The organism is Pseudomonas chlororaphis (genome assembly GCF_001921865.1).
Classification (GTDB): domain Bacteria; phylum Pseudomonadota; class Gammaproteobacteria; order Pseudomonadales; family Pseudomonadaceae; genus Aquipseudomonas; species Aquipseudomonas chlororaphis_D.
The window spans coordinates 1-57,671 of the sequence record NZ_MSCT01000012.1 but is presented as its reverse complement, the minus strand read 5'-3'; the positions used below and the strand labels follow the sequence as shown (position 1 = coordinate 57,671).

Below are 57,671 nucleotides of genomic sequence, written 5' to 3'. Positions count from 1 at the left end.
TCCTGACATTTTCGACAAAAACAAAAAACGAGAAGTCATCACATGGATAGATGCTTTTATCAGCCCAAGGCGCTGAGTCGCCGTTCGTTGCTCGCGCGCGCCATTGTGTTGGCCGGGGCGTTGCCCGGCGCGGCGCAGGCGCAGTACCAGGAAAGCGGCCAGCCGGGCGTGCCGGCCAGCTGGCGGTCGGCCGAATACAACCAGGACTGGGGCCTGGAACGCATGGGCGCGAGTGCCGCCTACGCCGCCGGGATCACCGGCAGCGGGGTGAAGATCGGTGCCCTGGACTCCGGTTTCGACGCCAGCCACCCCGAGGCCTCGCCCGGGCGCTTCCACCCGGTCACGGCCAGCGGTAGCTATGTCGACGGCACGCTGTTCAGCGTCTCCGGGGTGCTCAACGGCAATAACGACAGCCACGGCACCCACGTCACCGGCACCATGGGTGCGGCCCGCGACGGCGTCGGCATGCACGGCGTGGCGTTCAATGCCCAGGTCTACGTCGGCAACACCAACAACAACGACAGCTTCCTGTTCGGCCCGACCCCGGACCCGCGTTACTTCAAGGCGGTGTACGGCGCCCTGGCCGATGCCGGGGTGCGCGCCATCAACAACAGTTGGGGCAGCCAGCCGCCCGGCGTCAGCTACCAGACCCTGGGCGACCTGCACGCCGCCTATGCCCAGCATTACGGGCAGGGCACCTGGCTGGACGCGGCCGCCGATATCTCGCGCCAGGGCGTGATCAATGTGTTCAGCGCCGGCAACAGCGGCTACGCCAACGCCAGCGTGCGCGCCGCGTTGCCGTACTTCCAGCCGGACCTGGAAGGCCACTGGCTGGCGGTGTCCGGCCTGGATGCCAACAACCAGCAGCGCTACAACCAGTGCGGCGCTGCCAAGTACTGGTGCGTGGCCGCGCCGGGGCGGCTGATTTCCAGCACCGTGCCCGGCGGCGGCTACGCCACCAAGTCCGGCACCTCGATGGCCGCGCCCCATGCCACCGGCGCCCTGGCCCTGGTGATGGAGCGTTACCCCTACATGAGCAACCAGCAGGCCCTGGAGGTGCTGCTGACCACGGCGACCCAGCTGGACGGCTCGATCACCGACGCGCCGACTGGCCTGGTCGGCTGGGGCGTGCCCAACCTGCAGCGGGCGCTGAACGGTCCGGGGCAGTTATTGGGAACCTTCGACGCCAACCTCGGCAGCGGGCAGCGCGACGTCTGGAGCAATGACATTTCCGACAAGGCGCTGCTGCAACGCCAGGGCGAGGACGCCGCCGAGCACACGGCCTGGCAACAGACGCTGAAGGACCGCGGCTGGGAAAACGGCCTGGGCGCCGGCGCCAGCCAGCAGGACCAGACCGACTACGCGGTCGGCATGGCCCGCGATGCGGCCGCGGCGCAGCGGGTCTATCAAGGTAGCCTGGTCAAGTCCGGCGCCGGCCAGCTGGTGCTCAGCGGCAACAACAGCTATCGCGGGGCGACCACGGTCAACGGCGGCCTGCTGACGGTCAACGGTTCGCTGGCGTCCGGCGTCACGGTCAATGCCGGCGGCACTCTCGGCGGTTCCGGGCAGGTCGGCGCGCTGCTGGCCAACCGCGGCGCTACCGTGGCCCCGGGCAACTCCATCGGCACCTTGCAGGTGGCGGGGGATGTGACCTTGCAGCCGGGCTCGACCTACGCGGTGGAGCTGTCGCCCACCAGCAGCGACCGCATCGTCGCCGGCGGCAAGGCCACGCTCAACGGCGCCGGGGTCACCCTGGCCCTGGAGAACAGCCCGCAGTTGCTCAGCCTCGAGCAGACCCAAAGCCTGATCGGCCGCCAGTACTCGATCCTCCAGGCAGGCAACGGCATCGACGGGCGCTTCGGTTCGGTGCAGCCCAATTACCTGTTCCTCGGCGGCAGCCTCGACTATTCGGCCAACGCCGTGCAGTTGAGCATCGGCCGCAACGCCACCTCGTTCGCCAGCGTCGGCCTGACCCCGAACCAGCGCGCCGTGGCGGCCGCCGCCGAGCAACTGGGGGCGGGCAACCCAGTGTATGAAAGCCTGTTGCGCGCGCCCGACGCCGCGGTGGCACAGCAGGGCTTCCAGCAGTTGTCCGGCGAGGTCTACCCGGCACTGGACTCGATGCTGCTCAACGACAGCCGGCAACTGCGCGACGCAGTCGGCGAGCGGACGCAGGCGGCCGTGGAGGGCGACGGCAATGCCTGGCTCAAGGTCCTGGGCGCCTGGGGCAAGAACGACGGCGCGCACGACACCGAGGCCTACAACACCTCCATCGGCGGCTTGCTGCTGGGCGTCGACGGCGCCCTCGACGACAGCACGCGCCTGGGCGCCTTCACCGGCTACAGCGACAGTTCCCTGAGCATGGGCGGCGGCACCCATTCCAAGGCCTCGGTGGACAGTTATCACCTGGGCACCTACCTGGGCCACCAGATGGGCGCCTGGCGCCTGAGCGCGGGCGCGGCGCAGAGCTGGCATCGCGCCGACGTCAAGCGCGACCTGCAATACGCCGAGGTCGTCGGCAAGCAGAAAGCCAAGGTCGATGCGCGCACCAGCCAGGTCTTCGGCGAGGCGGCCTATCGCCTGGAGCTGCCGGCGCTGGCCCTGGAGCCTTTCGCCAACCTGGCCTACGTGCACCTGCACCGCGACCGTTTCAGCGAGAAGGGCGATGCCGCCGCGCTCGAGGGCGGCAGCGACAACCGCGAAGCGCTGCTCAGCACCCTGGGCCTGCGGGCCGCGAAGCGCCTGGAGCTGTCCGCGGCGACCGATCTGGAGCTGTCCGGCTCCCTGGGCTGGCAGCACAACCTCAGCGCGACCCGCGCCGAAGAACACCTGGCCTTTGCCGCCGGCGGCACGCCGTTCAGCGTCGAAAGCACGTCGCTGGCGCGCAACACCGCGCTGGTTGGCGCCCGGGCCAGCCTGGCCCTGAGCCGCGACCTGCGCCTGAGCCTGGATTACGCCGGCCAGCTGGCCAGCCGCGAGAAGAACCACGGGGCAGGGCTGAGCCTCAACTGGCAGTTCTGAGCCTGATACCGCCGCGGCGACGCAAGGTCGCGTCGCCCGGCCTGCACCTATCGGCACGGCGCGGTTCGCCACAAGCGGGCCGGCCGATCGATACCACTACGCGCACCGCATCGAGGCGCGCGGCTTTCAGCACGACAACTAAGGACGGTACGGATGAAATACAGCTTTACGGGGGCTGCTCCGGCAGCCCATAGCCTGGTGCGCGTGTCTTGCGGCGCCTTGATCTGTGGCCTGGCCGTGGCGGGCAGCGCCCAGGCCGCGCCGTATGTGGAAAACGGCCAGCCGGGCGACCCCGGCAGCTGGCGCAGCGCCGAGTTCAACGCCGAGTGGGGCCTGGGGGCGATCCATGCCGAACAGGCCTATGCCGCCGGTTACAGCGGCAAGGGCGTGAAACTGGGGATCTTCGATCAGCCGGTGTACGCCCCGCACCCGGAATTCAGCGGCAGCGACAAGGTGATCACCCTGGTCACCAGCGGCATCCGCGAGTACACCGACCCCTACATCCCGGTGAAGGCCGGCGATGCCTTTCGTTACGACGGCTCGCCCTCGGTGGGCTCCGACGGCAAGCTCGGCTCCCACGGCACCCACGTCGGCGGTATCGCCGCCGGCAGCCGCGACGGCGGGCCGATGCACGGCGTGGCCTACGGCGCGCAGATCATCAGCGCCGACAACGGCGACCCGGGCCCGGAAGACGGGATCATTCTCGGCAACGACGGCGCGGTCTACCGGGCCGGCTGGGACGCCCTGGTCAACAGCGGCGCGCGGATCATCAATAACAGTTGGGGCATCGGCATCACCGACCGCTTCGACCAGGGCGGCCGCGATCCGGCCTTCCCGCATTTCACGGTGCAGGACGCGCAGTTGCAGTTCGACCAGATCCGGCCGCTGCTGGGCACCCGCCAGGGCGGCGCCTACAGCGGAGCGATCGATGCCGCCCGCAGCGGCGTGCTGACCATCTTCGCCGCCGGCAACGACTACAACCTGAACAACCCGGACGCCATCGCCGGCCTGGCCTATTTCGTCCCGGAAATCGCCCCGGACTGGATGACCGTGGCGGCCTTGCAGAAGAACCCCGATACCGCCAGCCCCAACCCCTACACCCTCAGCACCTTCTCCTCGCGCTGCGGCTACACCGCGAGCTTCTGCGTCTCGGCGCCGGGCACGCGGATCTACAGCGCGGTGATCGGCGGTACCAACGCCCAGGACATGACCGTCGGCTGGGGCAACAAGAGCGGTACGTCGATGGCCGCGCCCCATGTCGCCGGCGCGGCGGCGGTGCTGATGGAACGCTTCCCCTACATGAGCGGTTCGCAGATCGCCACGGTGCTGCGCACCACGGCCACCGACATGGGCGACCCGGGCATCGACGCGCTGTACGGCTGGGGCATGATCAACTTGCAAAAGGGCATCGACGGCCCGGGCATGTTCATCACCGAGGCGGACATTCCCCAGGCGTTCCGGATCGAGGGCGCCTACGGTTCCGGGCAGTTCGTCGCCGACCTGCCGGGCATCGGCGCGGTGGTCGACGCCGGCAAGCCGACCCAGCGCTTGTGCAACGACGTGCATTGCGGCCTGGACGTCTGGCGCAACGACATTTCCGGGCACGGCGGCCTGACCAAGCAAGGCATCGGCACCCTGGTGCTCGCCGGCAACAACAGCTACAGCGGCCCGACCCTGGTCAACCAGGGTCGCCTGGCCATCAACGGTTCGCTGGCCTCCAGCGTGACGGTCAACGACAGCGGCATCCTCGGCGGCAACGGGCGCATCGCCGCGCTGACCGCCAACCGCGGCGGCACCGTGGCACCGGGCAACTCCATCGGCACGCTGCAAGTGGCGGGCGACGTGACCCTGCAACCGGGTTCGACCTACGCGGTGGAGCTGTCGCCGACCAGTAGCGACCAGATCGTCGCCGGCGGCAAGGCCAGCATCGACGGGGCCAACGTGACCCTGGCCCTGGAGAACAGCCCGACCCTGCTCAGCGCCCGCGAAGCGCAGAGCCTGCTGGGCCGGCAGTACAACATCCTGCAGGCGGCGGGCGGCATCGACGGGCGCTTCGCCTCGATCGCGCCGAACTACCTGTTCCTGGGCGGCAACCTCGACTACAGCGCCAGCGGCGTGCAGTTGCAGGTGGCGCGTAACGCGACGTCTTTCAGCGACGTCGGCCTGACGCCGAACCAGCGTTCCGTGGCGGTGGCCGCCGAGCGCCTGGGGGCGGGCAACCCGGTGTACGAAAGCCTGCTGCTGTCGGCGGACGCGGCCACGGCCCAGCAAGCCTTGCAGCAACTGAGCGGGGAGATCCATCCGGCCATCGGCACGCTGCTGATCAACGACAGCCGCCAACTGCGCGATGCGGTGGGCGACCGCCTGCGTCAGGACGGCCTGCTCGATTCGTCGGCGCCGGCCAGCGCTGACAACACGGTGTGGTTCAAGGTGCTGGGTGCCTGGGGCAAGGCCGACGGCGGCCATGACAACGCCAACTACACCACCTCGATCGGCGGCCTGCTCGCCGGGGTCGACGGCTTGATCGCCGAGGACACGCGCCTGGGCCTGTTCACCGGTTACAGCGACAGCTCCCTGAGCATGGGCGACGGCACCCATTCCCAGGCGTCGGTGGACAGCTATCACCTGGGCGCCTACCTGGGCCATCAGTTGGAGGCGCTGCGCCTGAGCGTCGGCGGTTCCTACAGCTGGCACCGCATCGATGTGAAGCGCGACCTGCAATACGGCGAGTTCTCGGACCGGCAGAAGGTCAAGCGCGACGCCCAGAGCCTGCAACTGTTCACCGAGGCAGCGTGGCAAGTGACGCTGCCGGGGGTGGCCCTGGAACCGTTCGCCAACCTGGCCTATGTCCATGTGGGCAGCGACAGCTTCCACGAAAAGGGCGGGGCCACGGCCTTGCGCGGCGGCGATGACAACCGCGACGCAGTGCTCTCGACCCTCGGCCTGCGTGCGAGCAAACGCTTCGCCCTGAGCGAGGCACGGCAGCTGGAACTGGCCGGCACCCTGGGCTGGCAACACAATTTGAGCGATACCGATTCCGAGCAGCACCTGGCTTTTGCGGGCGGCGGTTCGTTCAACATACAGAGCGTTGCGCTGGACCGTAACGCTGCTGTGGTCGGGGCTCGCGCCGGGCTGCTGCTCGGCCGCGATACCCGGGTAAACCTGGACTACACCGGCCTGCTGGGTTCTCGGGACAAAAGTCACGGGGTCGGCCTGACCCTGGACTGGCAGTTCTGAGACCGGTACTGGCCATGAGAACCACGACAGAGAGGTACCCCCATGGGTGTATTTGATTACCGCAACTTCAAGGGCGAAACGGGCAAGGCGTTGTACGCCGACGCCCTGGCATTGACCCTATATGCCTACGCGCCGACCGGCGAGGCGCTGGCCTCGGGCTGGAAGTCGATTTCCGCCGGGCAACTGGGCTACCAGGGCACGGTCGGGCCACAAGGCACCTTCTTCGGCGAGAAGGACGGCTTCACCACTGCCGAAGTTGAAGTGCTGGGGCGTTATGACGAGGCCGGCAAGCTGCTATCGGTCGGCATCGCCTTTCGCGGCACCGGCGGCCTGGGCTTCAGCGACACCCTGGGCGACATCAAGAACAACCTGCTGGCCGCGGTCGGGCCGGCGGGCTACGCGTCGGACTACAGCAAGAATGCCTTCGACAAGCTGTTCACCAGCGTCGCCCAGTTCGCCAAGGCCCAGGGCCTGAGCGGCCAGGACGTGCTGGTCAGCGGCCACAGCCTGGGCGGCCTGGGGGTCAACAGCCTGGCGGAACTGAGCGGCGCCAACTGGGGCGGGTTCTACGCCGACGCGCAGTATGTGGCGTTCGCCTCGCCGACCCAGAGCGCGGCGGGCAACGTGCTGAACATCGGCTACGAAAACGATCCGGTATTCCGGGTGCTCGACGGCACCACGTTCAATGCCTCGTCCCTGGGGGCCCACGACAAGCCCCAGGCGTCGGCGACCAATAACATCGTCAACTTCAACGAGCATTACGCCTCGACCCTGGAGAACCTGCTGCCGCAGAGCATCCTCAACCCGCTGTCGTGGAAGGCCCACGGCTCCGAGGGCTACGCCGCCGGCCTGAACCGGGTGGTGGATTCGGCGTTCTACGACCTGACGAGCAAGGACTCGACCCTGATCGTTTCCACGCTGTCCGAGTCCAGCCGCGGCTCGACCTGGGTCGAGGACCTCAACCGCAACGCCGAACCGCACAAGGGCAGCACGTTCATTTTCGGCACCGACGGCAACGATTTGCTCAAGGGCGGCAGCGGCAACGACTTCATCGAAGGCCGCGACGGCAACGATACGTTCCGCGACAGCGGCGGCTACAACATCCTGCTCGGCGGCAAGGGGCATAACGTCTTCGACCTGCAGCAGCCGCTGAGCACGTTCAGCGTGGTCAACGACGGCGACGGCTCCCTGTACGTGCGCGATGCCTACGGCGGCATCAGCATGACCCGCGACATCGGCGCGATCATCACCAAGGAGCCGGGTTTCCTCTGGGGCCTGTTCAAGAACGACGTGACCCACAGCGTGACCGACCAGGGCTTGCTGGCCGGCGACCAGCTGACCCACTACAACCATTCGCTCAACGGTGACGCCTACGGCAATGCGCTGGTGGCCAGCGTCAACGGCGACTGGTTGTTCGGGCACGGCGGCAACGACGTGCTGCGCAGCGACAAGAGCGACGTGACCTTCGTCGGCGGCGCCGGCGACGACGTCATGTACTCCAGCGGCGGCGGGACCAATACCTTCCTGTTCAGCGGTGCCTTCGGCTTCGACACCATCCATGGCTACCAGGGCAGCGACAAGCTGGTGTTCATGGGCGTGGCGGGCGCGGGGCAGGGCTACGACTACAGCCAGCACCTGACGCAGAGCGGCCAGGACACCCTGCTCAGCGTCGGCGACTACGCGGTCAAGCTGGTCGGCGTCGGCGCGGACAGCCTTTCCGGCGCGGGGATCGTCTTTGCATAAATAAGGAGCGACAACAGGCATTGCACTAAGGACGGGGCGCCAGGGGAAGGCGCTTCGTTCGCGTGAGCTATCTCGGACAAGTTCAACAACAGAGAGGCAATACCATGGGTGTGTATGACTACAAAAACCTCGGCACAGAAGATTCCAAGGCGCTGTTTAGCGATGCGCTGGCGATCACGCTGTATTCCTACCACAACCTCGACAACGGCTTTGCCGCTGGCTACAAGGACTACGGTTTCGGCCTGGGCCTGCCGGCCACGCTGGTGACGGCGCTGATCGGCAGCGGCAGTTCGCAAGGGGTAATTCCCGGGGTGCCCTGGAACCCCGACTCGGAAAAGGCCGCGCTGGACGCGGTGCAAAAGGCCGGCTGGACGCCGATCGGCGCCTCCCAGCTGGGCTACGACGGCAAGACCGACTTCAGGGGCACCTACTACGGGGAGAAAGCCGGCTACACCACGGCCCAGGCCGAAGTCCTCGGCAAGTACGACGACCAGGGCCACCTGACCTCTATCGGCATCGCCTTTCGCGGCACCAGCGGACCTCGCGAATCGCTGATCAGCGACTCCATCGGCGATGTGATCAACGACCTGCTGGCGGCATTCGGGCCCAAGGACTATGCGAAAAACTACACCGGCGAAGCCTTCGGCACGCTGCTTGCCGATGTCGCGGCCTTCGCCCAGGCCAACGGCCTGACGGGCAAGGACATCCTGGTCAGCGGCCATAGCCTGGGCGGCCTGGCGGTCAACAGCCTGGCGGACCTGAGCGGCGATCGCTGGTCGGGCTTCTACCAGGACTCCAACTATATTGCCTACGCCTCGCCGACCCAGAGCGCGGGGGACAAGGTGCTGAACGTCGGCTACGAGCAAGACCCGGTGTTCCGCGCCCTCGACGGCTCTGCGTTCAACCTGGCGTCCCTCGGCGTGCATGACACGGTGCAGGATTCGGCGACCAACAACATCGTCAGCTTCAACGACTATTACGCCTCGGATGCCTGGAACCTGCTGCCGTTCTCCATCCTCAACATCCCGACCTGGGTCACCCACCTGCCCACCGGCTACGGCGACGGCATGACGCGGATTCTCGAGTCGAAGTTCTACGACCTGACGAGCAAGGACTCGACCATCATCGTCGCCAACCTGTCGGACCCGGCGCGGGCCAGCACCTGGGTCCAGGACCTCAACCGCAACGCCGAGCCCCACAAGGGCAGCACCTTCATCATCGGCACCGACAGCAACGACCTGATCCAGGGCGGCCGGGGCAACGACTACCTGGAAGGCCGCGCCGGCAACGACACCTTCCGCGACGCCGGCGGCTACAACATCCTGCTCGGCGGCGCTGGCAACAACACCCTGGACCTGCAGCAGTCGGTGAAGAACTTCAGCTTCGCCAACGACGGCGCCGGCACCCTGTACGTGCGCGATGCCAACGGCGGCATCAGCATCACCCGCGACATTGGTGCGATCGCCAGCAAGGAGCCGGGTTTCCTCTGGGGCCTGTTCAAGAACGACGTGACCCACAGCGTCACCGACAAGGGCCTGCTGGCGGGCAGCAGCCTGACCGCGTATGCCTCGTCGGTGAAGGGCGACGCCGCGGCCAATACCCTGACCGCCCACGCGAGCGGCGACTGGCTGTTCGGCCTGGACGGCGACGACCACCTGATCGGCGGCAAGGGCAACGATGTGCTGGTGGGCGGCGCGGGCAACGACCTGCTGCAAGGAGGCGGCGGCAGCAATACCTTCCTGTTCAGCGGCGCTTTCGGCCAGGACCGCGTGCTGGGTTACCAGAGCAGCGACAAACTGGTGTTCCTCGGGGTCGAAGGCGTCGGCGCCGATGCCAGCTACCAGGCCCATGCCAGCACCGTGGGCAACGATACCTTGCTGACCTTCGGCGGCGATTCGGTGACCCTGGTAGGGGTCGGCCTGGACAGCCTCAACGGGGCGAATATCACCATCGCCTGACGGCTGGCCGCGCGAGGCGGCGATCGAGCCTCGCGCGGTCGGTATCTTTGTACTTCACCTCAGGGAAAAACCCCGCGGGCCTTGCTCGCGGCGTACTGGCGCCTGCCTGTAGGCGGGCTATTGATAGGCGATGACGATGCCCTTGAGCTTGCGCCCTTCGATGGTCTGGATATCCCGGTCCCACAGCGGACCGCTGACATAGGCCGAGACCGGCTGGATCTTGTCGTAGACCACGACCACCGCGTCGCCGCCGATCTTCGCCGCTTCCTCGCGCAACTTCTGCTCGATCTGCGCCACGGGCGGCGCCGGTTCGACGCTGGAGTCCAGCACCACTTCGCCCAGGCGCACATGGGGGCGGGTCGGTTCGCTGCGTAGCACCTGCACGGATGCGGGCGAGGTCGGCGCGGCGTGAGGCACGCCGACGTATTCGGTGGTTCGGGCGTCGAGGTTGGCACAGCCGGCCAGGCCCGCCGTCATCCAGATCAATGCCAGGGCCTTGAGGCCCAGGGGAGCGGTTTTGCCGGTGTGCGATGGTCGCGAAGGGTGTTCGAACATGACGACTCCTTGTGAAGGGCCGGCCGATAGTCACCGCGAAGGTGACCCGCGGCCGCGCAAATGGCTCCAATAACCGAGCAGGGCTGTGCGCGCCTTGGGCCGCGTAGCCGCTGTCGGCTATGAGCATAGTCAAGATGTTCTATTGGGCGAGGGCCTTCGACGGCGACTAAAGTGCCGCGCAGGTCATGCGTCGATCAGACAAACGCGGTTCCATCCGTAGAGCGGGAGAAAGGCAAGGTGAACAAGAAGCAGAGGTATGGCGTCGGCCTGGTGCTGGCCCTGGCGGCGGTCGGTGCGATGGCCGAGGATTTGCCGCAGCAGTCGATTCTGCATCGTTACGGCGTGACCCCCGACCAGTTGCCGCTCGAGGCGCCCGGCAAGGCGCCGGAACCCGAGCCGCAGAGCCTGTTCAAGATCCCGGCCGAGGGCGCTGGCAACAGCCTTTACCATGTCGACCCGAATCGTCCGGGGGCGAACGTGACGCGGGGGGACGGAAACGAGCCTGAAAGCACCGGCAATATCAGTATCGATAATGCCGCGGCCCGGGAGTTCGAGCGCTGCCAGCAAGTGCGCAGCCAACTGCAGAAGCGCGGGGAGCAGCGATATATTTCCTGCGATAACAGCGTGCCGGGGCAAAGCGCGACGCCCTGGTCACGCTGAGGGCGATTGGAACCGGTGGTTCAGTCCTCGCGGCGGACGGTGGCGACATCGGCCGCCTTGACGCGGATTTTCTTGCCGGCAATGTCCTCGAATTCGTAGAACCCGTCATCGGTCTTGGCGTTAGGCATGTCCTTGGTCAGGTATTGCGTACCGTTCTGCAGCGTCACCACGGTCGGCGAGGCACAGCCGCCCAAGGCCAGGAAGGCGACAACGGCCAACGGCAGGCCCAGGTATTTGACGTTCATAGACAAACCTCTCTTCATCAATCTGTGAGTCCACCCATGATTGGCGGCTCGCGACTATACGGCTATCCGCCCTTGGTGTAATTAACCGCGGGAAAGTTCTGCGCTACGACAAAAAAAACCTGCAACGCCACTTATCCAATTGTATTTGCCAGGGCTGGGCGGCAACTGTTATCTGTATGCATAACCAGTATCCTTCTTTTTGCGGCGCGCTTGTCCTGTGACTTCCAACCCTCTGGAAAACCCTCTTTATTACCTGCACAACTTTCAGCAGGTGCTGGCGTGGCTCGCGCTGCGTTATGCCGATGTGCTGTCGCCCGAAGAGCACGGCTTCATCGACGACTTCTCGACCCTCGGCCAGCCCTCCCAGGCGTTGCTGGTGCGGATGATCATGCGCAAGGGCTGCCATTTTCGCACGAGCCGGCTGGCCTATGGGGAAATCGGCGAGACCCGCGCGGCGCTTGCGCCCCTGGTGCGCCTGGGCTGGGTCGACGAGCAGGCGCCCCTGACCCTGGAAGCGCTGTTCGGCCTGTTGCAGAAGGCGGAAATCCTTCACTGTTTCGGCGCTGCGATCGAGCAGCCGAAGGCCCGTAAATCCGACTGGCTGGAGGCCCTGGCCGCGAACTTCGACGAGCCGCGAAGCCTGGACCAATGGTGCCCCGGGCTGGCCGACGGGGTGTGCAGCCTGACGGTCATGTCGCTGTGCGACCGCCTGCGCCTGATGTTCTTCGGCAACCTGTACCAGGACTGGTCGGAGTTCGTCCTCGCCGACCTGGGCATCTTCACCTACGAGAAGGTCGAGTTTCGCGACGACGCCCGCGCCTTACGCAGCCGCGCCGACGTCGAGGCCATTGTGTACCTGGAAGACTGCCGGCAGCGCTTCGAAAGCGGCGAGGCCCTGGACGAGGTGCTGGCCCGCCTCCAGGCGTTCGCCAGCGACAACCCCTGGCTGCAGCGCCGCCGGGGTAAACTGCTGTTCCTGATCGGGCAGCACTGCGAGCGGCTCGCCGAATGGCCGCTGGCGATAGCCGTCTACCAGGCCTGTGCCTACCCCGGGGCGCGGATGCGCCTGATCCGCGTGCTGGAGCGCAGCGGCGACTATTCCCAGGCGCTGGCCCTGGCCGAAGAGGCGGCGCAGGCCCCGCAGAGCGCTGCCGAGCAGCAACAGTTGCTGCGGGTGCTGCCCAGGCTGCGGCGCAAGCTGGGCGGCCCGGCCGTGCCGCGCGGCGCCGCCGGGCCGATGGTGCGCCTGGACCTCTGCCTGCCGCGGACCGATCCGCAGCTGTCGGTGGAATACCACGTCCAGGCCCATTTCCACGAAGCGCAGGCGCCGGTGCATTACGTGGAGAACAGCCTGATCAACTCATTGTTCGGGCTGCTCTGCTGGCCGGCGATCTTCGCGCCGTTGCCGGGGGCGTTTTTCCACCCGTTCCAGCGCGGGCCGGCCGACCTGTTGAGCGAGGATTTCCACGCCCGTCGCGCCGAGCTGTTCCAGGCCTGCCTGGCGGAACTGGATGACGGCCGCTATGCGCAGACCATCCGCCAGCGCTACCTCGACAAGTGGGGCGTGCAATCGCCTTTCGTATTCTGGGGCGCTTTGAGCGAAGCGTTGCTGGAGCAGGCGCTGGACTGCCTGCCGGCCGAACACCTGCGGCATTGGTTCGACCGGCTGTTGCAGGACATCAAGGCCAACCGCGCCGGCATGCCGGACCTGATCCAGTTCTGGCCGCAACAGAAAACCTACCGGATGATCGAGGTCAAGGGCCCGGGCGACCGCCTGCAGGACAACCAGCTGCGCTGGCTGGAGTTCTGCCGGCAGCACCAGATGCCGGTGGCGGTGTGCTACGTGCAATGGGCGGAGCCGCAGGCGTGAGCTACCGCATCGCGGTCCGCGCGCTGTGCGAGTTCACCGCCAAGGCCGGCGACCTCGACCTGCGTTTCACCCCGTCGCCCACCGCGCTGGAAGGCATCCAGGGCCATCGCACCGTGGCGGCGCGGCGCAGCTCGACCTATCGCAGCGAAGTCGCCCTGGAAGGCGTCTTCGGCGCCTTGACGGTCAAGGGCAGGGCGGACGGCTACGACCCGGACGCCAACCTGCTGGAGGAGGTCAAGACCTACCGCGGCGACCTCGAACGCATGCCGGCCAACCACCGCCAGCTGCATTGGGCCCAGGCCAAGGTCTATGGCTGGCTGCTGTGCCAGCAGTTGCAACTGAACAAGGTGCGCCTGGCGCTGGTGTATTTCGACATCCTCAGCGAACGCGAGACGTCGCTGGTGGAGGAGCACGAGGCCCCGGTCCTGGAGCAGTTCTTCAACCGCCAATGCAGCCTGTTCCTGCAATGGGCGGAGCAGGAGCTGGCCCATCGCACCCGGCGCGACCGGGCGCTGGCGGCGCTGGGTTTTCCCCATGCCGAATTTCGCCCCGGGCAGCGCCGGCTGGCCGAGTCGGTGTACAAGGCGGCGAGCACCGGGCGCTGCCTGATGGCCCAGGCGCCGACCGGGATCGGCAAGACCCTGGGCACGCTGTTCCCGATGTTCAAGGCCATGCCGACCCGGCAGTTGGACAAGCTGTTCTTCCTGACCGCCAAGACGCCGGGGCGCCAGTTGGCGCTGGATAGCGCCAAGGTGCTGTTCGAGCGCACCCCGGAGCTGGCGCTGCGGGTGCTGGAACTGGTGGCCCGGGACAAGGCCTGCGAGCACCCGGACCTGGCCTGTCACGGCGAGTCCTGCCCGTTGGCCAGGGGCTTCTACGACCGCCTGCCGGCAGCGCGCGAGGCGGCGAGCCGGGTGGCGTTACTGGATCAGCAGGCGCTGGCCGCCATTGCCCGCGAGCATGGCGTGTGCCCGTATTACTTGAGCCAGGAAATGGCCCGCTGGAGCGATCTGCTGGTGGCGGACTACAACTATTACTTCGACTTCAGCGCCTTGTTGTTCGGCCTGGCCCAGGCCAACCAGTGGCAGGTCGCGGTGCTGGTGGACGAAGCGCACAACCTGGTGGAGCGCGGACGCTCGATGTACAGCGCCAGCCTCGACCAGTACCAGTTGCGCAGCGTGCGCCAGGCCGCGCCGCAGGCCTTGAAGAAACCCCTGCAGCGGCTCAACCGGGAATGGAATGCGCTGCATAAGGAGCAAGTGCGTCCCTACCAGGCCTATGAGCAGGCGCCGGCGCCGTTGCTCAAGGCACTGTCGCTGTGCCTTTCGGCGATCGGCGACTACCTCAACGATCACCCGCAAGGCCTGGACAGCGGCTTGCAGGGGTTCTATTTCGACGCGTTGCAGTTCGCCCGGGTGGCCGAGCTGTTCGACGGGCAGTTCCTGTTCGATATCAGCAAGCGCGAGCTCGACGCCCGGCGCAGTCTGTCCGAATTGTGTCTGCGCAACGTGGTGCCGGCCGGGTTCCTGGCGCCGCGCCTGAGCGCGGCACGCAGCACGGTGCTGTTCTCGGCGACGCTCAACCCCTGGCATTACTACCGCGACCTGCTGGGGCTGCCGGACAACACGGTGTGGATGGAGGTCGAGTCGCCGTTCAGCGCCGCGCAACTGGAGGTGCGGATCGTCAGCCGGATTTCCACGCGGTATGTCCATCGCCAGGCGTCGCTGGCGCCGATCGTCGAGCTGATCGCCGCCCAGTTCCGCCAGCGTCCGGGCAACTACCTGGCCTTTTTCAGCAGCTTCGATTATCTGCAACAGGTGGCCGAGCGGCTGGCTGTGCAGCACCCGGACATCCCGCTGTGGCAGCAGTCCCGCGGCATGGACGAAGGGCAGCGCCAGGCCTTTCTCGAACGCTTCGCGGTCGATGGCCGGGGCGTCGGGTTCGCCGTGTTGGGCGGGGCGTTTGGCGAAGGCATCGACCTGCCGGGCTCGCGCCTGATCGGCGCCTTTATCGCTACCCTGGGCCTGGCCCAGTTGAACCCGGTCAACGAGCAGATGAAGCAGCGCATGGCGGCGATTTTTGGCGCCGGCTACGACTACACCTACCTGTACCCCGGCCTGCAGAAAGTCGTGCAGGCCGCGGGCCGGGTGATCCGCAGCCAGCAGGACCGCGGCGTGGTGATGCTGATCGACGACCGTTTCGCCGAACCCCGGGTCCGGCAATTGCTGCCGGGCTGGTGGGCGCTCGACGGTCCGCGCGCCGAGGGGCTTCAGGGCGCCGGGTAGGCGGCGTCGCGGACCTCCTGGGTGAAGGCCCCCGACATGCCCTCGAAGGTGGTGTTGGTCAGGGCCACCACGGTCAGCCTGGCCTGGGGGTCGACAAACCAGCTATGGCCATAGACGCCGCCCCATTGCAGGGTGCCTTTGGACTGCGGGGTGCCGGCCAGGGCCGGGTCGTCGAGGACCGCCCAACCGTAGCCGAAACCCCAGCCCGGGCCCTGGGTCTGCGCCTGGGCGCCAACCTGATCGGTCATCATCGCCTGCACGCTGGCCTGGGAAAGAATGGCCCCGCCGCCCTGGCGCAAGGTGTCGAGAAAACGCGCCACGTCGTCGGCGGTTCCGGCCATGCCGGCGCCGCCCGAGGGGTAGGAGCGCGGGTCGAAAATCCGCGGGAGGGAGAACAGCGTGGTGCTGTCGCCGGTGCGGATCGCGGTCTCGTCCTGCATCCGGCTCGGTTGCGGGCGGTCGTCGCGGTAGGCGGCGCCAAGGCGGGCAGGGTCTTTGACCGTGAACGCGGTGTCGTGCATGTCCAGGGGGCCGGTCACGCGTTCTTCGGTCAGGGCCGGCAGGCTCTTGCCGCTGGCTTTTTCCAGCACCGCGCCGAGCACGTCGAGGGCCAGCGAGTAGCGCCACTGAGTGCCCGGCGGATAGCTCAAGGGCACGCTGGCGATACGTTCCAGGTTGTCTTCCAGGCGCATGCCCGGTTCGGCCAGGCCATCGGAAACGCCCGCCGTGCGATACGGCCCGTGCTCGGCTTCGAGAAAACCGTAGCTCAGGCCGGCGCTGTGGGTCAGCAACTGCTTGAGGGTGATCGGCGGCTGGCTGCCGTCGGCCAGCCTGGGGCGAAAGTCCGGCAGCCAGCGGGTGACCGGGTCCTCCAGGGACAGCGTGCCCTGTTCCACCAGGCTCATGACGACCGCAGAGACGATCGGCTTGGTGATGGAGGCCAGGCGCAGGACGGTGTCCTCGGTCATTGGCCGGGCTGCCTCGCGGTCGGCGAAACCGCCGGCGCGCCGGTAGACCACCTGGCCGTCGCGCATCACCACGACCACCGTACCGACGATCCGCTGCTCGGCGATGGCCCGTTCGATGACCCGGTCCATACGAGCGCCGAGTTCCTCGTCCGGGGTGGCGGCGCCGGCCAACGAAGCGCCGAGCGTGGCGGCGAGGGTAACGAGACTTTTTGGGGGGAGATGCATGAGCCTGACCTCTATAGAGAGTGCCGCCCGGCAGGTCAATCCTGCGCCGCGCGGATAAACCGGCGCAGGGTCTGGCCTGGCCCGGTGCGGAACTGAGTGGGCCTGGGCTGGCCTTCATCCGCGGCGATAAACACGAAGTGATCGCCTTCCAGCTGATAGCTGGCGGGCAGGTACTTGCCCACGTCGGCGCCGATGGAATCGACCCAGGTAATGGATTTGGGCGTGGTACTGGTATCGAGGGTAAAGCGGCCGGCCAGCAACAGCTCGCCTTCCAGGGTCATGACGCGGAACCCTTGCCCCTGGATCAGGGTAAGGGCTCCGGGGGCGCCATGTTCGTCGGGTGGGTTGCTGACCCCATTGTCCTCGAGTTCGACCTGTTCCCAGGCGCCTTGGAGTCGTTGCAGGTCGAGCAGGTCGTCGGGGCTCATTGCTGGGCGGGCCTTGGGGCGTGATGGGGTGAGGGCAGGGGATCAGTTGAAGACATTGCGCCCGATGCAGTAGGTCAGCAGGTCCTGGTCGCTTTCGACTTCCAGCTTGCGCATGGCGGAAATCTTCTGCGCGCTGATGGTCTTTGAGCTGCGGTTCTGGCTTCGGGCGATGTCGCTGACGCTCTTGCCGGAAACGAACAGGCGCAATATTTCAAACTCCTTGGGCGAGAGCATGGAAATCCGGTCGTCGATGCTGGCGTTGGACTCGATGACCGAGCTCGGCGCAGGTTCAAGGCTCTGGTAGGAGCCGCGCTCGACAATGGTCTTGAGCGCCACCTGGATTTCGTTGTGCAACTGGCTTTTCTGGATGACCCCGACCACCCCCAATTCGTGCAGACGAGTGAGGATCAACTGGTTGGAAATCATGGTCAGGATCAGTATTTGCAGGCGTGGGAAGTGCCGCTTCAGGTACTCCACCAACTTGAGACCGTCGCCGTAAGGCGAGTCGTCGGGCATGTTGTAGTCGGTGATGACGATGTCGACCGGCTGCTGTTCGAGCAACTCGATCAGGCCTTGTGAATTGACGGCTTCGCCCACCACTTCAAAATTCGTTTCTCGCTCCATCAACTCGCGAACGCCGAGGAGAACAATCGGGTGATCGTCGGCGATGACTACTTTAAGTTTTTCCATGGCAAGCCACTCGTAATACGCTCGTTGGTGATGCTGAAGAGTAAGGGATTGCGTTCATTAAATCTTGTAGAGCCTTATTCAAGTGCATTCAGGATATCGCTCAAACGCTGGATCAGTCCTTCCACTTCCACGACCACGGAGGGAGTGATTGCGCTTTGCAGTATCTGTGATTCTTGCTCGGCGCAGGTTTTGGCCAGCGTCGTCATCTGCACCGCTCCCAGCGCCCCGGCGGCACTGTGCAGCCGTTCGGCGAGCCTCTTGGCATCGTTGGCTTGCAGGGCGTCCGTCACGTGACGGATGTCCTGGCGCATGGTGCTGATGAACAGCTCGCGCATCTTCGGCGACAGCTCGATCATCGTATCGTCGGGTGCAGGGGCAGGCGTGCTCTGGATCATGGGGCGCGGTTCCTGGGGCGGCGTGCTGGCGCACAGTTTCGACAGGTAGTGATGCAGGGTCTGCAGGCTCAGCGGCTTGACGATCCAGGCATTCATCCCCACGGCCAGGCAGCGGGCGCCTTCCTCGCGCATGGCATTGGCGGTGACGCCGATGATGGGGATCTGCCGGTCCCGTTCGCGCAGGGCCTGGGTCAGTTCGTAGCCGTTGCGCAGCGGCATGTTCACATCGGTCAGCACCAGGTCGAACACCTGCGGTTGCCAGAGCTGCAAGGCTTCCTCGCCGTTGGAGGCAGTGGTCACCGTGCAGCCCAGGGCTTCGAGCTGCTCCTTGATGATCGCCTGATTGACCGGGTTGTCCTCGGCCACGAGGATATGCAGGCCGAGCTGGCCGGCCGGGCGGGCCTCGAGGCTTGGCGGCGCGATGGACTTGCCGTGCAGGGTCAGCGAAACGACCCTGGCGATGGCCCGCACATCATGGGCGTCCACCTGATGATCGGCGGGTGTCGCTTGGGTCGGCCGATGATCGCCAGCCGTGCACAGGACGCGCGGCCCGGCCCAGGCGAGCGAGGCGTCGCCGGGCAGGACATCCACCAGCAGGGCGTTTTGCCGCGACTCTTCGACAAAGCCCGGTAGCGGCTTAGCGACGATGCCGAGGCGATTGAGCCAGTCGCAGGTGCTTTGCGCCAGCTCCGCGGCGGGCGCCCGGACATACACCGCCTGGGTCGTGGGCAGGATCTCGTCGCAGCCGGCCAAGGTTCCCGGGAGTGTCTTCAGTTTCAGCTGGAGCGAGAAACTGCTGCCCAGACCGGGTTCGCTGACCACGCGTATTTGGCCGTCCATCATTTCCGCCAACCAGCGGCAGATCGCCAGTCCGAGGCCGGCGCCGGCTTCGCTGGACGCGTCGCGCACCTGATAAAAAGTGTCGAACAACCGCTCCTGCTGCTCGGGCGAAATCCCGATGCCGGAGTCGGTGACCTGCCATTCCACGCTGGCCCGGCCATCCACGCAGTGCACCAGCCGGGCACGCAGCACGACGCGCCCGGCGTCGGTGAACTTGATCGCGTTGCTCACCAGGTTATTGAGGATCTGCCGGATCCTGGTCGGATCGCCCAGCAGCAGGTCGGGCAGCGCCGCATCGACGCAGGCGTACAGCAGGAGACCCTTTTGCTCGGCGAAGGCCGCGTAGGTGTGCAGGGTGTCTTCGATCATCTGCAGCGGGCAGAACTCGGTGGACTCGATATCCATCTGCCCTGATTCGATCTTGGAAATGTCCAGGACGTCGCTGATCAGCTGGAACAGGGTGGTCGAGGAGCGCTGGATGGTTTGCAGGTGCGTGCGTTGCTGGGTATCCAGGCGCGTCAGCCCGAGCAGCTCCAGGGTGCCGAGTACGCCGTACAGCGGGGTGCGTATTTCGTGGCTCATGGTGGCGAGGAACAACGTCTTGGCCTTGTTCGCCGCATCGGCGGCGAGCCTGGCCTGTTCCAGCACCGCGGCGTCCTCGACATGGCTGGTCACGTCGTTGAAGGCGCAGAGCAGGGCATCCTCGCCCTGGTAGCGAGTCGGCACGAAACCGACCTGCAGGTGAGTGCCGTCGATGTCCAGCTGGGTTTCGCCGCTGCCGTCGGGGGATTGCTGGCGGGTGAACAGCGGCCTCAGGCGCTTAATGCTGCCTTGCCACTGCTGGGCCTTCTGGTTTGCCAGGAGCACCTTGAAGTCTGCGCGGCGGACCACACAGAGTCCGATTGGCGCGCTATCAATCACCACGCGGCTGAACGCCTCGCTTTCGACCAGGCGCTGATGGGCATTGTAGGCGGGGGTGACGACTCGGGATCGGTACCAGCGGCTGAGCCGCCAGCCGCCGACGATCAGGCCGATGAGCAGCATCAGCAGGGCCAGCATGGGCCACAGGGTGTACTGGAAGTAACTCTTGAAACTGACGGTATAGAGGGCGCTCCAGGCTTCACCGGTCTTGTTCGATACCTTGAAGACCAGGCCGTCGCGGGTGAGGTTGAGTCCTTCGTGCAGGCCAGGGGCCGGTGCCAAGCCGACCAGGACCTTGCCGGTAGGGGCGATAAGGGTGAAATGGTCGTACATCGACCAGGCCATGACCCGGTCGATGTTATTGAGCTGGTCCATGTTCAGCAGCGAGGCGATCCCGACCCGGTCGCTGGCCCCCTGGATAGGCAGTAGTTCCGGGGGCAGGGGAACGGTGACGAAGGCCATCAGTTGGGTGGCGGCGCCACTTTGCCGGGGAGTATCGATGGGCTCCCAGCGGATCACCCCGTCGGCCTGTTCCGTACTATTGGCCATCAGCCGCTTCTGCAGTTGCCGAGTGAAGGGCTGGTTGGACGGCGCGACTTTCCACAGGCTGCGCGGCGACTGCCCGGCCGCGGGCACGACAATGCTGAAGTTGTCTTCGGCATTGAACAGGAAAACCTGGGGAGCCTGATAGTGGGAGATGGCCCAGAAGGCGCCGTAGAAGTCCACCAGGTGGCTGCCCAGGGAGAGTAGTTTGGGCAATTGGTCGGGGGCGATTTTCGACGCAGGGGCATTGAAACTGAAGGGGATGGAGAAGGGGAACTCCCGACCTTCATAAACATCCGGGCCAAATTCGGGCAGTTTTTTCTGCAGGTAGAAGCGATTGTTGTCGACTCTTACCTTATCCGTGGCACCTTTTCCGATCAGTTTCCCGAGAAAGATCTCGTGTTCCTGGATACCCCCCATCATCCGGGTGAAGTGAAAGTCGAAGGTGCCGTACTGTTCGTCGACCAGCTTGCGGGTCGACCAGTAGCTGATGCCGATCAGCAGCAACGTCAGTACCAGAAAGGCCAGCAACCCCCGGTTCAGGCGAATCGAGCTTCTCGTCAGGTTTTCGAGAAGCGTTTCCTTATGGTTCATCACTGATATCCAAAAACAGGGTAAAGGTCGAAGCCTTGAGGATTTTACCTTTAATCAAAGAGTTGTCAGTGATGAGCGGTATTCAGGTGCAAACGCTCCATGGGATCAGTAGCCGGCGGCCGGTCCGTCGTTGACCAGCAATTGCTGAAACTGCTCGGAAGGCACCGCGCGCGAGATCAGGAAACCCTGCACCTGGCTGCAATCGATCTTGCGCAACAGGGCCAACTCCTCGGCGCTCTCCACGCCCTCGGCCACCACAGTCAACCCGAGTTGGCGGCCCAGCGCGATGATACTGGTCAACGCTTTGGTCAGTTCTTCGCTGGCGTGGCAGCCCTGGACCAGGGCGCGGTCGATCTTGAGCTCGGTAAAGGGCGTCGAGACCAGGTTCATGTAGGAACTGTAGCCCTTGCCGAAATCGTCCTGGGACAGGCCGAACCCCTTGATGCGCAAGCGACAGGCGCCGGCGTAGAAGTTGCTGATGTCCTGGGGCACCGAGCATTCCATGAGTTCGAAACAGATCTGCGCCGGGACGCCCTGGTGTTGCAGGACAAAGTCGAGCAGGCGATCCGCCAGGTCGTGGCTATTGAGCAGGTGGGTCGGCAGGTTGATCGATACCGGAATGTCGTAGTCCTGCTGGCGCCAGCGCGCCTGGGCCTGGATCGCCTGGCGCAGTACCAGCCAGAGCAGTTCCTCCTCGAGGTCGAATGACTTGAGCGCGTGCAGGAAACTATTGGGCAGCAGCATGCCGCGGGTCGGATGCATCCAGCGCACCAGCGCTTCGGCCGCGACGATACGGCCGTTGAACAACGATTTTTTCGGCTGGAACCACGCCTCGAACTGTTCTTCCTGGAGGGCCTTGGTCAGCGTCGCGAGGTTGAGCATCGAAGCTGGCAGGGGCGCGGGAGAGTGGGGTTGCGCGTCGCCCAACTGCCGGGTCAGGGTTTGCAGGGCGGCCAGGTTCACCGGTTTGGAGATCAGCCCGACGACCTTCACCCCCAGGTTCTTGGCCACCAGACTGGCGCTCATCAGCATGCGTCGCGAAGCCGAGCTCATGATCGCCAGGGCCGGCCGCGAGTGCAGGGCGGCGAGCCGCTGGATGAACTGCACGCCATCCATGCCCGGCATCATCAGGTCGGTGAGCACCAGATCGAACTTGCGCCACTTCAAGCGCTCCAGTGCCTCCTCACCATCCCGTGCACCCTCCAGGTAATAGGGGCCCAGCTCACCGAACAGGTGCTGCAGGTACATGTGCTGGAAGGGATGGTCTTCAACGATCAATATGCTACAGGGCTTCATGCTTCGCTCTTTCATAGGGCGCTAGGTAATTGAACAGGGCGCGTAGTGCAAAAGGTTTGACCAGGCAATGGTTCATCCCGGCCGCCAGGCATTGTTCTTCTTCTCCACGCATTGCGTTGGCCGTGGCGCCGATGATCGGGGTCGAACAGCCACGGCGGCGTAGTTCCTTGGCCAGTTCATAGCCATTCATCACGGGCATGTTGACGTCGGTCAGCACCAGGTCGAAGCGCTCGGGGTTCCACATCGACAGGGCTTCCTCGCCGTTCGAGGCCAGTTCCACGCTGCAACCCAGTTCTTCCAGCTGGTCCCTGAGGATCAGTTGGTTGATGACGTTGTCTTCGGCCACCAGGACGTTCAACTGCAAGGGTTTCAACGCCCAGTGCTCGCTGTGGTTCTCGGTTTTGGCCACCCAGAGCCCCTGGGCCTGGCTGACCGCCTGATGAATGGAACGCAGGTGATTGAGGTTCACATGCCAGCCTCCGGCGAGAGGCTGTGGTTCGTTGTTGCCAGTGCCGGTTGCGAGGATCAGCGGGCCGGACCAATCGGGTTGCAGGCGCTGTTCGAGCTCGCCGGGGTGAATCTCGATCAGCAGGCTGTCGCTGGTCGGGCCGATTTTCGAGGGATGGCAGATCTGCACCCGCGCGCCCCACTGGCGCAGCCAGCCGCCGATGGATTCCGCCAGTTCGCGGACGGTGGACATCACATAGATGGTTTCCGGCAGCAGTTGGGTGCCCGGCAAGGACACCGGTGCGTCGATCGCGGCTTCCAGGGGCAGGGTGAGGGAGAAGCTGCTGCCCAGCCCCAGTTCGCTGACCATGCGCAGGCTGCCGTTCATCAATTGGGTAAGGCGTTGGCAGATCGGCAGGCCGAGGCCGGTGCCGGCCACCACGTTGGTATTGCCGCCGGTCTGGTAGAAGGGCTCGAAGATCATCGGCTGGTGATCCTGGGCGATGCCTTTGCCGGTGTCGGACACCTGCCACATGATGCTGGAGCGTTCGCCGTCGCGGCTCAGCAGGCTGACCCGCAGGACGATGCGCCCGAAGTCGGTGAACTTGACCGCGTTGTTCAACAGGTTGCCGAGGATCTGGCGGATCCGCGTGACGTCGCCGATCAGCCGCTCGGGGATTTGCGGGTCCACGCAGGAATAGAGCAGCAAGCCCTTGTTCGAGGCCGCCGCGGCATAGCCCTGGACCAGCTCGTGGACCAGGTCCAGCGGCGAGAACTCGTTCAGCTCCAGGGCCAGTTGCCCGGCTTCGATTTTCGAGACGTCCAGCACGTCGCAGATCAGTTGCAGCAGGGTCGAGGAGGAACACTCGATGGCGCGCAGGTAGTCGCGCTGCTGCAGGTCGAGCTGGGTGCGGGCGAGCAGTTCCAGGGTACCCAGCACGCCGTAGAGCGGTGTGCGTATCTCATGGCTCATGGTGGCCAGGAACAGGGTCTTCGCTTCGTTGGCGGCGTCGGCCATCTGCCGGGCTTCTTCCAGCGCGGCCTCGACCTGTTTGCGCGCGCTGATGTCGCTGAAGGCGCAGAACAGGACATCCTCGCCCTTGTATCGAGTGGGCGCGGAACTCAGGTAGAGATGACGGCCGTCGGCGGTCTCGAAGTAGTCGAAACGGTTCGGCTCGTGGCTCTTGAAGGCTTGCTGGATCCAGCCGGCGCAGAGGATGTCCCGTTCGATGCCGTCGCCCAGCCATTGCTGCGCCAGGGTATTTTCCAGGACCACCTGGCCGTCGGTGCGACGCAGCACGCACAGCGCCACGGGCGCGGTCTGGATCACGTCGCGACTGAACAGCTCGCTTTCCACCAGGGCCTGGATCCGGCTTAGCGCGGGGGTGATGAAGCGGTGCTCGATGCGCCGGGTCAGCAGGCAGATCAGGCTGATACTGAACAGGCAGAACACCAGCGCACCGGCCAACTGCGGCCACAGGGCCATCAGCAAGGCGTGCAGGCTGAAGGAGTAGACCAGATGCCAGTCGGAGGTCATCAGTTGCTTGCGGATCACCAGGTGATCGGGCCACCAGCCGCTGCCGACGAAGCCGAAGAAGTTGTTCCCCTGTAACTGCTGCAGGGCCTGGCCCAGGCGCCCGGCCGGAGTATTGGTGAACAGCAGGGCGCCTTCGGAGTTGAACATCATGAACTCGCCGGCGCTCTGGTCGCTCAAGGCCGTGAGCACTTCGCGGCCGTCCATTTCCAGGCCCAGCCAGCCGGAGTCCGCGCTGTTTCTATCGAGACGCATGAAGATGTACAGCTGTGATGTCTGGGTGGACGGGTCGGTAAGCCACAGCTCGTTGGCATCCGGGTACCCGCCGTGCTTGAGGGTCTCGAGCTTTTCGAGGATGGCGCGGGGGAAGCTCGGGATACTGGCGCTGCTGCTGTACAGGCGCGTGACCTTGGCCTGGGGACCGGGGGTCACATACAGCAGGCTGAGCTGCTTGGTCTTGAAGTATTCGCGCATGCGCTGGCTCAGCCAGATGCTCCACGGGTCTGCGCCGTCGCCCAGCTGCAGGTTGAGTTCTTCGCTGGAGGGACGGTAGATCAGGACCTGGGCCTGCTTGGACTTGCGCACGGCGGTGAGGCTGAGGCTTTCCAGCAACGCTTCGCGGCTGGTGAAAAAGGTCTGGGCTTCGGCGATGGCGCTGCTCATGTAGCCGCGGCGCCGCGAGATGTCGTTGCTGAGGGTGGAATTGAGGAAGTTGTAGACGGCGCCGAGGATGCCCACCAAAAGAATGAGCGCAAAAAGACGCAGCAACCTGCTGGCGGCTTCTGGGCTGGAAAAGAGGGGACTGATCTGATGAAGGTAGGTCTTTAATCTCATTGACCCACTCTAATGAAGCCTTCAAAAATCCGGGATAGGACGATCCTTAAAGTCGGTCATATTTCATCTTTTCCAGGCGGCGCCCTGTCGTCGGGGCCGGCCCGCAGGCCGCGTCCCAGACAGGGCGTCGTTCGCGAGGGACGACTTCAGACCATCGCCAGGCGCTGCTTGTGCAGCGGTGCAGGAAAGGCCAGGTCGATGGCGGCCAGATCGTCGCCGTCGAGGTGCAATTCGCCGGCTTCGGCGTTCAGCCGCACGTGCTCGGGATGCACCGCCTTGGGGATGGCGATCACCCCTTGTTGGCGCAAGACCCAGGCCAGGGAAACCTGGGCCGTGGTCGCGCCATGGCGCTCGGCGATCCGCGTCAGCGTGGGGTGGCGCAGCAGCTTGCCGGCCTGGGCGATCGGGCAGTAGGCCATGAGTGGCAGGCGCTGTTGTTGGGCGGCGGGCAGCAGGTCGAATTCGATGCCCCGTTGTTCGATGTTGTACAGCACCTGGTTGGTGGCGCAGGCCGGGCTTGCCAGCTCCCCAAGATCGTCGAGGTCGAAGTTGGACACGCCCCAGCGGCCGATCTTGCCGTCTTCGCGCAAGCGCTCGAAGGCTTCCACGGTTTCCTCGAGAGGGAACTGGCCGCGCCAGTGCAACAGATAAAGGTCGATGAAGTCGGTGTCCAGGCGCCGCAGGCTGCGTTCGCAGGCTTGCGGAATGCCTTTGCGGCTGGCGTTGTGCGGGTACACCTTGCTGACCAGGAACACCCGGTCGCGCTGGCCGGCGATGGCGGCGCCGACCACTTCTTCCGCGGCGCCTTCGGCATACATTTCGGCAGTGTCGATAAGGTTCATGCCCCGTTCGATACCTGCTTGCAGCGCGGCAATCTCGGCTTTGCGCTGGTGGCGTTCCTCGCCCATGCGCCAGGTGCCCTGGCCAATCACCGGGACGGGCACGCCCGCCAGATCGAGTGTTCGCATGACAATCTCCTGAAAGGGTTGCGAGGGCCAAGAAAAGCAAAGCCGTGGTTGGCGGTCAAGGCGGCGAAGGGCGAAGCAATACCTTTTATATTTCCATATGGAATAAATTAACCACTATTTATTCCTTTTAATGTCTTTCACCAGCGTGCACCTTAGAGCCCTGCACGGCGATGCGCCTGTGCCCACCCCAGACAGGAAGGCTCCATCATGACCATCAAGGCAATCAACGTTCGCAACCAGTTCAAGGGCATCATCAAGGAGATCCACGAAGGCCAGGTGGTTTCGGAAGTCGATGTGCAGACCGCTTCAGGCATCGTCACCTCGGTCATCACCACGCGTTCGGTGCGTGACCTGGAGCTCAAGGTCGGCAGCGAAGTCATCGCTTTCGTCAAATCCACCGAAGTGTCGATCGCCAAGCTCTGAGGCCGGCGCTGCTTTGTCTTGCGCGGCCACCCGCAATCCTCGCCGTCCAGGCTCGGAGGCGGGTGGCAAGGCGTCTTCGCTGAGAAAAAACGCCGCGCTTTAGAATGATTATTTCCTTGGGTTATTGAATGCGCCGATTCGCGCATATCCATCGCGACGGAAAACACGTTGCCGTGGGTCTTTCTTCCGTCATCGAATCCATCCGGCTGCTTGAGCGGAAAATCCCGTCTGAGCGGCTGCGCTGAAGCTGCCCCGGCAGCCGCCGTTGCTGCTCGATCGGCCTCTTGTGCGGCGCGCGCCACTCCCTAGAATCCGCCCCATCCGCGTCGTCCAACTATCGAATCGCTTAGGGAGTTTCACCATGATGAATGCCATGCAGATGCAAATGCCGATGAACGCCAACATGCCGATGATGCCGATGATGGGCATGCCGATGATGATGGCGACCATGAGCTGCGAAATGATGGACGACGGCATGCTGTGCAAGATGATGCCGGCCGCGGGCATGGACATGGCCATGTTCAAGAACAGCGCGCAAATGATGCAGATGATGATGGACTGCGGCATGCCGATGATGATGCATTGCGCCAACATGAGCATGATGTGCATGTCCCGGGCGAGCATGGCCATGCCGATGATGGGCGCCATGATGCCGATGCCGATGATGATGGGCATGCCGATGCCGTCGATGAAGTGCGTGATGGAATGCACCCTCGAGGCCGATTGCATGATGTGCAAGATCATGCCGATGGCCGGCATGAACATGGACATGATGAAAAACTGCTGCGCGCTGATGATGAAAATGATGAACGACTGCGCCATGCCGATGATGATGAGCTGCAACGGCATGCCGATGATGTGCTGCACCTGCTGATCGTTCGCAGCGGCACTCAAGAAGCCCGGCCGGGATGATCCCGCCGGGCTTTTTCATTTCAGGCGTCGACCCGGGCGGCGGATTCGGCCTGGGCGACGACGGCCCTTGCGCGCTCCCGGTAGACGCGGGGCGAGCACTTGATGATGCGCTTGAAGGCATTGCTGAACGCGCTGTCGGACTCGTAGCCCAGGGCCTGGGCGATCGAAGAAACCGTCAGGCGGGTGTTGCGCAGGGAGCGGGTCGCCAGCTGCATGCGCCAACGCAGCACGTACTCCAGGGGCGAAAAACCGGCGGCCTGTTTGAAGCGCAATGCCAGGGTCGAGCGCGAGACTCCGGCCACGTCGGCCAGGGCCTCGACCGTCCAGCGTCGGGCGGGGTGGGCGTGAATGGCCTGGATCGCGGCGCCGATGCGCGGTTCGGACAAGGCCGAGAGCCAGCCTGGCGTCGTCGCTGCTTCCTGCTCCAGGTACATTCGCAGTACTTGCACCAGCATGATGTGGCCCAGGTGCTGGACCATCAGGGCGCCGCCGGGGGACGGGGTGCAGAGTTCGTGGGCCAGGCGCTGCAAGGCCCAGCGCAGTACGGACGCCTGATCCGAATCGCTCTTGATGACCGCCACCGGCGGCAGGCTGTCGAACAGCAGCTCGGCTTCGTCGCCAAAGGCGAAGCGCCCGCCGACCAGGAAGCAGTCGTCAGCGCTGCCGCAGTGGGCCACGCCGTTGACCGCGTGCCGATAGATCTCTTCGGACTCGAGCGCGGGCAGCGAAAGATCGCTGCCGATCAAGAGCGGACGCCCGCGGGACAACAGGAAGCAGTCGCCGGCCTGCAGCCTGATCGGCCGATCTTCTCCTTCCACGGCCAGCCAGCAAGCGCCCCGGACCAATACGTTGAACTTCTCGCCTTGCGGCGCAGGAAAGCGTACGGCCCAGTCGCCGCCGGCTTTCAAACCGCCGAAAAAGGAGTGCTGGCTGCTGAGTTGGGTGAGGACTTCTGATAGGGGGTCCATGGCTGAAACCGGACGATCTCGATAGAAAATAGGATGCCGTTGCATTCACGGTCCGGCATTGGGCTCGCAGAATGAAAGCGCTTCACGTTGGCAGCCTGCTTTCCATTCGTAAAGGAGATTCCGATGACGGCTAGACAGACTCCCGTTCACTCCGGCTTCGGCGCCGCCTCGACGGCATCCGAGGTCCTCGACGGTATCGATCTTTCCGGAGCCACGGCCCTGGTAACGGGCGGGCATTCCGGCCTGGGCCTGGAAACCACCCGGGCGCTGGCCGGCGCCGGGGCACGGGTGATCGTGGCGGCCCGCGACCGCCGTGCCGCCCTGGCCCAGGTCGCAGGTTTGGCCAATGTCGAGGTCCTCGGGCTGGACCTGGCCGACCTGGCGAGCGTCGAGGACTTCTCGCAAACGCTCCTGGCGAGGGGCACCCACCTGGACATCTTGATCGGCAACGCCGGCGTCATGGCCTGCCCCGAAACCCGCGTGGGCCCTGGTTGGGAGGCACAGTTCGCAACCAATCACCTGGGCCACCATGCGCTGGTCAACCGGCTCTGGCCGGCGTTGCAAGGCGGTGCCCGGGTGGTGATGGTGTCTTCTGCGGGGCATCACACCTGCGCCATTCGCTGGGACGACCCGCAGTTCGATCGGGGCTACGACAAGTGGCTCGCCTACGGCCAGTCGAAAACCGCCAACGCGCTGTTCGCCGTGCACCTGGACCGGCTGGGGCGCGGGCAAGGCGTGCGGGCGTTCTCCCTGCACCCGGGGATGATCGCCACGCCGCTGCAACGTCACTTGCCCAGGGAGGAGATGTTCGCCTTGGGCTGGATAGACGCCGAGGGCAAACCGGCGAACCCAGCCTTCAAGAACACCCGCCAAGGCGCCGCCACGCAGGTGTGGGCCGCGACATCGCCGACGCTGGATGGCTTGGGGGGCTTGTATTGCGAAGACTGCGAAGTGGCCAGGGTCGACGAGGGCCAACCGTTGTCATTCGTGGGGGTAAAACCTCATGCCATCGATCCGCAGCAGGCCGAACGTCTCTGGAGCCTGTCGGCGCGGCTTACCCAAGTGGACGCCTTTTCATGAGCGCGCCACGCCGGCCGTGCCGTTGCTCAGTGTCGGTATTCAGTCCAGGCGTTCCGGGTAGGTCACCACCAGGTAGGCCACGGCCTCGCTGTCGGCCGGGTTGCGGTAGCGGTGCGGCTGGTCGGCGTAGAACAGGATCGAGTCGCCGGTGGAGAGCAGGTAGCGTTCTTCGTTGACGCTGATTTCCAGCACGCCCTGGGCCACCACCAGGTTTTCCTGCACCCCCGGCCCGTGTCCTTCGGACTGGTCTTCGCCGAGCGCGCTCAGGCGCAGTTCGTAGAATTCCGACTGGCGCGCCACGTCGAAGGGGAAGAGGGCGCGGCTGACAAAGGCGCCGCTGGCGCTGACCAGGCGTTTGCTCTGGCTCGACGGCAGGAGCGCAACGCCTTCGAAGGCGCGGTGTTCGAGAAAGGCCGCGACCGACACCTTCAGGCCCTTGGCGATCTTGCACAGCACCTTGATCGACGGCACGCTGCGCCCGGATTCGATCTGCGCCAGCATCGCCCGGCTGACCCCGCACTGGCGGGCCAGGCCATCCAGGGAAAGATGACGTTTGCTGCGCAGGCGTTGCAGGTTCTGCGCGACCCGCTGGCTGATCGGGTCTTCTTCCTGGCTTTCCAGAGGGGTCAAATCCAGGCCGGGTTCGTCGGCGCTCGCCAGAAAGCGCGAGGGTTCCTGGACGCTCACGCGTGGCGCGTCCCGGTCGGCTGGGCCGCCTGAACCCACTGGAACGCCTGGTAACCGGCATTGCGCGCGTACATTTCCCACATGGCCCGGGCCAGTTGCTGAGCCTGTTTGCGTTTGCGGAACTGGGCGAAGTCGATCACGTTGTCGGTCGGTTTCATAAGGCACTTCACTGTCGTGGCCAAGGGCGGGATGGGTTGAGAGTACGTGGTTATTTTTATAACCATAAATACTGATTATTTATTTATTAATTCCTTTAGGTTCTTTTGTTCGCAGCCGTTCAAATCACGTGGGCGCGCTGCAATTCGGTCAGTGACTGCGCCTTGAGCTGGGCCAGCAACGGGTCGCGACGGTCCCGCGGATGGTCCAGGCGCACCGCCAGTTCCTGGCGAATGCTGCTGGGGCGGTTGCCCATCACCAGCACCCGGTCGCTCAGGTACAGCGCCTCGTCGACGTCGTGGGTCACCAGCAGCAGGGCGATGGCGTGCCGCTCGGCCAATTGCAGCAGCAGGTCCTGCAGTTTCATTCGGGTAAAGGCGTCCACCGCGCTGAAGGGTTCGTCGAGCAGCAACACGTGTGGGCGCGAGTACAGGCCGCGGGCAATCGCCACCCGCTGCGCCATGCCGCCGGACAGCGCCTTGGGCAGGGCCTGGGCGAAGCCGGCCAGGCCGACTTCCTCGATCAGTTGCCCGACCCAGGCCCGGTCGTAATGGCCGTCGTCGCTGAAGCCGATGTTCTGTTCCACCGTCAGCCAGGGCATCAGCCGCGGCTCCTGGAAGACAAAAGCCAGTTGCTCGGTGTGGCTGAGCAGTTGCCCGGCGAAGTCTTTCTCCAGGCCGGCGACGATGCGCAGCAAGGTGCTTTTGCCGCAGCCACTGGGGCCCAGCAGGCTGACGGTTTCCCGCGGGTGCAATTGCAGGTGGATGGCGTCGAGGACGGTGGTGGCGGCGAACGCCTTGCGCTCGACGCGGATATCCAGCAGGGCCTGGCTCATGGGTCAATCCTCGGTGTGTTGGCGGTTGCCGCCGTGGCCGTCGAAGGTGTCGCGCCAGGCCAGCAGGCGCCGTTCCAGGCCGGCGAGCACGCCGTCGCTGAACTTGCCCAGCACGGCGAGGACGATGATCGCCGCCAGCACGATGTCCGGCCGCGAGGTTTCGCGGCCGTCGCTGAGCAGGTAGCCCAGGCCCTTGGTGGCGGCGATCAGTTCGGCGGCCACCAGGAACATCCAGGCCAGGCTCATGCCGCTGCGCAGCCCGGTGAACAAACCGGGCAGGGCGGCCGGCAGGAGAATCCGCCGCACCAGCCGGCGCCGGCCGAAACCGTACATCTGGCCGACCTCCACCAGCTTGCGGTCGATATTGCGGATCGCCGCCACGCCGTTGAGGTACACCGGGAAGAAGGCGCCGATGGCGATCAGCACCACCTTCGAGGTTTCGTCGATGCCCAGCCACAGCAGAAACAGCGGCACCCAGGCCAGGCTGGGGATCGAGCGCAGGCCGGCGAAGGTCGGCTCCAGGTAGGCCTCGGCTTCCCGGCTCAGGCCGACCCAGGCGGCGAAAACCAGGGCCAGGCCGGCGCCGATGGCAAAGCCCAGCAGCACCCGCAGCAGGCTGGCGCCGATGTGTTTCCACAGCGCGCCCTCGGCCAGCTCGCCGAGGGTCAGGGCGATCTCGCTGGGGGCCGGCATCTGGTAGGACGGCAGCCAGCCCAGGCGCACGACGATCTCCAGCACCGCGAGGATCAGCACTGGCAGGGCCAGGCCCTTCAAACGCAGGCGCCAGCGGGCGGGGTCCACACGCGGGAGCCTGGGCGCGGACAGGCTCAGGCGCGGTGAAAGGTTTTCGCTGTTGCGGTTCATGGCGATTCTCCGGCGCTGCCGAATCCGCGTCGGGCGCGGATTCGGTTGGCCACTGGGGATTGGCTTATTGACGGGCCACGGCTTGCTGGAGGCCGGTGTCGAGCAACTGGTCGATCACCTGGTCCACGTTCACCCCGCGGCGCACCAGCTCCTCGGAGACCAGGATCGGCGCGGCGGCCTTGGAGGCCAGCACATCCTCGGCGCTCAACCGCGGGCGGCCAAGGTCGGTGCGCGACAGTTGCAGCCGGGCCACTTCCAGCGGCAGGCCGGATTCATCGGCCAGCAGTTTGGCCAGCTCGTCTGGGTGCTCGACCGACCACTGGCGGGCCTGCTCATAGGCCGCGAGTACGGTGGCGATGGTCTGCGGATGCTCTTTGGCGTACTGCTCGGTGACGCTGAGCACGCCGTAACTGTTGAACGCCGTGTTGCGGTACAGCAGGCGCGAGCCGGCCTGCACTTCGCTGGCGGCCATGTGCGGGTCGAGACCGGCCCAGGCATCGACGTCGCCTTCTTCCAGGGCGGTGCGGCCGTCCGGGTGTTGCAGGTGCAGCAGTTCCACATCGTCTTTTTTCAGCCCGGCCTGTTGCAGGCTGCGCAGGGTGAACAGGTAGGGATCGGTGCCCTTGGTGGCGGCGATCTTCTTGCCCTTGAGGTCGGCGACCGTCTGGTACGGCGAGTCCTTGCGCACCACCAGGGCGGTCCATTCGGCGCGGCTGTAGACGTACACCGACTTGATCGGGCTGCCGTTGGCCCGGCTCAGCACCGCCGCCAGGCTGGCGGAGGAGGCAAAATCGACGCCGCCGCTGTTGAGGTATTCCAGGGAGCGGTTGCTGCCCTGGCTCAGGACCCAGCCGATCTTGGCCTGGGGCAGGGCCTTTTCGAGAAACCCGAAGTGCTTGAGCACCAGGCTGACCGGCGAGTAGTAGGCGTAATCCAGGCGCACTTCGGCCGGCGGGCTTTCGGCGGCTTGGGCCAGGGGTTGCAGGCCCGGACTCAGGAACAGGGCCAGCGCGCAGGCGCTGAGCAGGTATCTGGCGCGGGCCAGGGGGGAACGCAAGGCGGATTTCATGGACGGCTCCGGGCAAGACGGCGAGAGGGCAAGGGGGTATTTGCGAGGGTTTTTTGCGCCCCTTATTGCAAAAGCTGCGGACGACAGGAACGAATCCTGCTGGAAAGGAATATTGCAGGCTCTGTGCCATAGCTGGGCAAGGGCGGTTTCAAGGGGTCGCCGGCGCCAACCCGCCTCGGGTGCTGTTGCTGGAGCAACAGGCTGTTGCCCCACTGTTTCTCCGCCAACAGCCACCGACCGGGAATGCCAAGGCGGCTATGAGCTTATGCGTTAAGAGCATTTCAAAACCGAATTCTAAGAGCGTTATGTTCTAGAAAATCCATTTATCCATCGATCCAGGAATTTCCCATGACGCTCTCCCTCCGCCTGCGCCGCCTGCTCCTCGGCACCCTGTTCGCGGCGCCCCTGGCCCAGGCCGCCGAACCGCTGGTACTGCACATCGGCGACCAGAACTACTACAACGTGCGGGCCTCGGTGGAGGCCTCTGGGGTGCTCGAAGGCGCGCCCTATACGGTCGACTGGAAGCACTTCCAGGCCGCCGCGCCCCTGGCCGAGGCGTTGAACACCGGAGCCCTGGACCTGGGCTTCCTCGGCGATTCGGGCTTTCTGTTCCTCGCCGCGAAGCAGGCGCCGGTGAAGCTGATCGGCGTCTCGCGGCAGAACCCGGACACCATTGCCCTGCTGGTGCCCAAGGACTCGCCGGCGAAGACCATCGCCGACCTCAAGGGCAAGAAGGTCGCCTACTGGCCCGGCGCTTGGAGCCAGCAACTGACCTTGCGTGCCCTGGAGCAGGCCGGCCTGCCGGAGGACCATGTCGAGTTCGTCAAGCTGATGCCGATCGACGCCGCCGCGGCCTTGCCCCAGGGCAGCATCGACGCCTTCCCGGTGTGGGAACCCTATATCTCGCAACAGATCCTGTTCTCCGGCGCGCGGCCGATCCTCACCGCGAAGCACCTGATGCCCGGGCTCAGCGCCATCGCCGCCTCGACCCCGGCCATCGACAGCAAGCGCGCCGCCATCGCCGATTTCCTCGGCCGCCTGAAACAGGCGCGTGCCTGGGTCGACACGCATACCGACCCGTACGCCGACCTGTGGGCGAAAAAGGCCAACCTCGACCAGGACGTCTCGCGCCATTGGCTGCGCCAGGCGCACATGAGCGTCGGCCCGGTGGATGCGCAGGCCGCCGCCGACCTGCAAAGCACCGCGGACTTCCTGTTCAAGGTCAAGGCGCTGCCGGCGCCCCTGGCCACCGCGGGGATCATCGATCCGTCGTTTACCCAAGCGCTGAGCCAGTGAAGCCTTGCCGGGGCCCGGCAATCGGCTCCGACACCTTCAGCGCCCTTCGTGCTGGCGTCGATACGCTCCCGGCTGCACGCCCACGGCCTTGGCGAAGGCCCGGGTAAAGGCCGCGACCGACTGATAACCCACCGCCGCGCCGACCTGTTCCACGGTGTGGTTGGCCTTGAGCAACTGGCAGGCATGGCGCATGCGCAGCGCCAGCAGGACCTGGCCCGGCGATTGTCCGGCCAGCTCGTTGAAGCGCTTGAAGAAGGCCGAGCGCGACAGCCCGGTGCAGGCCGCCATGTCTTCCAGGGACCAGGGCTGCTCGGGGCGCTCGATCAACTGCTCCAGCAGCGTCGCGAAGGCCGGGTGCCGGGCCAGCGCCACCAGGCCGCCCAGGCCCTGGTTGTCGGCCACCTGCTGGCGCAACACATAGAGAAACAGCAGGTGGCTCAGGCGTTCGAGCAAGGCCGAGGAGGGCGCGGGCGTGCGCTGGCATTCCTCGAGGATCAGCTCGAACAGGGCCCGGGCCGCGCTCAGGGACGGGTCGCCGGCGCGCAGGACGATCCAGTCCGGCAGGCCGTCGATGATCAGCGACGACAGCCCCGACTTGAAATGAAAGAAGCCGCAGACCAGCCCCACGCCGTCTTCGGCGCCCACCTCCAGGGCTTGCATGGCCCTGCGTGGCAGCTCGCGGGCGGCGTCATGGGCTTCGGCGCTGGACAGGCGGTAATCCAGGTCGCGCATCAGGAACACCGCATCCCCGGCGTTCAGGCGCAGGGCCGGGGACTGCCCCTCGATATGCAGCCAGCAATGCCCCTGCACCACGAGGTGGAAACTGGCCCGGGACAGGCCGTGGGTGCTGGCGTGCCAACCGCCGCAGTAGCGGCCGACATGGAACAGGCTGGCGTCGAGTTCCAGGCTCTCTAATAACCAATCAACCAGTGGGCTGGACGAAATCATCTAATGGAAACACTCAGGAGCAAGTAATCGCTACTTTAGAATATGGATCGGAATTCTTATAACCAACAGACTGGCCGGACACCTTTACAGCAGGAGTCCACTGCATGTCGCGCATCACGCTACACACGCTGCAAAGCGCCCCCGAAGCGGCCCGGCCGTTCTTGCAGAACGCCCAGAACAACTCGGGCTTTATCCCCAATCTGCTGGGCGTGCTGGCCAATGCCCCGGCGGCGCTGGAGACCTACGTTACGGTATCGGCGCTCAATGGCAAGGCCGAGCTGAGCCTGGCCGAACGCGAGGTGGTGCAACTGGTGGCCGCCACCACCCACGGCTGCGATTTCTGTGTGGCCGGGCACACCGCGGTGGCGCAGAACAAGGCACGGCTGCCGGACGCGGTGGTCAGCGCGCTGCGCGAACAGGCTCCGTTGCCAGAGGCCAGGCTGCAAGCGCTGGCGGCCTTCGCCAGCGCGGTGATCGCCACCCGCGGCAATGTCGACGAGCCGACCTACGAGGCGTTCAGGGCCGCCGGCTACACCGAGGGCAACGCCCTGGAAGTGATACTCGGGGTGAGCCTGGCGACCCTGTGCAATTTCGCCAACGTGTTCGCCCGCACGCCGCTCAACCCGGAGCTGGCCCAGTACCGCTGGCAAGCGCCGCAACCCTGAGGCGCCGTTGGATTCAAAGGCGTGGCCCGTTGGCCGTTGCCGTGTGAAAAAGGAGAAGACCCCATGCTAGATCCGGCATTGAGCCAATGGCTGGACACCCAGGCCCAAGCCCTGGACCTGGGCCAGTGCGACCCGCAGCAGGTGCTGGCGCGACTGGCCGGGGCGCAGGTGCTGCGCATCGGTATCCCGGTCGAGCAGGGCGGCAGCGCCGGCGACCTGGGTGCCGCCGTGGAGGCGGTGGCCGCGGTGGCCAGCCGCTCGCTGGCGGCGGCCTTCGTGTTCTGGGGCCAGCGGGCCTTTATCGAATACCTGCTGCAAAGCCCCAACGCCGTGTTGCGCGAGCGTCTGTTGCCGAGCTTGCTCAGCGGCGAACTGGCCGGCGCCACCGGGCTGTCCAACGCCATGAAGTTCCTCTCGGGCATCGAGGCCCTGCAAGTTCGTGCCCAGCCACGGGCCGGCGGCTGGCGCCTGAACGGGCGCCTGCACTGGGTCACCAACCTGCGCAAGAGCGGTTTCGTGGTGGCGGCGGCCATCGAGCAGGAGCAGGGCGGCGCGCCCTTCGTCCTGGCGATCCCCGCGGCCCTTTCCGGCCTGCGGCGCTCCGAGGACTTGCAACTGATGGGCTTGCAGTCGAGCAACACCGCGGCGCTGGAGTTGCAGCAGGTCGAGGTCGACCGCGACTGGTTGTTGCACGAAGACGCCAAGGTCTTCCTGCCGGCGGTGCGTCCGGCGTTCCTCGGTTTGCAATGCGGCATGGCCATCGGCCTGGCGCGGCGCGCGCTGGACGAGGTGCAAGCGCATTTGCAGGACGGTCGTTCGATTCTTCGCGAACCTTTCGAGGCGCAGCGCCAGCAACTGGAACAGAGCGTCGACGAACTCAAGCGCGGCCTGCTCGACGGGCGTTTCCTCGAGCAGCCGGCGGCCTTGTTCCGGTTGCGCATCGCCTTGGCCGAAGCGGCGGCCAACGCCGTGCAGCTGGAGTTGCAGGCCAGCGGCGGCAAGGCCTACCTGAGCGAGCACGGCAGCGGGTTTGCCCGGCGCTGGCGTGAGTCGGCGTTCGTGCCGATCGTCACGCCGAGCCTGGTGCAATTGCGCGCCGAGTTGCAGCGCCAGGCGCGGGACGCGGCGGCATGAGCGCGGCCTTGCTCGAAGCCCGGCAAGTCAGTCTCGGCTACCCCGGCGAGGCAGGTTCCTCCGGTAAAGCAGGCTGGCAAACGGTGCTGCAAGGTTTCGACCTGCGCTTGCAGCCGGGGGAAGTGGTGTCGATCCTCGGCCCCAGCGGCGTCGGCAAGTCCAGCCTGTTGCGGGTGTTGGCCGGCCTGCAAGCACCCCAGGGCGGCAGCGTGAGCCTGTTGGGCGAGGCGCTGGACGGGCCGCACCCGCGGGTGGCCGTGGCCTTCCAGGACCCCAGCCTGCTGCCGTGGCTGAACCTTGCGCAGAACGTCGCCTTCGGCCTGGATTTCGCCCGCCAGCCGCTATTGGACGCGCAGCAGCGCCAGGCGCGGGTCGACCGGGCGATCGCCGAGGTCGGCCTGCAGCATGCCCGCGGCCATTACCCGGCGCAGCTGTCCGGCGGCATGGCCCAGCGCACCGCCCTGGCGCGCTGCCTGGCCCGTCAGCCGCAGGTGTTGCTGCTCGACGAACCCTTCGGCGCGCTGGACGAAGTGACCCGCGCCGACATGCAGCAACTGCTGCTCAAGGTGATTGCCGAGCACCGCACCGCGGCGCTGCTGATCACCCATGACATCGACGAAGCCCTGCTGCTTTCCGAGCGGGTCCTGCTACTGGGTGACAGCCCGGCGCGGATCCTCGGCGAGTGGCGCATCGACCTGCCTCGGCCGCGTGCCGCGCTGGTGGACGAACTGGGCGCCCTGCGTATCGACATCCTCAAAACCCTTCGGCGGGCGAGCCGCAACCCCCAATCCCCAGCCTTACCGCAGCCTGTGTAGGAGCGAGGCTTGCCCGCGAAGGAGCTCAAGGCTGGTCGAGTGTCAGCTACCTTGCGCCGTCCGAGTTTTTATCGCGAGCAAGCTTCGCTCCTACAGGAGGATGCGTTGAAGGCTGGGCCAATCCCTTGCCCGAATTGTTGGAGCTAAACCATGTGCCTGGACGATTTCACCCACACCCGTCGCGACTTCCTCAAACTCAGCGCCTTGCTCACCGCCGGCGGCGCCTTGCCGCTGCTCAACAGTTTGCACGCCCGCGCCGCCGCGGAGCCGGATGCGCCGGTACGCATCGGCTACCTGCCGATCACCGACGCCACGCCGTTGCTGGTGGCCCATAACAACGGTCTGTTCGAGGCCGAGGGCATCCGCTCCGAGCGTCCGGTGCTGCTGCGCAGTTGGGCGCAGGTGATCGAAGCCTTCATCTCCGGCCAGGTCAATGTGATCCACCTGCTGTCGCCGATGACTGTCTGGGCCCGTTACGGTAGCCGGGTGCCGGCCAAGGTGGTGGCCTGGAACCATGTCGGCGGCTCGGGCCTGACCGTGGCGCCGGGCATCACCGAGGTGCGGCAACTGGGCGGGCAGGCGCTGGCGATTCCGTTCTGGTACTCGATCCACAATGTGGTGCTGCAGCAGTTGCTGCGCGACCACGGCCTGACCCCGGTAAGCCGACCGGCCAGCGCCGCCCTGGCGGTCAACGAGGTCAACCTGCTGGTGCTGCCGCCCTCGGATATGCCGCCGGCCCTGGCCGGCAAACGCATCGCCGGCTACATCGTCGCCGAACCCTTCAACGCCCTGGCCGAGGAACTCAAGGTCGGCCGGGTGCAGCGCTTCACCGGGGATATCTGGCGCAACCACGCCTGCTGCGTGGTGTTCATGCACGAGCAGGATTTGAACAACCGCCCCGAGTGGTCGCAGAAGGTGGTCAACGCCATCGTCAAGGCGCAGCTGTGGACCCGCGACCACCGCGCCGAGGCCGCGCAACTGCTATCCCGCGACGGCGCCAACCGCTACACCCCGCACACCCCGCAGGTGTTGCGCCGAGTGCTGGCGCCCGATGCCAGCGCGCGCCAGCAGTACCTGGCCGACGGTGCAATCCGCCATGCGGACTGGGACGAGCAGCGCATCGATTTCCAGCCGTACCCGTTCCCCAGCTACACCGAGGAACTGGTCAAGCGTCTCAAGGACACCCTGATCGAGGGCGACCAGGGCTTCCTGGCCAACCTCGACCCGCAGCACACCGCCCGCGATCTGGTGGACGATCGCTTCGTGCGCAACGCCATCGCCGCCGTCGGCGGGCTCCAGGCGTTCGGCCTGGCCGAGGGTTTCGAGCGCAGCGAGGAGTTCAGTCTTTGATGGGCCAGCCAGTTTCTGTATTCCGGCAGTGGGCCCTGGGCATGGCGGGGTTGTTGGGCCTGTTGCTGCTGTGGTGGCTGGGCGTGCGCCTGTTCGGCAGCGCCGACGGCCTGGCCGCGCGCTTTTCGCCGGCGGCGACCCTGGCCAGCCTGCTCGAACTGCTGGCCCGCGCCGAGCTGTACGAGCATGTACTGGTGAGCCTGCGGCGCATCCTCGTCGGCCTGGCCCTGGCCTTGCTGGTCGGCGTGCCCCTGGGCCTGCTGATCGGCAGCTACCGTCATCTGGAGGCGGCCACCACCCCGGCGTTCCAGTTCCTGCGGATGATCTCGCCGTTGTCGTGGATGCCGGTGGTGGTGATGCTGATGGGGGTAGGGGACCGGCCGATCTACTTCCTGCTGGCCTTCGCCGCGGTCTGGCCGATCCTGCTCAATACCGCGGCCGGGGTGCGCCAGCTCGACCCGCGCTGGCTGCAACTGAGCCGCAGCCTCAGCGCCACCCGCTGGGAAACCCTGCGCAAGGTGATCCTGCCCGGCGTGCTCGGCCATGTGTTGACCGGGGTGCGGCTGGCCATCGGTATCCTGTGGATCGTCCTGGTGCCCTGCGAAATGCTCGGCGTCAGCGCCGGCCTGGGCTATTTCATCCTCGATACCCGCGACCGCCTGGCCTACTCGGAACTGATGGCCATGGTGCTGCTGATCGGCGCCCTGGGCTTTGCCCTGGACAGCCTGGCCCGCGGCCTGCACCGGCGCTGGACGCACTTGCCGTAGGGGCGCTGCGGGCGCATTGTCAACGAGCGATCCATAGTCGTGCTGGGGTTCGATCCGGCGTCGACGCACCGGCGCGCACAGCCGCGCGCGCCGGTGGCCGGCGCGGGCACCCGGCCAAGCTGGAGGTGCGCGATGAGCGAATATCCGTCCTTGCAGATGACCTTGCGCGACCGCCAGGCGGCCGGGCAGGGGCTGGTCGAGGCGTTGCATAAATACCGCGGCCGGCCCGACGTGATAGTGCTGGCCTTGCCCCGCGGCGGGGTGCCGGTGGCCTGGGAAATCGCCCGCGCCCTGGACGTGCGGCTGGAGCTGATGCTGGTGCGCAAGCTCGGTGTGCCCGGCCATGAAGAACTGGCGATGGGCGCGATCGCCAGCGGCGGCATCCGCCTCCTCAACCAGGACGTCCTGCACCACCACCCGGTCAGCGATGCCCAGTTGCAGGCCGTGACCGCGCGGGAAACCCAGGAACTGCGGCGGCGCGAACAGGCCTACCGCGGCGCCCGGGCCGCTCCCGAACTGCGCGGCCAGGTGCTGATCCTGGTGGACGACGGCTTGGCCACCGGTGCCTCGATGCATGCCGCCGTGCAGGCGGCGCGTTTGCAGCACCCGGCGCGTATCGTCGTCGCCGTGCCCCTGGCGCCGCAGGAAACCGTAGACGCCCTGGGGTTCGAGGTCGACGAACTGATCTGCCCGATCACGCCGCTGTGGTTCGTGTCGATCGGCACCGGCTATGTGGATTTCACCCAGACCTCGGACCGGGAGGTGATCGAGCTGTTGCAGCGTGCTTGGCAACGGCCGTGCGAAGGCCGCGGCGGGTAAAGGCTCGGGGCCTTTGGGAACCAAAGTCGGCGGAGCCCCTCCAAGCTGTACCCGGCGCTATGCGCAGGCCGGGCGAGGGACCCACGGGCGAGGGATTTTTGCCATCGACGCGACGACCGCAACGGTCCGACCCGGGGCAAAACATGAAACACGGCTTCAAGGTTCTCTGCCTATTGCTGCTCGCCGCCAGCCTCGTCGGTTGCATCGGCGCTCCCATCGAACTGACCGCGCAGACCGCGCAACGCCTGCATGCCCAGGCGCCCATCCGCTTTTTGCTGACCTTCGACGACGGCCCCAGCGCGTCGAGCTTCTATAACCCGACCGAGCAGGTACTCGATGAACTGGCTGGCAACCCGCTGCAACCGGGGATCAAGGCGGTGTTTTTCGTCCAGACCCGCGCCCCGCGGGCCGGCGGCAGCGAGATCGGCCGTCGGCTGATGGCCCGCGAGCATGCCGAGGGGCATGTGCTGGGCTTTCATACCGCCACGCCCTGGCACAGCAACCATCGCGCGCTCGATCCGCAAGAGCTGGAGGCGTCGCTGAGTAACGGCAGCGCCGATATAGCGCTGATCGGCGGTGTGCCGCCGACCCTGGTGCGCCCACCGTTCTGGAACTACGACAAACGCACCTTCGCCGCCTACCAGCGCCACGGCCTGCATGTGCTGCTGACCGACCTCAGCGCCAACGACGGCAAGGTCTGGGGTTTCACCGCCAGCCCGCGGCGCCGGGCCAATATGCTGCGCCAGCTGTCGGAAGTGCGCGAGCGCATCGCCCAGGGCCAGTTGCCGACGGTGGACGGCGTGATTCCAGTGGTGGTGACCTTCCACGATCTCAATCGCTACACCGCCCGCCACACCCGGGAGTACTTGCAGATCCTGCTGGACAGCGCCCGGGCCACGGGGCTCGCCACCGCGTCCCGGCCGTTCTACGACAGTACGCCGGGGCTGCAACGGGCGGTCATGGCCCGCACCGTCGTCAGCAGCGATCAACCGGTGCATCTGCCGGGGCTGTGGAACTGGCTGTGGGCGGGCAATGCCCATTGAACGGGCGCATTACCGCCGGTCCGTCAGCGCCGGGCAGGGGCGAATAACTCACTGATTCCACAGTCATATGACTGCTTGCCCCGGCAGCCGATTCCCCGCGCCAGGGCCGCTGCGCGTTCTGCCATTCACCGCTATGACCCCCAGGCTCCAGGACATTCCCATGAAGCGACTCGCGACCCTCACCCTGACCCTTTGCGCCACGTTGCTGCTGGGCGGCTGCTACCCCTATTGGGACGACGGCGGACGCTACGATCACGACCATGACCGTTGGCGCGATCACAACCGCTACGACCGCGGCAACGATCAGGGCGAGGATCGCTACTACCGCGACCGGCACGACAACGACCGGCGCTATCGCCGCGACCGCGATGACGACGACCGAGACGATTGAACCCGCCTGCTTTTTAGATCTGAAAACGGCGCCCCTGGGCGCCGTTTTCGTTGCTGGGCGGGGCGCGCGGACGACCCGCGCAGGCTGGTGCGAGCAGAAGGCAAGACTCTCGAAATGAAATGTTATCTGATAACATTTTGCGCGTTCCGACATCCCCGCCCAGTAACAGGAGAAAGAGCTTGAACCCCATGGGAATGAGCCGCGCGCGCGACTGCGCAAACCGCCCGCAACAACCCGACACCCCGCGACGCAAGGAACAGCCATGAGCCTGCCCAGCGGATTGACCGGGCAGGCCGGCGTCGCGACCCCGGCGCTGGCCGGCAGCGCCGCCAAGGCCAACACGCGGATGCTGGCGATCGATGCCCTGCGCGGTTTCGTCATGCTGTGCATGCTGCTGGACCACGTGCGCGAAACCTTTTTCCTGCATCGCCAGGTCACCGACCCGATCGATGCCCTGAGCGTGGCCCCCGACCTGTATTTCACTCGCCTGCTCAGTGAAATCTGCGCCCCGGTGTTCATCTTCCTCACCGGCCTGTCGGCCTGGCTCTACAGCCAGAAACACAGCTTGAACGAAACCTCGGTGTTCCTGCTCAAGCGCGGGCTGTTCCTGGTGTTCCTCGAACTGACTTTCGTGTGCTTTGCCTGGAATGCCGAGTTCCCGCCCAAGACCCTGTGGCTGCAAGTGATCTGGTGCATTGGTATCTGCATGATCGTGCTGGCCGGCCTGCTGCACTTCAAGCGCGGCTGGCTGATCCTGCTGGGGCTGGCCATCGTTGGCGGGCACAACCTGCTGGACGATGTGGTGCTGGGCCCCGAGTCGCCGTTCTTCGTGCCCTGGTCGATCCTGCACCAGCGCGTGTTCATCGACCTCACCGAGTTCACCCGCGCCCGCACCACCTACCCGGTGCTGCCGTGGATCGGAGTGATCCTGCTGGGTTGGGCCATCGGCCCGTGGTTCGGCAAGGACACCCCAGGGGCGGTGCGTATTTCGCGGCTGTTCAAGGTCGGCGTCGGCCTGCTGCTGGCCTTCGTGTGGATCCGCTACCTGAACGTCTACGGCGAGAAACCCTGGGTCCAGACCGGCGACGCGCTGCGCACCTTCATGAGCTTCATGAGCGCGAAAAAGTACCCGCCGTCGCTGATGTTCCTGATGCCGACCCTGGGCCTGGGGCTGATCCTCCTGGCGTACTTCGAGAAGGCCCAGGCGCGTTGGTCGACCGCGCGACTGGCGATCTACGGCGGCGCGCCGATGTTCTTCTACCTGCTGCACCTGTACGTGCTCAAGGCCCTGTACTTGCTGGCCGTGGCCCTATGGGACACCAACCAGGGTGCTTACTACGGCTTCGACAACCTCTCCGGCATCTGGCTGTGGAGCCTGATCCTCGGTGTGGCCCTGTACTTCCCGACGCGCTGGTTCGCCAATCTCAAGCAGCGGCGCCGCGATATCGCGATGCTCAAATACTTCTGAGTAGGGGCCGGTGGTGCGTTCGGATAGCGGTGCACAGCTTGTGCTCCCCAGGGGGATTGCGAGGATAGGTCCATTTTTCGATTTACCCGGCGTGTTCCATGTCTCCTCAGCCATGCCTCCTCAGCCATGTCGCCTCCCTCTCGACATCGCTGCATCCCGTGGCCGGCCAAGCCGGCCACGGGAGTATGCCCCTGCATGTTTATGTGTCGGTTGGCTGAGCCCCCTCAGAAAAACACCCCAATAACACCTGACGCGATGCTGTCACGGATGTCGCTCGTGGTGGGAAGCCCCACGAACGAGAGAGCACCGTTGACGGCTGTGAGGGTGTCGTTGATCTCCGTGCCGGTTTGGTTTTCGACGGTGGTCGAGCCACCGGGGACATAGACCACATTGGTCGTTGGCTGTGGATCGGTCCAGTTCGCACCGTCCGACGTGGAGGTGAGATAGATCGAGCCTGGCGGGTCCACGGGGGGGGAGAAGCCGTTGCCAGGGCCGCTCATGTAGAACAGGTACAACGTCTCGTTAAAGACCACGGGATAGACGAACTGGGCATAACAGTTAGCAGTGATGTCGTTCTCTTGCCTCGTTGTGCCCTGCGTCGAACCAATGGTATTGAGGCCAGACCAGCTCGTCCCATCGAACGTGCTGAACGACACCGGGAAGGTGGTATACGCCGACCATTTCCCACTGTTGCTCTCGCCGTAGCCCCCGTTTTTGGTCACATAGAACACATAGAGTTTGTCGTTGAAGACAATTGCCCGGGGCGGTGTGCCGGCGTCGATGCCGGTGTAGGTTATCGGCGACTGGGCTATTCCATCCATGTAGCCGGTGACCGTTGTGCTGATGTTCGGCACGCTGTTCTGGGTCCAGGCGCCTTGGTCATAGACGCAGTATGACAACCCGATCTGCTTGCCAACGGTCGTGGAGCTTCCAGCTTGCTGGTAGAAGACATAGGGCTGTGGCGTTCCACCTTCGGGGGCGTAGTAGGCCACCGATGGCGACAACGACATGTAGGCGTCCTGCGCGTTGCATCCGCTCGGGACGACACTGATACCGCCGACCCACTCTCCCGAAGCGTTCATCGGCACATAGTAGATATGGCCCTCGGTCTGGCCGAAGACATACAACTGGTCAGGGTCGCCAGGTGAATCCAGCGGCGGCATGGCCACCACCGCGAGATTGCTGGTCGCCCCGCCTATGATGTTGTTCGGCCCGGACCACGGCAGGCCATAGGCGCTGCTGCTGGGGGTTACGTAGGTGCCATCGGTGGTGACGTAACGGATGTTGTCACCGCTGTCGATCCAGAAGACATACAGGAGCTCGCTGCCTCCCGGTTGTGCGAACGCCGTGGCGACGGGCATCGCCCAGGATGCTTGCTCACCCGCGGCCTGATTGATCCCGGTGTTCCAACTCCAAGACAACGCATCGAGCGTACGGCTAAAGAACAGATCGCCGTTGGGGGTGAGTTTCCAGCCGCCCAACGGCGAGTAGTTGCTTGATTCCACACCCTGGCTCACACACCACAGGTTGTTGTCGAAGACCGCGACGCAGGGCCCGGTGCAGCAGCCCATTCGGCTGATTGGCGTGGAGGGTGCGAGGTCAAGCGTCTGGGTGGCTTGGCTGCTGCTGACTTGAGGGAGGATGACGTAGGAGGTGACGCCGGCCAGGTTGTAGATCAGATAGACCAAGCCGTCGCACACCGTGGTGATGACCCCTTCGGTGTTTACGCTCAGGGCCGGGTTGAAATCGAGCGCGTTCCACGTCGCGCCATCCAGCGTGTAACTGCATTGGAGTGCGCCCGTGTTGTCGCTGCCGGACGCCACCCAGAAGACGTACAGCACGTTGTTGCAGGCCACCGCTGCCGGCGTGCAATCGGCGGCTACGGAACCACTGACCAGGGTCTTGGTGTTTACTGAGGTGACGTCCGAGCAGTAGCCGATTTCACCCTTGCCGGTGTTGAAAAACACATAAGGCGTTCCCTGGAGTGTCGCCGCGGCCGGTGAATTGACCATGGCGATGAAGCCGCTTCCCGACGTCAGGGCCTCGGAGGCGGTTCCGGGGTAGGGGCTCGGACAACCGACGGCGGTTTGTGGGTATGTCCCCAGATTGATTTCCTGGGTGTCGGCCGGGAGCGGAATCTGCAGATAGGCAAGGGCGCCACTCACCCAGGTGGTCGTGCCCGTCTCCTGGTAAGTGCTGTTGTAGAAGACATAGATGTCATCGTTCGCAATGGTTGCCGCGGGGCCGTTGGCCATGACCGGGCACTCTCCTGTGACCAGCATCCCCGTTCCGGAGCTCGATACCGAGCATTGGCAGTAGCTGAGCTGGCCGGCATTGGCGCCGCTATTGTTGTGTAGAAGATACAGAAACGCGTCGTTATTCCCGTCGGGGCTCTCGCTATTCTGGTACATGATGCCGCTCACCCAGCCGTCCAAGGCTGTAACCGGCGTCGTGCCCACGGTCGACGACCAAGTGGTCCCGTTGTAGACACAGTAGAACAACTGCCCCGGACTCACATTCGAACTCGCCGCAGGCTGGAAGAAGACATTCAGCCTGCCCGCTGCGCTTGACGAGCCAGCGTTGCTGGCGCCACTGGAATAGACACTGGCGGCCACTGAGTAAACGGTGGGTGAGTCGATAATGAAGACATTCGAGACGGTGCCTTGCGCCCAGCTGTTGTCGGCTCCTAGCGTGCAGTAGCTCAGTGGGTAATTGCCGCTGGTGCCAGCACCGGCATAGGCCACGAACAGCACGCTGTCGCCGGACGGGTCCGTGTAGACACAGGCTGATGGCGAGCAGGACAACAGGGCGCCAGTGGCCTGCAGGCCACTGGGGACGACCTGTACGGGGGCCGACCAGGACGTGCCCGAACCGGCCCAGGAGGCATACCAAAGCTGGCCGTTGCCGTCCGGACCTTGATAGAACACATACAACGTGTCGCCGAAGACGACGGTCGACGGCGAGTTGGACATGGAGACTCCCGGCACCTGGACAGGGCTACTCCAGCATGTCTGGAGTGCCGGCATATTGTCCCCGAATACCGTCGGATCGGATTGCGTGTACCACAATTGTCCCGCTTGGCTGCCCGCCCCCTGATAGAACAGATACGCCTGGCTATTGAATAGGGCGAGCGATGGCGACTCGCTGGCAGCCGGCACCGCGTTGACCGGGGCAATGTCCCAAGAGCTTGGGTCAGGCGCGGTGATAGCTGCTTGCAGGCCGCTTGCCGAGTTGAAGACCATAAGGCCTTGCGCGGGGTAATCCTGGACGCCTGTCGGGACAGGCAACAGGGCTGGGGAGCCAATCATCAGCGGGGTGTTGGTGGCAGGCGGCACTACGATCGTCGGCAGGGGATAACTGACCCACCCGCTCTGGCCATAGATCGCGTACGACATTTGATACTGCTGGGTGGCAGAGGAAAAATCATTGTAGAGCAGCCACGGTTGAGGCACGGACAAACCAGGCAGGTCAACGGCGAGTAGTGACGCATGGGCAACGCCAACGAACTGATCAAGCGTTGTATAGAACGAGTAGGCAGGATAGCTGGTCACCGCCGATGGCTCGGTTCCCGCGCTGTACTGGCTCAAGCCGCCAACGAATGCGGCGCAGCACTCACTCCCTGGCAGACCGTAGTTAGGCTGGGCGGACTGTACGGTGCTGAAATAGATGTCGGCAGCAGACGACAGGTTGTCGTTGAACGAGGCTGGAGGAAAGACGGTGGCGCTAGGCCGCGAGACAAGAGGACATGAAGTCCAGGTCGCATTGGGGACCTGTTCGTAGGCGCTCCAGGTGTTGCCGTCAAACGTGGTGTAGGAAATGCCGTTCACTTGATAGTAGAAGGTGGAGTCGTCGGTTGCGTCGTAATAGCCCAGTTCGTCTTCGGGCACATAGTCGGAAAAGGTGCCGGTGACGTAGGAGAATCCGCTCACGAAGACGTACAACTGCGGGGCCGTGGCGCCCGCAGGCGTATAGAGGGTGGCGCCGTTGAACGTACAAAAGTTGCTGGGAAGGCCCGGGGTGGTGATCTCCGTGGGGGCGCTGAACCCGCTGTCGGTACTGGCATCCGGGTAGGTGATGTAGCTTGTAGTGTAGGTGCCGGAGGGGGTGGCACAGAAGAAGAGGTAGATCTGCTCCGTCCCTCCCGGAGGGGCATACACGACCGGTGACACGACATTCTGGCTAACGTCTATCGACGCTGCACCTATTCCGTTGGGGGCAACGGGGGTCCAGGATTTGCCATCTGCAGTCGATGTACAGGCGATGTCGAGCTGAGAGTCACCGGATTCTATGAAATAGAACACATAGAGCAGTGGCGATTGCGAGCCCGGTGGCGTGAACACCACCGGAGCAACGGGCGCTGGATTGTCAAAGCCCATCAAGCCAGTCGTAATCCCTGGCACCGGCTCCGGCGTCGACCAGTTATCTGCGTCGTAGACCGTGTAGTAGAGCTGTGAGGTCGGGTCATCAGGCGTGCCGTAGAAGGCATACACCTTGCCGTCAAACACCACCCCCGCTGGAGGTGAGGGCGTGTGTGGCCCCTGCGCTGGATCGGAATTGACGGTGAAGAAGTTCATCTCGCACAACTGATCTGAAATCGCAGCGCCCAGGGTCTTCACGGAATAGTTCAGGCTGCCTGCTGGTCCCCACTCCTGCGTACCGGGGTCGGGGGGAGTCTGCCCCTGGTAGAAGGAGTACAGCGTGGTGCCGTTGGTCACGGTAGAGGGCAACGAATAGACGTTACCGAGATTGGGAATTTCCACATAGGGCGACCAATAGACCTGCTGCGAAGCGTTCAGTTGGTTCACGCCGTCGGCGATGGAATTGCTCACTACGTTCCCGAGGAAGTCCGACACCATGTCGGTATATCCTTTGTCTCCGGTTCCTAGGGCGATCCCATAGTCGATGGAACGCACTATATCCTTGGTGGCTCGGTAGATGATCGGCATGACGAATAATCTCCAGGTTGCGATGTTCTGGCGCTAGAGGGTGGATCGTGGGAGTGGCCATGGTTCAATAGGGCGATGGCATAAATGCGATCGCGCCCGTGCTGATACTGTCGACGGGTGCAATACAATGTAGTGAGTGAATTTGCTTCAGTCAGGGTAAACAAAAGATATCTATAAATAATATTTTCCCAATCATCTTATCGCGTAATTTCATAAGGGGCTGCGTACTTCCTTGTGCTAGTGTTTTTTGAACTATCAATGCTCTCGGTGGGGTTAATGAAAAGTTAGAATCGCGGAGTTTTTTGTTCGAGCCAGTATCGGGATTGGAAGGTTTTTACTTGAAAATTCTGGTGGGCTCATGGCTGGAAGTAGAGGCATTGGTATTTTCTAACTTTCCAGGAGGGGCTGAACAAGAGCAACTCTGCGGTAACCCCGTAGGGTGTAGGTTGGTGACTTCGCGACATTGAGTCTTTTCAGAGTATCCCTGGCGACAAGACAGCGATCCTCTGGTGATCCGTTTACTCAGGAAGAGGAAACAAACCATGTCGATTTCCGGAAAAATCCAAGCGGCACCCTCCGGTAGCCGCGGCTTTGACGCGGACACCGTGATTTCAACGACCGTCGCCCAGCAGTTCGCCTCACAGGGCTACGCGTTTTGCATTCGCTATCTATCCCTCGGCGCAGGGCAGGACGAGGGGGATCTGTCTTCCGGCGAGGCCAGTGACATTCTGGCGTCAGGGCTGGCCCTGATGGCCGTTCAGCATGTCGAAGATCCAGGATGGTCACCCACTCAAAGCGCAGGGCAGACCCATGGACAGAATGCAGCGGCAAACGCTACCTCCATCGAATTGCCGCCGGGTATGAACCTTTGGTGCGATCTCGAAGGCATTGCGCAAAACACCAGCGCACAGGACGTGACCAACTATTGTTCAGCGTGGTACTCGGCGGTATCAGCAGCAGGGTATGTTCCGGGACTCTATGTGGGCGCCAATGTCGTGCTGAGTGGCCAGCAACTTTATGATCTTCCCTTCCAACACTATTGGCAGTCCTGCAGTGAGGTGCCGGCCATACCTGAGCGGGGCTATCAAATGGTCCAGACTTTGGTTCCGAACCCGGTAAACGGTATTGGCATAGACAGTGATGTGACCCAGACCGATCTGCTCGGCGGTCAGGCGCTATGGCTTGTGTCTAGTGTGTAGAACATAAAAAGTTCTCCTTGATAAAGTAGAGCTCAGGGCCGGATGTTTGTTTTCGGCTTTTAAAACAGCTCATGCCTTGAACGCTGATTCAATGTTCAGTGCAAAGGGAAATTGCTCTGTGGAAAGTGTTGCCGAGATCCAGATGAAGACCCCAGTGGAAAAACAGACATTATTATTGGTGTGAATCACTCTTTATGAGTTGAAGTCAGGCCAAGAGCAGGAGTGTGCCTTGTTGAATAGTAAAAGGGATCACTAAGAGTTCGAAAAGCGTGATCTGTAAACCGTCTGCCAAGACTATATATTCGCGCGGGTCAGGCCTGTGCGCTAATTATGCTGTAGACGAACGATGAAACAGGGAGGAAGAACAATGCCCGATACTAACAGTGCAATGATCGTGACCGATATAAAGGGACTCGCCTTGCCGATTTTCATCTTCACGCTCGTCGTCGTCACGGGTGTTCTTGTTTGGGGGCTGCGCATCATCCACGACGTCCTGATGCGTCCGGATCCGGACAACCCGCAGCTGCGCTTCATTGATAAGGCGCTCTCCGAAAAGTGCGCTCCATCTGCGGTCGGTGCGCAGCCCCCGGCAAGCCCGGCACTCGCCCCATCCCAACCCGTCGGACAAAAAGCCGGCACTGCTCCGAGCTCAAGCCGGCTGGGATCGGCAGTCGGCACCTTTGTGCTCGCGACCATGGCCTTGGGCGTGGGTTATTACATGCTGTGGGCGCTGTTTACCCAACAGAGCGTCGATCTCTCCAGCATCGGCACCTATTTCCTCTCCGGCTCCGCGCTGTTTGCGCCTTACGCCTTCAACCAGCTTTCCTCCATGTTCAAGGGCGGTGCTTGAACACGGCTGCATGGCCTGTGCCGGCGCTAGTGGGCAGGTGGACGACCCGTCCAGGCTGGCCGATTTGTAAGGCCGAAAGGTTGCGGGCAGGCAACCGGCCAGCCCAATGAACGGGTGGGGCCGGCCTTATTCCCGATGCCGGCGCAACAGCTCGATCTGCTGCGCCGGCACCTGCTGGCGCAGGGCTTTGTACAGGGCGCGGGTTTCCAGCAGGTTCCAGATCCGCAGCAGGGTTTCCAGGGCATCCAGCGGTTTACTGATGAAGTCGCGGGCACCCAGGGCCAGGGCGCGCACGCGGGTGTCGCGGGTGGCGTCGGCGGTCAGCACCAGGATCGGCAGGTAGTCGTGGGCGGGGATGCGCCGGTTGAGCTGTTCGAGCACGGCGAAGCCGTCGAACTCGGGCATGTGCAGGTCGAGGATCACCAGGTCCGGCTCGAAGCTGTTGAACAGGTCCAGGGTGCGCAGCGGCTGGGTGCTGCTCAGGACGTTGTGCAGGCCTTCGCGGGCCAGCAGTTGTTCCATCAGGTCGAGGTTGGGGCGCTGGTCGTCGATGATCAGGATGCGCAGGTCGTGGTTCATGCGGGCTCCGGTAGGTGTCGCTCGAGGTGGGCGAGGAACGCCGGGATATGAATGGGTTTGGTCAGGATCGCCGTGGCCCCGGCCTGGAGCAGGTCGCGGTGGGTCAGGGCGCTGGCGTCGGCGGTGATCATCAGCACCGGCGTGGCGGCGGTGGCCGGCGACTCGCGCAGGCGGCGCAACACATCCAGGCCGGCGAGGTCGGGCAGGCTGACGTCCAGCAGGATCAGTTGCGGCGCATGTTGGCGCGCCAGGTCCAGGCCCAGCTGGCCCTGCATGCTCGACAGCAGGCGAATGCCCGGGCGGCGCTGCAACAGGGTTTCGATCAGCGCCAGGCTCGACAGGTTGTCTTCGATGCACAACACCTGGCCGCGGTAGGCCACGGCCTCGACCCGCGCCGGCGGCAGCGCCAGCGGTTGCTCCAGGGTCAGCGGCGCGCCGGCCGCGGCCACCTGGACGAAAGGCAGTTGCAGGATGAAGCAGCAGCCCTGGCCCGGCGTGCTGTGCACCCGCAGGCTGCCGTCCATCATTTCCAGCAGGCTCTTGCTCAGGGCCAGGCCCAGGCCGGTGCCTTCCACCCGCGGGTCGGCGCCGAGGCGCTCGAAGGGCCGGAACAGCTGGTCCAGACGCTCCAGGGGAATGCCGGCGCCGGTGTCGCTGACCGCCACTTCGACCCGCGCCCCGAGGACCTTGACCTCGACCTGCACCTGGCCCTGGGGCCGGTTGTACTTGATGGCGTTGGACAGCAGGTTGAGCAGCACCTGGATCAGCCGCTGGCGGTCGGCGATCACCCCGCTGTCGTCGCCCAGGGCGGGCGGCGCGGCCAGGTGGATGCCGGCGTCGGCGGCCATCGGCGAGACCAGGGTCAGGGCTTCGCGCAGCACCGCCGGCAGCGAGACCTGCTCGACATTCAGCGGCAGGTGCCCGGCTTCGATGCGGGCGATGTCCAGCACCTCGTTGATCAGGGTCAGCAGGTGCTGGCCGGCGCGCAGGATGTGCCCGAGCTGGGGGCTGCGGGCGCCGGGCGAGTCCATGTCCAGCAGTTGCGCGAAGCCGAGGATGGCGTTGAGCGGGGTGCGCAGTTCGTGGCTCATGCGCGAGAGGAATTCGCTCTTCGCGCGGCTGGCGCTTTCGGCTTCCTCGCGGGCGGTGCGCAGGGCGATTTCCGCAGCGCGGCGGTCGGTGATGTCGCGGGTGATCTTGGAAAACCCGCGCAGCGCGCCGCTGGCGTCGTATTGCGCGGTGATCACCACGCTGGCCCAGAAGCGGCTGCCGTCCTTGCGGCAACGCCAGGCCTCTTCCATGTAGTGGCCGTCGCGGGTGGCCTCGCGCAGGGCCATGTCCGGGTGCGCCGGGCATTCCTCGGGCAGGTAGAACAGGGAGAAATGCCGGCCGAGGATTTCCTGCTCGCTGTAGCCCTTGATCCGTTCCGCGCCGACGTTCCAGGTGGTGACCCGGCCCTGGGTGTCGAGGGCGAAGATCCCGTAGTCCTTGACCCCGTCGATGATCAGCCGCAGGCGTTCCTCGTTGTCGCGCAGGGCGCGTTCGCGTTCGGCCAGCAGTTGCCCGGCTTCCACCAGGCGGGTGCCGAGCTGGCCGATCTCGTCCTGTTCCGGGGCCTGGGGCCGCAACGGCTGGCCGAGGGCCAGGCGCCGGGCGTTGCCTTGCACCTGTTGCACCCGGGCGACGATGCCCTTGGACAGGAACAGCACCGCGACGATTGCCCCGAACAACCCGCAGACCGCCGCCAACAGCGTGGCCAGCAGCAGGCGCATGCGGGTCGCCGAGGCGGCGGCGCTGCGTTCGGCGAGCAGGCCGTCCTCGCGGATGCGCATGGCGCTGATCTGCTCGCGCAGCACGTCCAGCACCTGCTTGTTCTCGATCAGGATCGCGGTGACGCCGGCGCTGTCGCCGGGCTGGCCGTTGCGCAGGGCCACCAGGCCGTCGAGCTTGGTGGCGATCAGCGGGGTGATGGCCTTGAGGTGGTCGCGCATCCGCGCATCGCGGATATTGCGGTCCAGGCGTTGCAGCGCGGCCTGGATCTGCGGCTGGGCCTGCTCGTAGCTGGGCAGGAAGTCCTCGCGGCGGGTCAGCAGGTAGCCGCGTACGCTGGCCGCCGCTTCGGCGAGCAGGGTGTGCACGGCCTGGATGTCGCCCTGTACCAGCAGCACCCGGCGCACGTCTTCTTCGGCGCGGGCGGTCTGGCGTTCGGTGATGTAGATCAGCACCAGCGACAGCAGCAGGATCACCAGCGGCAGGGAAATCACCACCAGCGCCTTGCCGCGCAGGGGCAGGTCGACCCAGTGGCGGGCGGCGAACAGGCTCATGGCCATTCTCCCGCCGGTTGCGCCACCAGCCCCAGGGCGATGCCGCGCACCGCGGCCTGGGTGCGGTCCGCTGCGCCGAGCTTGCCGATCACCCGTTCCACATGGGCCTTGGCGGTGCCGGTGGCGATACCGAGTTTCTCGCCGATCTCGCGGTTGCTGAAACCACCGGCCACCAGGCCCAGCACCTGGCGCTCGCGAGCGGTCAGGGCGGCCGCCGGGGCAGCGCCGCCGGCGTTGCGTTCGGCCATGCGCCGCAGCAGCCGGGCGCTGACTGCGCTGTTGAGGGCTTCTTCGCCCTGGGCCACGCGTTGCAAGGCGCCGAGCACTTCGTCGCGGCTGGCGTCCTTGAGCAGGTAGCCGACCGCGCCGGCGGCAATCGCCGCTTCCAGGTGGTCGGGGCTGTCGTCCATGGTGAAGATCACCACCTTGACCGCCGGTTGCCGCTGGCGCAGCAGGCGCGCGGCGCCCAGGCCGTTGAGCCGCGGCATGCGGATGTCGAGGATGGCGAGGTCCGGTTGCAGGCGTTCGCACAGTTCCAGGGCTTCCTCGCCGTCGCGGGCCTGGCCGACCACCTCGAACTCCGGGTGGCCGGCCAGCAGTGCGACGAAGCCGGTGCGGGTGACTTCATGATCGTCCGCCAGGACCAGGCGCAGGGCAGGGTTCATGGCCGTTCTCCCGCCGGGGGCAGCGGCACGCGGGCATGCAGGCGGGTGCCGCCGCCGGGGGCGCTGTGCCAGGCCAGCTCGCCGCCCAGCAGGCTGGCGCGCTCGCGCATTGCCGCCAGGCCCAGGTGCTGGCGCTCGCAAGCGGCCAGCGGGGAGCCCAGGGCACAGCCGACGCCGTTGTCTTCCAGGGCCAGCGTCGCCTGGTCCGCGGTCAGTTGCAGGTTCAATTGCACGCGGCTGGCGCGGGCGTGCTTGAGGACGTTGTTGATGCCTTCCTGGGCGATGCGGAACAGGGCGATCTCGCAGGCGCCGGGCAGGCGCGCGTCGGACTGCTGGCGCCACTGCACGTCGATGCCGGCGTCGCGCAGGCGGTCGGCTTCCTTGTCGATGGCCTTGAACAGGCCGAAGTCGTCCAGCACATGGGGGCGCAGGCCGCCGATCAGTTGCCGGCCTTCGCCGACGCAGCCCTGGGCCAGGGTGAGGATGGCCTGCCATTCGTCGTGCAGTGGCCCGGGCAAGGGTGGGCAGCGCCCGGCGAAACCCTGCAGGCGCTGGTGCAGGCCGGCCAGGGTTTGCGCCAGGCCGTCGTGCAGGTCGTAGGCCACGCGCTTGCGTTCGTCTTCCTGGGCGCTGAACAGGCGATGCACCAGCTCCGACATGGTCCGTTCCCGGGCTTGCAAGGCCTCCAGCAGGCGCTGGTTCTGCAACTGCGCCGCCAGCAGGGTGGCCAGCAGTTGCAGGGATTCCAGGTCTTCGCCGTCGGGGGCGGCCAGGGTCACGCTGTTGCCCAGCAGCAGCGCGCCGAAGGCCTGGCCGTCGGCCCCCAGCAGGGGAATGCGCAGCACCTGGGGCAGGGCGGCGTCCGCCTGGGGCAGCCATTCGGGGTGCCGCGCCGGGCCCCGGGCGAAGCCGTGCAGGGTCGCCAGGCGTTCGCCGCTACCATGCTCCGCGGTGGCCTGGGGCGCTTGCACGGCGCTCCATTCCAGTAGCAGGCCGTGATCCATCGCCATAAAGGCGCAGGCTCGTTGCAGGGCGCGCTGGCGCATCGCCGCGGGCGGCAGCCGGGTCAGTTCCTGGCCGGTGTCCACCAACAGGCGCAGGCGCGCGGCGCGGCTTTGCGACTGGCGATACTGGCTGCGCACGGCCAGGGCGCTGCCGGGGTCGTGGGTCGGGCTTTGCATGAGAAAACAGGCTCCAGCAGAAAAGGCTCGCGCTCGCGAGAGGGCATTAGACCCGGTTGCCGGTCGCTGGCCTATCTGCCGAATGGCATAGGCCGCGGGCACCGGTTGGCCGATGGCGGGGCCGCGCCGGGTGGGCACAGTGGCGACATTGAAACCCACTGGAGCGTCCCGATGAAACTGCCAACCACCGCCATTGCCCTGTTGTTCGCCCTGACCGCGCCGCTGGCCCAGGCCCTGGAGGCCACGCCTTATGTGTACCGCACCGTCGCCGAACAGCCGCAAAACCAGGGCGATCGGGAAATCGCCGGCCTGTTCGACCGCTGGAACGCGGCCCTGAAAACCGGCAGCGCAAAAACCGTTACCAGTCTTTACGCCGCCGACGCGATCCTCCAGCCGACCGTGTCCAACCAGGTGCGCACCACCCCGGCGCAGATCCAGGATTACTTCGAGCATTTCCTCGCCGGCAAGCCGGAGGGCCAGATCAACTACCGCGAGATCCGCCGCCTGGGCCCGGACGCGGCCATGGACAGCGGCGTCTACACCTTCACCCTGCACGAGGCCGCCGGCGCGACGCGGCAGGTGCAGGCGCGCTACACCTTCCTCTACGAGCGCATCGACGGCCAGTGGAAGATCCTCAACCACCACTCTTCGGCCATGCCCCAGGCCCAGCCGCAGTTGCAGGCCAGCCATCGCTGAGCACTGCCCAAGGCTGTAGGAGCGAGGCTTGCCCGCGATGGATTTGAGAGCGCTGCGTTTATCCGGTCAGTACGCATTATCGTTAACGACCATCGCGAGCAAGCTTCGCTCCTACAAGGGATCACCTTTGCTGATTGATCGACGTCAGGCGCGCCGCCCGGGTTTTGCCTTCAGCCTTCCTGGCGATAGCGCCCCGGGGTCATGCCGAACCAGCGTCGGCAGGCTTTATGGAAGCTGCTCTGGTCGCGAAAGCCGAGCAGGGCGCCGATGTATTTGACGCTGCGCGCCGAGTTGCGCAGGAAGCTGTGGGCCAGCATCAGCCGCGCTTCGTCGAGCAAGGCCGAGAAGTGCATGTCTTCGTTGCCCAGGCGCCGTTGCAGGCTGCGGCTGCTGACCCCCACCAACTGCGCGATGTGCCGCAGGTCGCTGGGCCCGCCCTGGGCCAGGCGTTCGGACAGCACGCGCCGCACCCGCGCGGTCATCGAACCGTCGAGCAGCAGTTGCAGGCGGCTGCGCGCGTATTCCATGTGCAGCACGTCCAGCGCCGGGTCGGCGCCGGGCAGGGCCATGGCGCAGTCGCGCTGGCTGAAGGTCAGGCTGTTGTAGGGCGCGTCGAATTGCAAGTGCGGCCCCAAGAGGCGTTCCAGGGCGCGGGTGTCTGGCGGTCGCGGGTAGGTGAAGGTCGCCGCCAGCGGTTGCGGCTTGTGGCCGGGCAACAGCCAGTGCACCAGGCCCAGGGTCTGCGCCGCGCCGGCGTCGATGAACGCCCGGGGCACCAGGCTCGGTTCGGGGGCGCTGTCGAAGCCGATCAGGGTGGTGGCCTGGGCGCTGTGTTCCAGGCACAGGTAAGCGCCGTTGCTGAGCAGCGACTGATAGTCCACCAGGCGTTGCAGCGCGGTGCCCAGGGTGGCGCCGGACATCAGGGTGTACCCCAGCACCTCCAGGTTGGCCGGGTGGGCCCGGCGGTACGCCAGCAGGCCGAGGTCCGGGTTGCCGCTCAGCCGCGCGGCGTCTTGCATCAGCTCGTAGACCAGCTCCAGCCTGACGCCCCTGGGGTTTTCATAGACCTCCTGGGGGCTGCGGCCATGGCGCTTGAGCAAGGCCTCGACCTTGACTCCGGCGTCGCTCAGGACATCGGCAAGCACCCGGAAACCGGGGCCGGTCATTCTCTGCATAGGACTACCTGGCTAGTGGCTAATTGATGGCATTGGCGCCGGCGCATGATCGCAATAATCCCGGGGCCGCACTCGATAAAGGGCGGCACGGTGTTTCCGAGGACAAACG

45 protein-coding genes are annotated in these 57,671 nt (G+C 65.2%); 23 read left to right on the top strand and 22 right to left on the bottom strand.

Going from position 1 to position 57,671, the window contains the following annotated elements:
* Window positions 1–42: 42 nt before the first annotated feature.
* The 4 genes from BTN82_RS15710 to BTN82_RS15695 all read left to right on the top strand — a co-directional run bounded on the left by BTN82_RS15710 (window position 43) and on the right by BTN82_RS15695 (window position 9,959).
* Window positions 43–3,021, top strand: a complete 2,979-nt coding sequence (locus BTN82_RS15710) for an autotransporter serine protease (RefSeq protein WP_075120049.1) — start codon at window positions 43–45, stop codon at window positions 3,019–3,021.
* Window positions 3,022–3,174: 153 nt separating this feature from the next.
* Window positions 3,175–6,258: an autotransporter serine protease gene (locus BTN82_RS15705; RefSeq protein WP_075120048.1), complete on the top strand. Its 3,084-nt coding sequence runs from the start codon at window positions 3,175–3,177 to the stop codon at window positions 6,256–6,258.
* A 42-nt stretch (window positions 6,259–6,300) separates the two neighbouring features.
* Complete coding sequence (locus BTN82_RS15700; RefSeq protein ID WP_075120047.1) at window positions 6,301–8,001, top strand: polyurethanase; 1,701 nt, start codon at window positions 6,301–6,303, stop codon at window positions 7,999–8,001.
* A gap of 104 nt (window positions 8,002–8,105) precedes the next feature.
* A complete protein-coding gene (locus BTN82_RS15695) occupies window positions 8,106–9,959 on the top strand; it encodes a polyurethanase (RefSeq protein WP_075120046.1) in 1,854 nt (617 codons plus the stop codon).
* 117 nt (window positions 9,960–10,076) lie between these two features.
* Here the strand turns inward: BTN82_RS15695 and BTN82_RS15690 are convergent, their stop codons facing one another.
* Window positions 10,077–10,436, bottom strand: a complete 360-nt coding sequence (locus BTN82_RS15690) for a hypothetical protein (protein WP_148169568.1) — start codon at window positions 10,434–10,436, stop codon at window positions 10,077–10,079.
* 315 nt (window positions 10,437–10,751) lie between these two features.
* Here BTN82_RS15690 and BTN82_RS15685 point away from each other — a divergent pair, with 315 nt between their 5' ends.
* A complete protein-coding gene (locus BTN82_RS15685) occupies window positions 10,752–11,174 on the top strand; it encodes a hypothetical protein (protein WP_075120045.1) in 423 nt (140 codons plus the stop codon).
* A 20-nt stretch (window positions 11,175–11,194) separates the two neighbouring features.
* Here BTN82_RS15685 and BTN82_RS15680 read toward each other — a convergent pair whose 3' ends face one another.
* A complete protein-coding gene (locus BTN82_RS15680) occupies window positions 11,195–11,419 on the bottom strand; it encodes a YgdI/YgdR family lipoprotein (protein WP_075120044.1) in 225 nt (74 codons plus the stop codon).
* Window positions 11,420–11,636: 217 nt separating this feature from the next.
* On the opposite strand from BTN82_RS15680, the gene BTN82_RS15675 reads away from it, so the two are divergent.
* Window positions 11,637–13,289, top strand: coding sequence for a VRR-NUC domain-containing protein (locus BTN82_RS15675; protein ID WP_075120043.1), 1,653 nt, complete (start codon window positions 11,637–11,639; stop codon window positions 13,287–13,289).
* On the top strand, window positions 13,286–15,574 hold the full coding sequence (locus tag BTN82_RS15670) for an ATP-dependent DNA helicase (protein WP_075120042.1): 2,289 nt from the start codon (window positions 13,286–13,288) through the stop codon (window positions 15,572–15,574). The genes BTN82_RS15675 and BTN82_RS15670 overlap by 4 nt, the downstream gene beginning before the upstream one ends.
* Here BTN82_RS15670 and BTN82_RS15665 read toward each other — a convergent pair.
* The 7 genes from BTN82_RS15665 to BTN82_RS15635 all read right to left on the bottom strand — a co-directional run bounded on the left by BTN82_RS15665 (window position 15,559) and on the right by BTN82_RS15635 (window position 26,257).
* Window positions 15,559–16,767, bottom strand: coding sequence for a serine hydrolase domain-containing protein (locus BTN82_RS15665; RefSeq protein WP_075120041.1), 1,209 nt, complete (start codon window positions 16,765–16,767; stop codon window positions 15,559–15,561). The two genes, BTN82_RS15670 and BTN82_RS15665, sit on opposite strands and share 16 nt — an antisense overlap.
* A gap of 35 nt (window positions 16,768–16,802) precedes the next feature.
* Complete coding sequence (locus BTN82_RS15660; RefSeq protein ID WP_075120040.1) at window positions 16,803–17,195, bottom strand: TIGR03067 domain-containing protein; 393 nt, start codon at window positions 17,193–17,195, stop codon at window positions 16,803–16,805.
* A gap of 42 nt (window positions 17,196–17,237) precedes the next feature.
* Complete coding sequence (locus tag BTN82_RS15655; protein ID WP_075120039.1) at window positions 17,238–17,885, bottom strand: response regulator; 648 nt, start codon at window positions 17,883–17,885, stop codon at window positions 17,238–17,240.
* Window positions 17,886–17,959: 74 nt separating this feature from the next.
* The gene (locus BTN82_RS15650) at window positions 17,960–21,178 is read right to left on the bottom strand and encodes a hybrid sensor histidine kinase/response regulator (RefSeq protein WP_075120038.1); all 3,219 of its coding nucleotides are present in this window, start codon (window positions 21,176–21,178) and stop codon (window positions 17,960–17,962) included.
* 105 nt (window positions 21,179–21,283) lie between these two features.
* Entirely contained in the window at window positions 21,284–22,474 is a 1,191-nt protein-coding gene (locus BTN82_RS15645) for an EAL domain-containing protein (RefSeq protein ID WP_075120037.1), read from the bottom strand.
* Entirely contained in the window at window positions 22,461–25,289 is a 2,829-nt protein-coding gene (locus BTN82_RS15640; protein ID WP_075120036.1) for a response regulator, read from the bottom strand. Before BTN82_RS15640 ends, BTN82_RS15645 begins: the two co-directional genes overlap by 14 nt.
* A gap of 146 nt (window positions 25,290–25,435) precedes the next feature.
* Window positions 25,436–26,257: an aldo/keto reductase gene (locus tag BTN82_RS15635; RefSeq protein ID WP_075120035.1), complete on the bottom strand. Its 822-nt coding sequence runs from the start codon at window positions 26,255–26,257 to the stop codon at window positions 25,436–25,438.
* A 207-nt stretch (window positions 26,258–26,464) separates the two neighbouring features.
* Here BTN82_RS15635 and BTN82_RS15630 point away from each other — a divergent pair, with 207 nt between their 5' ends.
* Entirely contained in the window at window positions 26,465–26,680 is a 216-nt protein-coding gene (locus tag BTN82_RS15630) for a molybdopterin-binding protein (RefSeq protein ID WP_007929084.1), read from the top strand.
* A 361-nt stretch (window positions 26,681–27,041) separates the two neighbouring features.
* Window positions 27,042–27,554: a hypothetical protein gene (locus BTN82_RS15625; RefSeq protein ID WP_075120034.1), complete on the top strand. Its 513-nt coding sequence runs from the start codon at window positions 27,042–27,044 to the stop codon at window positions 27,552–27,554.
* Between the two features lie 58 nt (window positions 27,555–27,612).
* Here the strand turns inward: BTN82_RS15625 and BTN82_RS15620 are convergent, their stop codons facing one another.
* Complete coding sequence (locus BTN82_RS15620) at window positions 27,613–28,560, bottom strand: AraC family transcriptional regulator (RefSeq protein ID WP_075120033.1); 948 nt, start codon at window positions 28,558–28,560, stop codon at window positions 27,613–27,615.
* A 123-nt stretch (window positions 28,561–28,683) separates the two neighbouring features.
* On the opposite strand from BTN82_RS15620, the gene BTN82_RS15615 reads away from it, so the two are divergent.
* Complete coding sequence (locus BTN82_RS15615; protein WP_075120032.1) at window positions 28,684–29,640, top strand: SDR family NAD(P)-dependent oxidoreductase; 957 nt, start codon at window positions 28,684–28,686, stop codon at window positions 29,638–29,640.
* Between the two features lie 39 nt (window positions 29,641–29,679).
* Here BTN82_RS15615 and BTN82_RS15610 read toward each other — a convergent pair whose 3' ends face one another.
* The 5 genes from BTN82_RS15610 to BTN82_RS15595 form a co-directional block, all read right to left on the bottom strand.
* The gene (locus BTN82_RS15610; protein WP_410002814.1) at window positions 29,680–30,270 is read right to left on the bottom strand and encodes a helix-turn-helix domain-containing protein; all 591 of its coding nucleotides are present in this window, start codon (window positions 30,268–30,270) and stop codon (window positions 29,680–29,682) included.
* Between the two features lie 53 nt (window positions 30,271–30,323).
* Window positions 30,324–30,485 (bottom strand): hypothetical protein, encoded by a 162-nt coding sequence (locus BTN82_RS31355; protein WP_186828400.1) that lies wholly within the window; start codon window positions 30,483–30,485, stop codon window positions 30,324–30,326.
* Between the two features lie 119 nt (window positions 30,486–30,604).
* A complete protein-coding gene (locus BTN82_RS15605) occupies window positions 30,605–31,318 on the bottom strand; it encodes an ABC transporter ATP-binding protein (RefSeq protein ID WP_075120030.1) in 714 nt (237 codons plus the stop codon).
* A 3-nt stretch (window positions 31,319–31,321) separates the two neighbouring features.
* A complete protein-coding gene (locus BTN82_RS15600) occupies window positions 31,322–32,182 on the bottom strand; it encodes an ABC transporter permease (protein ID WP_075120029.1) in 861 nt (286 codons plus the stop codon).
* Between the two features lie 64 nt (window positions 32,183–32,246).
* Window positions 32,247–33,251 (bottom strand): aliphatic sulfonate ABC transporter substrate-binding protein, encoded by a 1,005-nt coding sequence (locus BTN82_RS15595; protein ID WP_075120028.1) that lies wholly within the window; start codon window positions 33,249–33,251, stop codon window positions 32,247–32,249.
* A gap of 348 nt (window positions 33,252–33,599) precedes the next feature.
* Between BTN82_RS15595 and BTN82_RS15590 the strand changes: the two genes are divergently transcribed.
* Window positions 33,600–34,547 carry an ABC transporter substrate-binding protein gene (locus tag BTN82_RS15590; RefSeq protein WP_075120027.1) on the top strand — a complete coding sequence of 316 codons (948 nt, stop codon included), beginning with the start codon at window positions 33,600–33,602 and terminating at the stop codon, window positions 34,545–34,547.
* Window positions 34,548–34,583: 36 nt separating this feature from the next.
* Here the strand turns inward: BTN82_RS15590 and BTN82_RS15585 are convergent, their stop codons facing one another.
* Entirely contained in the window at window positions 34,584–35,495 is a 912-nt protein-coding gene (locus BTN82_RS15585) for an AraC family transcriptional regulator (protein ID WP_075120026.1), read from the bottom strand.
* Between the two features lie 104 nt (window positions 35,496–35,599).
* On the opposite strand from BTN82_RS15585, the gene BTN82_RS15580 reads away from it, so the two are divergent.
* The 9 genes from BTN82_RS15580 (at window position 35,600) to BTN82_RS15540 (ending at window position 43,947) form a co-directional block, all read left to right on the top strand.
* Window positions 35,600–36,160, top strand: coding sequence for a carboxymuconolactone decarboxylase family protein (locus BTN82_RS15580; protein ID WP_075120025.1), 561 nt, complete (start codon window positions 35,600–35,602; stop codon window positions 36,158–36,160).
* 63 nt (window positions 36,161–36,223) lie between these two features.
* A complete protein-coding gene (locus BTN82_RS15575) occupies window positions 36,224–37,294 on the top strand; it encodes an acyl-CoA dehydrogenase family protein (RefSeq protein WP_075120024.1) in 1,071 nt (356 codons plus the stop codon).
* Window positions 37,291–38,109 (top strand): ABC transporter ATP-binding protein, encoded by an 819-nt coding sequence (locus tag BTN82_RS15570; protein ID WP_075120023.1) that lies wholly within the window; start codon window positions 37,291–37,293, stop codon window positions 38,107–38,109. Before BTN82_RS15575 ends, BTN82_RS15570 begins: the two co-directional genes overlap by 4 nt.
* Before the next feature lie 150 nt (window positions 38,110–38,259).
* The gene (locus BTN82_RS15565) at window positions 38,260–39,459 is read left to right on the top strand and encodes an ABC transporter substrate-binding protein (RefSeq protein WP_075120022.1); all 1,200 of its coding nucleotides are present in this window, start codon (window positions 38,260–38,262) and stop codon (window positions 39,457–39,459) included.
* Window positions 39,459–40,226: an ABC transporter permease gene (locus BTN82_RS15560; protein WP_075120021.1), complete on the top strand. Its 768-nt coding sequence runs from the start codon at window positions 39,459–39,461 to the stop codon at window positions 40,224–40,226. The genes BTN82_RS15565 and BTN82_RS15560 overlap by 1 nt, the downstream gene beginning before the upstream one ends.
* A gap of 132 nt (window positions 40,227–40,358) precedes the next feature.
* Complete coding sequence (locus BTN82_RS15555) at window positions 40,359–41,045, top strand: phosphoribosyltransferase (protein ID WP_075120020.1); 687 nt, start codon at window positions 40,359–40,361, stop codon at window positions 41,043–41,045.
* A gap of 143 nt (window positions 41,046–41,188) precedes the next feature.
* Window positions 41,189–42,088 carry a polysaccharide deacetylase family protein gene (locus BTN82_RS15550; RefSeq protein ID WP_075120019.1) on the top strand — a complete coding sequence of 300 codons (900 nt, stop codon included), beginning with the start codon at window positions 41,189–41,191 and terminating at the stop codon, window positions 42,086–42,088.
* Between the two features lie 160 nt (window positions 42,089–42,248).
* A complete protein-coding gene (locus tag BTN82_RS15545) occupies window positions 42,249–42,479 on the top strand; it encodes a hypothetical protein (RefSeq protein ID WP_075120018.1) in 231 nt (76 codons plus the stop codon).
* Window positions 42,480–42,741: 262 nt separating this feature from the next.
* Entirely contained in the window at window positions 42,742–43,947 is a 1,206-nt protein-coding gene (locus BTN82_RS15540) for a DUF1624 domain-containing protein (RefSeq protein WP_075120017.1), read from the top strand.
* Window positions 43,948–44,171: 224 nt separating this feature from the next.
* Here the strand turns inward: BTN82_RS15540 and BTN82_RS15535 are convergent, their stop codons facing one another.
* Window positions 44,172–48,893, bottom strand: a complete 4,722-nt coding sequence (locus tag BTN82_RS15535; protein ID WP_075120016.1) for a hypothetical protein — start codon at window positions 48,891–48,893, stop codon at window positions 44,172–44,174.
* 542 nt (window positions 48,894–49,435) lie between these two features.
* Here BTN82_RS15535 and BTN82_RS15530 point away from each other — a divergent pair.
* Together BTN82_RS15530 and BTN82_RS15525 are read left to right on the top strand one after the other, a co-directional pair.
* Window positions 49,436–50,092, top strand: a complete 657-nt coding sequence (locus BTN82_RS15530; RefSeq protein ID WP_075120015.1) for a DUF1906 domain-containing protein — start codon at window positions 49,436–49,438, stop codon at window positions 50,090–50,092.
* 367 nt (window positions 50,093–50,459) lie between these two features.
* Window positions 50,460–50,942, top strand: coding sequence for a hypothetical protein (locus BTN82_RS15525; RefSeq protein WP_075120014.1), 483 nt, complete (start codon window positions 50,460–50,462; stop codon window positions 50,940–50,942).
* A gap of 126 nt (window positions 50,943–51,068) precedes the next feature.
* Here the strand turns inward: BTN82_RS15525 and BTN82_RS15520 are convergent, their stop codons facing one another.
* Genes BTN82_RS15520 through BTN82_RS15505 form a run of 4 tightly spaced genes read right to left on the bottom strand, consistent with a single transcriptional unit; the run spans window position 51,069 to window position 55,691 of the window.
* Window positions 51,069–51,521 (bottom strand): response regulator, encoded by a 453-nt coding sequence (locus BTN82_RS15520; RefSeq protein WP_075120013.1) that lies wholly within the window; start codon window positions 51,519–51,521, stop codon window positions 51,069–51,071.
* A complete protein-coding gene (locus BTN82_RS15515; protein WP_075120012.1) occupies window positions 51,518–53,845 on the bottom strand; it encodes an ATP-binding protein in 2,328 nt (775 codons plus the stop codon). Before BTN82_RS15515 ends, BTN82_RS15520 begins: the two co-directional genes overlap by 4 nt.
* Window positions 53,842–54,510, bottom strand: a complete 669-nt coding sequence (locus BTN82_RS15510) for a response regulator (protein ID WP_075120011.1) — start codon at window positions 54,508–54,510, stop codon at window positions 53,842–53,844. Before BTN82_RS15510 ends, BTN82_RS15515 begins: the two co-directional genes overlap by 4 nt.
* Window positions 54,507–55,691, bottom strand: coding sequence for a sensor histidine kinase (locus tag BTN82_RS15505; protein WP_075120010.1), 1,185 nt, complete (start codon window positions 55,689–55,691; stop codon window positions 54,507–54,509). Before BTN82_RS15505 ends, BTN82_RS15510 begins: the two co-directional genes overlap by 4 nt.
* A 171-nt stretch (window positions 55,692–55,862) precedes the next feature.
* Here BTN82_RS15505 and BTN82_RS15500 point away from each other — a divergent pair, with 171 nt between their 5' ends.
* Window positions 55,863–56,387, top strand: coding sequence for an SgcJ/EcaC family oxidoreductase (locus tag BTN82_RS15500; RefSeq protein ID WP_075120009.1), 525 nt, complete (start codon window positions 55,863–55,865; stop codon window positions 56,385–56,387).
* Window positions 56,388–56,557: 170 nt separating this feature from the next.
* Here the strand turns inward: BTN82_RS15500 and BTN82_RS15495 are convergent, their stop codons facing one another.
* Window positions 56,558–57,562, bottom strand: a complete 1,005-nt coding sequence (locus BTN82_RS15495; protein WP_075120008.1) for an AraC family transcriptional regulator — start codon at window positions 57,560–57,562, stop codon at window positions 56,558–56,560.
* Window positions 57,563–57,671 lie beyond the last annotated feature (109 nt).

Excerpts from the sequence above, each read along its gene's own strand:
- BTN82_RS15710 (WP_075120049.1), top strand. The coding sequence starts at position 43 with ATGGATAGATGCTTTTATCAGCCCAAGGCGCTGAGTCGCCGTTCGTTG.
- BTN82_RS15705 (WP_075120048.1), top strand. The coding sequence starts at position 3,175 with ATGAAATACAGCTTTACGGGGGCTGCTCCGGCAGCCCATAGCCTGGTG.
- BTN82_RS15700 (WP_075120047.1), top strand. The coding sequence starts at position 6,301 with ATGGGTGTATTTGATTACCGCAACTTCAAGGGCGAAACGGGCAAGGCG.
- BTN82_RS15695 (WP_075120046.1), top strand. The coding sequence starts at position 8,106 with ATGGGTGTGTATGACTACAAAAACCTCGGCACAGAAGATTCCAAGGCG.
- BTN82_RS15690 (WP_148169568.1), bottom strand. The coding sequence starts at position 10,436 with ATGACGGCGGGCCTGGCCGGCTGTGCCAACCTCGACGCCCGAACCACC.
- BTN82_RS15680 (WP_075120044.1), bottom strand. The coding sequence starts at position 11,419 with ATGAACGTCAAATACCTGGGCCTGCCGTTGGCCGTTGTCGCCTTCCTG.
- BTN82_RS15665 (WP_075120041.1), bottom strand. The coding sequence starts at position 16,767 with ATGCATCTCCCCCCAAAAAGTCTCGTTACCCTCGCCGCCACGCTCGGC.
- BTN82_RS15660 (WP_075120040.1), bottom strand. The coding sequence starts at position 17,195 with ATGAGCCCCGACGACCTGCTCGACCTGCAACGACTCCAAGGCGCCTGG.
- BTN82_RS15655 (WP_075120039.1), bottom strand. The coding sequence starts at position 17,885 with ATGGAAAAACTTAAAGTAGTCATCGCCGACGATCACCCGATTGTTCTC.
- BTN82_RS15650 (WP_075120038.1), bottom strand. The coding sequence starts at position 21,178 with ATGAACCATAAGGAAACGCTTCTCGAAAACCTGACGAGAAGCTCGATT.
- BTN82_RS15645 (WP_075120037.1), bottom strand. The coding sequence starts at position 22,474 with ATGAAGCCCTGTAGCATATTGATCGTTGAAGACCATCCCTTCCAGCAC.
- BTN82_RS15640 (WP_075120036.1), bottom strand. The coding sequence starts at position 25,289 with ATGAGATTAAAGACCTACCTTCATCAGATCAGTCCCCTCTTTTCCAGC.
- BTN82_RS15635 (WP_075120035.1), bottom strand. The coding sequence starts at position 26,257 with ATGCGAACACTCGATCTGGCGGGCGTGCCCGTCCCGGTGATTGGCCAG.
- BTN82_RS15630 (WP_007929084.1), top strand. The coding sequence starts at position 26,465 with ATGACCATCAAGGCAATCAACGTTCGCAACCAGTTCAAGGGCATCATC.
- BTN82_RS15625 (WP_075120034.1), top strand. The coding sequence starts at position 27,042 with ATGATGAATGCCATGCAGATGCAAATGCCGATGAACGCCAACATGCCG.
- BTN82_RS15620 (WP_075120033.1), bottom strand. The coding sequence starts at position 28,560 with ATGGACCCCCTATCAGAAGTCCTCACCCAACTCAGCAGCCAGCACTCC.
- BTN82_RS15615 (WP_075120032.1), top strand. The coding sequence starts at position 28,684 with ATGACGGCTAGACAGACTCCCGTTCACTCCGGCTTCGGCGCCGCCTCG.
- BTN82_RS31355 (WP_186828400.1), bottom strand. The coding sequence starts at position 30,485 with ATGAAACCGACCGACAACGTGATCGACTTCGCCCAGTTCCGCAAACGC.
- BTN82_RS15605 (WP_075120030.1), bottom strand. The coding sequence starts at position 31,318 with ATGAGCCAGGCCCTGCTGGATATCCGCGTCGAGCGCAAGGCGTTCGCC.
- BTN82_RS15600 (WP_075120029.1), bottom strand. The coding sequence starts at position 32,182 with ATGAACCGCAACAGCGAAAACCTTTCACCGCGCCTGAGCCTGTCCGCG.
- BTN82_RS15595 (WP_075120028.1), bottom strand. The coding sequence starts at position 33,251 with ATGAAATCCGCCTTGCGTTCCCCCCTGGCCCGCGCCAGATACCTGCTC.
- BTN82_RS15590 (WP_075120027.1), top strand. The coding sequence starts at position 33,600 with ATGACGCTCTCCCTCCGCCTGCGCCGCCTGCTCCTCGGCACCCTGTTC.
- BTN82_RS15585 (WP_075120026.1), bottom strand. The coding sequence starts at position 35,495 with ATGATTTCGTCCAGCCCACTGGTTGATTGGTTATTAGAGAGCCTGGAA.
- BTN82_RS15580 (WP_075120025.1), top strand. The coding sequence starts at position 35,600 with ATGTCGCGCATCACGCTACACACGCTGCAAAGCGCCCCCGAAGCGGCC.
- BTN82_RS15575 (WP_075120024.1), top strand. The coding sequence starts at position 36,224 with ATGCTAGATCCGGCATTGAGCCAATGGCTGGACACCCAGGCCCAAGCC.
- BTN82_RS15570 (WP_075120023.1), top strand. The coding sequence starts at position 37,291 with ATGAGCGCGGCCTTGCTCGAAGCCCGGCAAGTCAGTCTCGGCTACCCC.
- BTN82_RS15565 (WP_075120022.1), top strand. The coding sequence starts at position 38,260 with ATGTGCCTGGACGATTTCACCCACACCCGTCGCGACTTCCTCAAACTC.
- BTN82_RS15560 (WP_075120021.1), top strand. The coding sequence starts at position 39,459 with ATGGGCCAGCCAGTTTCTGTATTCCGGCAGTGGGCCCTGGGCATGGCG.
- BTN82_RS15555 (WP_075120020.1), top strand. The coding sequence starts at position 40,359 with ATGAGCGAATATCCGTCCTTGCAGATGACCTTGCGCGACCGCCAGGCG.
- BTN82_RS15550 (WP_075120019.1), top strand. The coding sequence starts at position 41,189 with ATGAAACACGGCTTCAAGGTTCTCTGCCTATTGCTGCTCGCCGCCAGC.
- BTN82_RS15545 (WP_075120018.1), top strand. The coding sequence starts at position 42,249 with ATGAAGCGACTCGCGACCCTCACCCTGACCCTTTGCGCCACGTTGCTG.
- BTN82_RS15540 (WP_075120017.1), top strand. The coding sequence starts at position 42,742 with ATGAGCCTGCCCAGCGGATTGACCGGGCAGGCCGGCGTCGCGACCCCG.
- BTN82_RS15535 (WP_075120016.1), bottom strand. The coding sequence starts at position 48,893 with ATGCCGATCATCTACCGAGCCACCAAGGATATAGTGCGTTCCATCGAC.
- BTN82_RS15530 (WP_075120015.1), top strand. The coding sequence starts at position 49,436 with ATGTCGATTTCCGGAAAAATCCAAGCGGCACCCTCCGGTAGCCGCGGC.
- BTN82_RS15525 (WP_075120014.1), top strand. The coding sequence starts at position 50,460 with ATGCCCGATACTAACAGTGCAATGATCGTGACCGATATAAAGGGACTC.
- BTN82_RS15520 (WP_075120013.1), bottom strand. The coding sequence starts at position 51,521 with ATGAACCACGACCTGCGCATCCTGATCATCGACGACCAGCGCCCCAAC.
- BTN82_RS15515 (WP_075120012.1), bottom strand. The coding sequence starts at position 53,845 with ATGAGCCTGTTCGCCGCCCGCCACTGGGTCGACCTGCCCCTGCGCGGC.
- BTN82_RS15510 (WP_075120011.1), bottom strand. The coding sequence starts at position 54,510 with ATGAACCCTGCCCTGCGCCTGGTCCTGGCGGACGATCATGAAGTCACC.
- BTN82_RS15505 (WP_075120010.1), bottom strand. The coding sequence starts at position 55,691 with ATGCAAAGCCCGACCCACGACCCCGGCAGCGCCCTGGCCGTGCGCAGC.
- BTN82_RS15500 (WP_075120009.1), top strand. The coding sequence starts at position 55,863 with ATGAAACTGCCAACCACCGCCATTGCCCTGTTGTTCGCCCTGACCGCG.
- BTN82_RS15495 (WP_075120008.1), bottom strand. The coding sequence starts at position 57,562 with ATGCAGAGAATGACCGGCCCCGGTTTCCGGGTGCTTGCCGATGTCCTG.